Here is a 55,888-nt window from a genome sequence, read left to right as displayed (position 1 = left end):
GGAGTGGCCGGGCTCGAGACCATGCAGCGCGCCGAGCAGGATTGCACTGGGGATGAACAGCCATGCATGCGCGCTGCTCTGCTGGAGCAGCTGGGACAGATCGGTCATATGCTTCACTTCAAATAGGTACGAACGACGTCGATCAGGTCGGCGGCGCCCTGCGCTCTCTCGGGATCCTTTTCCCGGGCAGGGTCCACCACGTGATGGCGGATGTGATCTTCGAGCAGTTCCGCGGTGAGGCCATTGATGGCGCCGCGAACCGAGGCCACCAGCATCAACACGTCGGCACAGCCGAGCTCAGACTCCAGTGCCCGCTCGACGGCTTCCAGCTGACCCTTGATGCGGCGGACCCGGCCGACGAGCTTGGACTTGTGCTTGATCGTGTGCGACATTCTGATAATATAGGGGGGTACCCTATATCGGTCAACCCGTTTCGGGCCTCGGCTGGGGTGCGCGGGCGCGGGCGCGCTCACACTGGTGGCGATACTTGCGCTTTAAATTGCGGCGCGCACGGCATTGAATTCGGTCAATCCAGCAACAAGGCCAACGAGACAACTGGCAGGAGGCATCGCGTGAAAGTCCACATCCTGATGTTGACTCTCCCGATCCTGCTGTCGAGCGCGCTGCCGGCCGTGTCCAAGAGCAGCATCGGACACAATGACGGACCCTGGAATGCCGATCACATCGACGATCTGCCGTCCGAAGTCCGGCACTACATCGCAGGGATTTGCCGAGGACCCGCCACCGCCCAACACGACTTCGCGACCTATTCACACCGTGAAAAGCGCTGGCGGATCAACCTCGAATATCTCCGCTGCAACGGCATCGGCGCGTTCCGCCGCGGCAACCAGTGCCTGGACGTGGACTTCGTCGAGCAAGGCTCGCGATTCCACCTCGGCGAAAAACAATTCAGGGATTGCGGCTTCTAGATCGCAGCGATCCCGACAGTGAGTCTTGCACCAAGTCTTGCGCCGCGGTCGAGACATTGTTCCGAGCCGCGCGGGTGAACTGTTCGTGACAGTGACCTGGACGTTTCGCGCGTGACCACGGCGCACTCCGGTTGACATCGATCAGCACAAGGTCTTAATTCCAGCGCACGGGGATGTGCGATCTCCCCGCGAGGCGACATGCCCAAGAATCGCGTCCTGTTCACCAAGGACGCACCATGTCGTCATACACATCGATCTCATCCGAAAAACTGTCTCGTCTCGTCGGCACCGCCAAGGCGCCGACGCTCGTCGACGTCCGTATCGACGAGGATTTCGCCACCGATCCGCGCCTGATCCCGGGCGCCATCAGGCACTCCCATCTCGACGTCCAGGACTGGGCTTCCCGCTTAACGGGCCAGACCGTGGTCGTGGTCTGCCAGAAGGGACAGAAGCTCAGCGAAGGCACCGCCGCCTGGCTCCGATGCGGCAACATTGCTGCCGAAGTTCTCGAGGGCGGGCACCTCGCGTGGAAGGCCGCGGAGCTTCCGACCGTTCCTGTCGACAGGATTCCGAAACGCGACGGGCGCGGCCGCACCGTCTGGGTGACGCGCTCGCGGCCGAAGATCGATCGCATCGCCTGCCCGTGGCTGATCCGCCGCTTTGTCGATCCCGCGGCCGTATTCCTGTTCGTCGCATCAGCAGAAGTCGAGGCCGTCGCCGAACGCTTCGACGCCACGCCATTCGATATCGAGAATGTGTTCTGGAGCCATCGCGGCGAGCTCTGCACCTTCGACGTGATGGTCAAGGAGTTCGGCCTGTCGACGCCCGCACTGGAGCGGCTCGCGACAATGGTTCGGGCCGCGGATACCGCGCGGCTCGATCTCTCGCCGGAAGCTCCAGGGCTGCTCGCCGCCTCGCTCGGCCTGTCGCGCATGTTCGACGACGATCTCGAACAATTGAGCGCCGGCATGCTGCTCTACGACGCCTTCTATCGCTGGTGCCGCGACGCGACCCGGGAGACGCACAACTGGCCGACCAGCAAGGTGAAGCCGTGACATTGCGATCTTCGTCCTCGGGCGGACGGCGAGCGTGAACTGAGCTGACAGCAGCGCATCTGAAGAAACCTGGGGCAGCACAACACGGCCAGGAGAACCACCATGCAGAAGCGAAATCTCTCCCTGATTGTAGCACTCACGATCGCGGGCATCGCCGTGCCCGCGCGCGCCCTGACGCAGGACGAGCTTGTCGCGAAACTTCCAGCTGCCGGCTACGCGGATGCAGCTGCGGTCCAAACGCCGGCGGCGCAGACCCTGCGCGGTGTCGTCGATCGTGTCGATGAGCGCAACGACGCGCTGCTGATTCGCCTGTCGGCGGGCAGAACGAAGCCGTTCAGGGTGCAGGACGGCCTGATCTTCAATGCCGTCCGCTTCGGCGATCCCGTCGAAATCTCGGTGCAGACCATCTCGGGATTCCCGACCATCGTCGGGCTCACGAAGCAATAGCGCCGCGATCTGAAGCAAGAACCGTTCAACATTGGGAGAAGCCGATGACCATCAACACCGGACGCCGGGACTTTATCGCAGCGGCTGGCGTCGCTGCAGCATCCGCAACCGTGCTTGGCGTCAACCAGGCCGCAGCCGAAGCCAACCCGCAGACAGGAGCCAAAGCCATGTCCTATCAGGCAAAGCCGATGCCGTTCGATCCAAAATCGATCAGCGGCATCTCGGAGAAGATACTCGTCAGCCACTACGAGAACAATTACGTCGGCGCCGTGAAGCGGCTCAACGCCATCGGGACGCAGCTTGCCGAGCTCGACTTCGCCAAGGCGCCGAACTTTGTGATCAACGGCCTGAAGCGCGAGGAGCTGATCGCAGCGAACTCGATGATCCTGCATGAAGTCTATTTCGACGGGCTCGGCGGCGCGGGCAAGCCGAGCGGCGCGCTCGCCGGAGCGATCGCGCGCGACTTCGGCAGCATGGAGCGCTGGCGGACCGAATTCGCCGCCATGGGCAAGGCGGAAGGCGGCGGTTCGGGTTGGGTGATTCTCGCGTACTCGCCCCGCGACAAGCGGCTGGTCAACCAGTGGGCTGCCGACCATACGACGACGCTGGCCGGCGGCCGCCCGGTGCTGGTGCTCGATATGTACGAGCATGCCTATCACATGGACTTCGGAGCCGCGGCGGCCCGCTATGTCGACATCTACATGGAAGCCATCCGCTGGGACAACGCGGCAAGGTTGTATGAGCAATATTCGAAAGAAGCGTGAGGAGCGACGCGCGAAATTTCTTTCCAGGGAGATTTTTCAGGAATGACACCGACGCCCCCGCAGCGCGGCCGATTGGCAGAACTGGCGCGCTACTTCCTGCGCCTCGGCTTTCTCGGCTTCGGCGGCCCGGTCGCGCTCGTCGGGCAGATGGAGCGCGAACTGGTCGACGGCAAGAAATGGCTGACCAAGGCTGAGATGAAGGAATCGATTGCGATCTGCCAATCGCTTCCGGGACCGCTGGCGATCCAGGTCGGCATCTATGTGTCCTGGCTTCGCGGCGGCTTCTGGGGCGCCTGGGTCGGTGGATGGTGCTTCATCCTTCCCAACTTCGTCATCGTGGCTTCGCTTGGAGCGCTGTACGTCTACCTTGGCGATCTCCAACCGGTCACCGCGATCTTCTACGGCGTCAGTCCCGCCGTGATCGCGCTCATTCTTCACTCCTGTTACCGGCTGGCCAAGCTCGGCATGGAAGACTGGCTGCAATGGGCAATCGCGGCGGTTTGCCTCGCCGTCACGGTGATCCTCCAGACCGAGGTCGCCCTGCTGTTCATCGGCGCAGGCATCGTGGGCATTCTCTATTACGGCAATCTGTTCAAACGCTCGCCTGCGATCCTGCCGGGAATTGCCATCGTGCCGGCGGCCGCCGGTCCGTTGGCGCCGGTTGCAAGCGGGTCCACGCTCTCGAAACTGTTGCTGTTCTTCCTCAAGGCCGGCTCGCTGACATTCGGCAGCGGCCTCGTCATCGTGCCGTTCCTCGAGCAGGGGCTGGTGCAGCAATATGGCTGGCTCGACGAGCGACAATTCCTCATCGCGGTCGCGATCGGCATGATCAGTCCGGGACCGGTGGTGATCACCGCGACCTTCGTCGGCTACCTTGTGGCGGGATTCTGGGGCTCAGTCGTCTCCACCATCGGCATTTTCCTGCCGTCGTTCCTGCTGGTGCTGATCGTTGCGCCACTGTTGGCACGGCATCGCGGAAACCCCAACGTACAGGGCTTTGTGAAGGGCGCCTATGCGGCGGCGATCGGCACCATCCTCGGCGCCTGCATCCTGCTCGGCAAGATCGCCATCGGCGACTGGCTGACAGCAGTGATCAGTATGATCTCGCTGGCCATCCTGTTCCGCTGGAAGGTGAGCAATCCGCTGCTGATCGCGGCGACCGCGGTCGTCGGCCTGATCGCGTATCCGTGGCTGCAGCCGACCTGGGTGATGGTTCATTAGCCGCCGGCGGCATCCTGGCAGTGCTCTGGTTCAAGCGGCGCGGCCGATTTTGACGAGGCCGATAAGCGAAGTTGAAACACCGCAGCGTTATCGGCGTTGAGAACCTGCCCGCGGCTCGCTAGATCAGGAGCTGCCCAACCCGCCCCTGCGGCGCTGTCATACCCACCGAAGAGCTAAGCCAATGCGCCCCCACATCATCTGCCACATGGGCACGTCGATCGACGGCCGGCTCCATCCCAGCCGCTTCACCAAGCCCGCCGCCGGTATCCCGGCTGACGCGCTGCGCTCCCACTATGAGAGGATCCATGACGGCTTCAATGCCGATGGATGGATCATCGGCCGCGTCACCATGAACGAGATGGCCAAGGGGACGGAGCGGCAATTTGCCAATGCGCCGAAAGTGCCGCGCGAGCCGCATCTCGGCAACCGCGACGGCCGCAAGCTCGCTGTCGGCATCGATCCGTCGGGCCGCGTGCATTTCGGCAAGGATAACGTCGGCGGCGACCACGCCGTCGCGGTGCTCGGCGAACAGGTCTCCGACAGCCATCTTGCCGAGCTGCGCGAGGACGGCGCGTCCTACATCTTTGCAGGCCGTAAGGGCGACGATCTGGCGAGCGCGATGGCGCAGCTCGCATCACTGTTCGGCGCCAAAACGCTGCTGCTCGAAGGCGGCGGCGGGATCAATGGCGCGTTCCTCAAGCAGGGACTGATCGACGAGTTCAGCACGTTGATCCATCCGGCGGTCGACGGCGTCGCCGGATCGCAGAGCATCGTCGACTATCACGGCCCGGACGGCGACCGCCCCGGCGCCGGGCAGTCGCTCCGGCTTACGCATTGCGAGACGCTGGAAGGCGGCATGGTCTGGCTGCGCCACGCCGTCGAGCGCGCGCCGGGCTGAGAGAGGCCGCATAGGCGCCTCACCTCTCCCGCGTGCGGGAGAGGGAACGCAGCGTTTTGCTCAAGTCGGCGTCAGAACTTGTAGCTCAATGCGGCGCGGGCGACGCTGAACCTGTTCTCGCGGCTGGCATTGTAACGGATCTGGCTCTGCAGCGGATCCGTGCCTTGGAACGTTGCCGTCGTGCCGCTGCTACCGAGATCGACATAGAGATATTCGCCGCGCAGCGTCCAGTTATTGGTGAAGGCATATTCGAGGCCGCCGCCGGCGGTCCAGCCGACGCGGACTTCGGAGTTGTCGCCAAGCCAGAGCCGCGAAACGTCATTCGAAAAAACTTCCGAATTGGCGATATGGGTCTTCACCTCGCCGTAGGCCAGACCGCCTGTCCCGTAGATCAGCAGGCGCTCGGCCGGCACAAAACCGATGCGGCCCCGCACGGTGCCGAACCAATCGATCTTGCTGGTGGTTTGAAAATTGTAGTTTCCGGTCACGGTGGTAAATCGCCCGCCGCCCCCGCCTCGACCACCAAAACGACCGACATCGAAAGCGGCGGCGGTGCTTCCACCCCGGGAAGACTTCAGGTCGGCGGAGTTGAAATCAGCTTCCACCCCGAGGACGATCCTGTCCAACTGATAATTGTATCCGAGCAATCCACCAGCCGTGACGCCCGACTGGCTGCTGTCCGAAACGGGAGTACGGACGATGTTGTCGGGGGCGACAAGCGACGTGATGTTGCTGCTGGTCGTGATATTCCCACCATCATACCAGCCGCCGCCCACATTCACGCCGGCGTAGAATCCGGACCAGTTGAACGCTGGAGCTACCAATGGCGGAGCCTTGGTCCAGCTGCGCTCCGGTAGGTCAGCGGCTGACGCCGCGTTCGCAAATTCCGTAGTCAAAAGCAGGCAAGTCCCAACGATTGCAAAACGACGCACTTCCCATTCCCCTTGCACTGGCCGCAAGCCAGCGACGCACGTCTCTGCCATGGGAGGAAGGAATGCGACAGCATGTCTCATTCGAATTTTGTTCTTTTCCGCGATCTGTGGCCAAGTTGCAACGAACAGCGCTCACAACCTGTTGAGTGGACCGCCCGGAATCAGTCGGCGCCGAAGCGGTAACCGCTTCTGCACCCCGCGACGAAGAACGCGACGCCGCGCGCAACATGCTCATCGAGCTCGGGATCGAGCGCCTTCAGGTCGACTTCGTAGAGAGCCCGCAGCAGCATCGGTACCGCGATGATGTCGAGGAACAGGCGCGCGGTGGTAGGCAGGTGCTCCGGCGCGAAGGCGGGCAGCTTGCCGAGCTCGTCGGATTGCGTCAGCTCGCGCAGCAGGTGAACGCCGAGCTCGGTGGCGAGCGCGCGCGCCCTGCGGTTGACGGTGGCGGCGAGATCCGGGAAGCGATGCGCCTCCGCGATGGCAAGCCGCATCAGGCCGATGCGGTCGGCGTCGAGCCCCCAGTGCAGCAGGGTCGAGGCGACGCTGGTGAGACGCTCCTCCACCGTCGCGCCGAGCGGCGCGTCCGCCTTGAACTCCGCGATGCGTGACAGGATGTCCCGCGTCACTACTTCGGTGAACAGCGCCCGCTTGTCGCGGAAGCGCGCATAGATGGTGCGCTTGCCGGAGCGCGCGGCCTCGGCGATCTCGTCGATGCTGGCGCCTTCGAAGCCGCGCTCGAGGAACACCTTGCGCGCGGCATCGAGGATGCGGGCATCGACCTCGCCGGCCAACTCCTTCGGCGGCCGGCCGGCGCGCACCTCGGCCGGCCCGGTCGCCGTCCTGGTCTTGGGCGCCCGCGGCGTCTTCAGGGTGCTGGTGGTCATCAGTCTTCCCCGGGTTCCAGGGGGCCGGTCCGGCCGGCAATATCAACCAATATAGCCCTATCACATCTAGTTGTAAATAGAACGGTACAGTTCCGTTTCTATTGACGCTGCACTGCCGCGAGACTATTTGCCGCATAGAACGGAACGGTATCGTTTCCTTTTGCGAAGGCCTTGCAGACCTCGCCCGACAGCAGGAGCAGCCATCATGTTCGAAGACACTGTTTTGGAGCGCGACGAAGAAGGGCACGAGAGCATCGAGGGTTCACCCTCGGCGCCGGCTTCCCGCGAGCCCAACGTCACGTCCGAGCGGCCGGAGGTCATCGCGCGGGCTCCGGCGCAGGAGCGCCCCGCAAGCAAGCACCCCGCCCCGCCGGAAACAGTCCCGCCAGAAGTCGTCCCACAGCGGCGCGGCTTCCTGCGCCGCCGTCCGGTGGTCTCCGCGATCGGCGCCGTGCTGCTCGCCGCCGCGCTCGGCGGCGGCACCCTCTACATGGACTACAGCGAGCATTTCGAATCCACCGACGACGCCTTCATCGCGGCGCGGCAGTTCGCGCTGGCGCCAAAGGTCTCCGGCTACATCACCGCGGTTCCGGTCACCGACAACCAGCATATCGCCGCCGGCGACGTGATCGCGCGCATCGACGACCGTGACTATCGCGTCGCGCTGGCACAGGCCGAGGCGCAGGTCGCGGCCGCCCAGGCCAGCATCCAGAATGTCGATGCGCAGCTCGACGTGCAGCAGGCGCAGATCGCAGCCAACCAGGCCCAGGTCGACCAGGCGCAGGCGGCGCTGACCTTCGCCCAGCAGCAGGCGACGCGCTACCAGCATCTGGAGCAGACCGGGTACGGCACGGTGCAGAATTCCGAGCAGTACACCTCGCAACTGCATCAGCAGCAGGCGTCGCTTCTGAGCGCGCAGGCGACCCTCAATCTCGGGCAGCGCCAGGTGGAATCGCTGAAGGCGCAGCGCAAGAGCGCGGTCGCCAACCTCGCCCAGGCCGAGGCGCAGCGCGACCAGGCAGAGCTCAATCTCTCCTATACGACGGTCACTGCCGCGCAGCCCGGCCGCGTCGTCAACCTTTCGGCCGCCGTCGGCCAGTTCGCACAGGCCGGTACCAATCTGACGATGTTCGTGCCCGACCAGACCTGGGTCACCGCGAACTTCAAGGAGATCCAGCTCGACCAGATGCGTCCGGGCGAGAAGGTGACGCTGAAGATCGACGCCTATCCCGGCCGCACCATCAAGGGCCATGTCGAGAGCGTGCAGCCGGGATCGGGCACCGCGTTCTCGCTGCTACCGGCGCAGAACGCCACCGGCAATTATGTCAAGATCGTGCAGCGCGTGCCGGTCAAGATCGTGATGGACAACCCGCCGACCGACGTCGCGCTCGGCCCGGGCATGTCTGTCGTCCCCACGGTGCGGATCAATCCTGCGCCGTCACTGCTCGAGCGGCTTGGAAAGCTCTGATCCGGGGAGGCAGTCATGAGTGCAGCAGCAATTGATGCCAAAAGCCTCCCTGCTCCGAGCGTTGCCGTCAATCCCTGGCTGATCGCCATCGTGGTTGCGCTCGCCAGCTTTATGGAGGTGCTCGACACCACCATCGCCAACGTCGCGCTGCCCTACATCGCGGGCGGCATGGGCGTGAGCGAGGACGAAGCGTCCTGGGTGGTCACGACCTATCTGGTGTCCAACGCCATCATCCTGACCGTCTCGGGCTTTCTCGCGCGCATGCTCGGGCGCAAGACCTTCTTCCTGATCTGCCTCGGCATCTTCACGGTGAGTTCGGTGCTGTGCGGCTTCGCGCCCAATCTGAACGCGCTGCTGCTGTTCCGCATCCTGCAGGGACTCGGCGGCGGCGGCATGGTGCCGGTGGCGCAGTCGATCCTCGCCGACGCGTTCCCGCCGGCCAAGCGCGGCCAGGCGTTTGCGGTGTTCGGCATCGCCGTGGTGGTGGCGCCGGTGGTCGGGCCGACGCTCGGCGGCTGGCTGTCCGACAATCTGTCCTGGCACTGGTGCTTTCTGATCAACGCCCCGGTCGGCGTGTTCGCGATCGCGCTGATTGCAGCCGTGCTGCAGGAGCCAGCGAAGGCCAAAGGCGCGCAGAAGGCCGCGCAGCCGCAGGACAACACCTTCGACCTCATCGGCTTCGCGCTGGTTGCGACCTTCCTCGGCGCGCTCGAGGTGACGCTCGACCGCGGCCTCGAGGACGACTGGTTCGGTTCGCCCTTCATCATCACCTTTGCGGCGATCAGCGCCACGGCGTTCGTGCTGATGATCCCGTGGGAGATGACCCGCCGCAATCCGATGATCGACCTCAGAATGGTCGCGACCCGGCAGTTCGGCGCCTGCTTCCTGGTGATGCTGGCGACCGGCGCCATCCTGCTCGCGACCACCCAGTTCCTGCCGCAGCTGGTGCAGCAGGATTTCGGCTACACCGCGACCTGGGCCGGCCTCGTGCTCTCGCCCGGCGGCGTGGTCACCATGGTGATGATGTTCGCGGTCGGCCGGCTCGCCGCCAAAGTGCAGCCGAAATATTTGATCGTCGCCGGCGCGCTGGTGATCGCCGCCTCGATGTACAGCATGACCAACGTGTATGCCGATCTCGGCTTCTGGTTCATGGCGCGCTCGCGCATGCTGATCGGCGTCGGCCTGCCCTTGATCTTCGTGCCGATCATGGCGGCGTCCTATGACGGCATTCCGCCTGACAAGACCGACCAGGCCTCCGCGCTGATCAACGCGGCGCGCAACACCGGCGGCTCGATCGGCGTCTCGATCGTCTCCAACGTGCTGACGCATCGCCAGCAATTCCATCAGAGCCGGCTGGTCGAGCAGGTGACGCCGTCGAGCCCGCAATACCAGGACACGCTGCACCAGGTCACCGACTTCTTCGTGGCCCAAGGCAACTCGCTGGCGCAGGCGCACCAGCAGGCGATCCAGTGGATCGGGCAGCAGGTGCAGACCCAGGCCTCGTTCCTGTCCTACATGGACGCGTTCTGGGTCCTGATGCTGATCTCGCTGTCGGCGATCCCGCTGGCGCTGACGTTGCGCAAGGTCAAGCTCGGCGGCCCCGCCCCTGTCGGTCATTGACGAGGTGCGGAGGTCAACCGCAATACGCCCGTGCCGCAGATCGGCGCGGGCGTATTTATTCCGGATCGTCTCGATGCAAATCAGATCCCGCGCGTGGCGGCAATGATCGTGTCGCGCAGCCAGCGGTGCGCCGGCAGATCGTCGAAGCGGCGGTGCCAACTCATGACGCTCTGCAATTTCGATGCATCGAACGGCAGCTCCCGCATCTCGATCGGGTAGGCGCGGCGGAATTCGAGCGCGAGCTTGCGTCCAAGGATCGCCACCATGTTCGATTGCACCAGGACCGCGCCGGCGGACAGATACGGCACATCGGAAGCAATGGTGCGGCTCGCCTTGCGAGCCCGCAGCCAGGCATCGATGAAATCCAGATCTTCGCCGCTGGAGGTGATCGCAAGGTGCGGCAGCTCGACCAGCGTCTCGCCGGTCAGCTTCTTGCGCAACGCCGGGTGACCGGCCCGCAGCACCGCGACGAAGCGGTCCTCGATCAACCGGCAGGCGGCAAACCGCTCGCCCTCCAGCGCGCGGGCGGAGATCGCGAGGTCGAGCTCGGCGCGATCGAGCCGGTCGGCGAGATTGAGCGTCCCGCTCGGCACCAGCGTCAGCCGCAATTTCGGCGCCTGCGCGCGCACCGCTGCGATGATCGAGCCGGCCGCGACCACCGCAGCATAATTGTTGACGGCAATGGTGAAGCGCCGCTCCGCCTGCGCCGGATCGAAGCGATCCCCCTCGACCGCGAGTTGCAGCTCATTGAGCGCCTTGCGGACCGGCAGCGCCAACGCTTCCGCCCGCGGCGTCGGCAGCATGCCCGACGGCGTGCGGACGAACAGCTGGTCTTTCAGCGCATGACGCAGCCGGTTCAGCGCGTGGCTCACGGCGGGCTGGCTGATGGCAAGCGCGCCGGCCGCGCGCACCACGCTGCGCTCGCGCATGACGGCGTCGAACACCAGCAGGAGATTGAGGTCGAGATTGCGCATCCGCATGCCGTCATCATGCAGGATATGAATGGATGGATAAAGACAATTCATTTGAATAATATCGGGCCAGAGCCCAGCTTCCGGGCATGTCCGAAAGCCTGCACAGCACAATCGCAGCCCGGCCCCGTCGCGCCACCACGGGTGTGCTGGTCGGCGTCCTAGCCGCCCCCGATGCCGCGTCCATCGCCGTGCCGGAAACCTTCGCGCGCTGGCGCCGGCTCACGCCGCTGGCGACGTGGCTGCCGATCGAGCTTCGCGAAACCAGCTATGCCGGCATCCTGAGCGGCGTCGCTGCCGCGCTCGACCGCGTCGGCATGATCCCGCGGCAGCTGATCCTGCTCGGCGAAGGATCAGTCGCGCGGCGCATGCTCGAACTGGCGCTGCGGGGCGAGCTGCCCTGCGGCGGCATTGTCGCGATCGACATCGCCTCCGACGCACTGCCGTTTCACATCGCGCCGACGGTGACCGCGATCCGGCTCGTCGTTCATCGCAACAACGATGCGCCACAAGGCGATCTGATCGGCGCATTGCGCGCCGCCGATCTCGACGCACGCATCATCCACCTCGATTTGACCGCAGGCCGCAGTGCGGAAGCAGCCGCGGCGAGCGCAACTGAAACCTTTGTCCTGGAGCTAGTCGCAACGATCGGCCGCCGGACAACCGATGGAGCTGGTGACCGATGAGATCGAAGACCTTCAAGATCGCTTGCGCGGGCCTGGTGGCTGCCGCCGCAATCGGCGCCGGCGCTTACGTCGTGCATCGGCTGGACGGTACAACGGACCTTGCACCGGTCGCCCAGGCGAAGGCCACCACATCCGTCGTTCCGGTGACGGCGGCGAAGGTGCTTCAGCATGATGTGCCGATCGTGCTCGAAGGACTTGGCACAGTGACGCCGATCAACACCGCGACCATCCGCACCCAGGTGCAGGGCACGCTCGACAGCGTCGATTTCGTCGAGGGTAAGCAGGTGAAGCGCGGCGATGTGCTCGCCAGGATCGACCCGCGGGTCTACGAGGCCCAGGTCGACCAGGCCGAGGCCGCGCTGGCGCGCGACGAGGCCAGCCTGAAGAACGCCCGGACCAATTTGGCGCGAACCCAGCCGCTCGCCAATCGCGGCTTTGCGACCCAGCAACTGCTCGACACCCAGGATTCGCAGGTCACGCAGGGCGAAGGCACCGTCGCGCTCGACAAGGCAGCGCTGGAAGCCGCGCAGACCCAGCTGAGCTTCGCCACGATCACGGCGCCGTTCGACGGCGTCACCGGCATCCGTCGTATCGATCCCGGCAACATCGTGCATCCGACCGACACCAACGGGCTTGTGGTCCTCACCCAGTTGCAGCCGATCGCGGTGATCTTCACGCTGCCGTCCGGCGAGATCCCGGGCGTGCGGCAGGCGCTGGCGTCCGGAGACGCCTCGGTCGACGTCTATGATGCACAGAACAAGCGCAAACTCGACCACGGCAACCTAATGCTGATCAACAACCAGGTCGACAGCACGAGCGGCACGGTGCAGCTGAAGGCATCGTTTCCCAATGCCGGCAACACGCTGTGGCCCGGCACGTTCGTCAACGTCCATCTGACGATCGCGGTTCGTCACGACGCGCTCACGGTGCCGCTGACGGCGGTGCGCCAGGGACCGGACGGCGGCTTCGCCTATGTGGTCGGAGCGAACAACGTCGTCAGCGCCCGCAATGTCACGACAGGGCAATCGCGCGACGGGCAGGTCCTGATCGAGCAGGGCCTCGCCGCAAACGAGACCGTCGTCACCGCGGGTCAGTACCGGCTCAATCCGGGAACGACGGTCGAGATCGTGCCCGATGACAAGAAAGACCAGGTCCAGGACGCCACCACCGCAAGCGCAGGCATGCTGCCATGAACATCTCCGCAGGTTTTATCCGTAAGCCCGTCGCCACGGCCTTTCTGGCCATAGCCATCGTGCTGGTCGGCATGATCGCCTTCGTGCGGCTGCCGATCTCGGCGCTGCCGACGGTGGACACCCCAACCATCCAGGTCACCGCGCAATTGCCCGGCGCCGATCCGCAGACCATGGCTTCCTCGGTCGCAACACCGCTGGAGCGGCAATTCGGCCAGATCGCGGGCCTCACCGGCATGAGTTCGAGCAGCGGGCTCGGCAACACCCAGATCACGCTGCAGTTCGCACTGAACCGCAGCGTCGATGCCGCCGCGCAGGACGTGCAGACCGCGATCGATGCAGCATCGGGACAATTGCCCAAGACGATGCCGTCGCCGCCGACCTTCCACAAGGTCAATCCGGCCGACGTGCCGGTGCTGCTGATCGCGCTGATGTCGGACACCGAGCCGCTGACCAAGGTCGACGATTATGCCGACAGCATCCTGGCGCAGAAATTGTCGCAGGTGCCGGGCGTTTCGCTCGTCACCATCGGCGGCATGCAAAAGCCCTCGATCCGGGTGCAAGTCAATCCGGCCAAGCTCGCCGCCGCGGGGCTCGATCTCGAGCAATTGCGCACCACGCTCGGCAACATCACCGTGAACCAGCCCAAGGGCGTGCTTTACGGCAGCCAGCAGGCCTATACGCTCGCCACCAACGACCAGGTGCTGGTCGCGAGCAAGTATGACGATCTGATCATCGCTTATCGCAACGGCGCGCCGGTCCGCTTGCGTGATATCGGGCATGCCGTGGTGGCGGCCGAGGACATCACGCTGCATGGCTGGTACAACAACAAGCCCGCGATCATCCTCGCGATCCAGCGCCAGCCCGGCGCCAACGTGATCAGCACGGTCGACGGCATCAAGAAGCTGCTGCCGCAGCTGGTGGCGAGCCTGCCGTCCGACATCAAGGTCCAGATCGCCTCCGACCGCACCCAGACCATCCGCGCCAGCGTCGCCGACGTTCAGCTCACTCTGGTGCTGACCATTGCGCTGGTGGTCGGCGTGATCTTCCTGTTCCTGCGCAATCTGTGGGCAACCATCATCCCCGCGGTCTCGGTCCCGATCTCGCTGATCGGCACCTTCGGCGTGATGTATCTGCTCAACTACAGCCTCGACAATCTGTCGCTGATGGGCCTCTCGATCGCGGTCGGCTTCGTCGTCGACGATGCCATCGTGATGATCGAGAACATCTCGCGGCATATCGAGGAAGGTCTCTCCCCAATGCAGGCCGCCCTGAAGGGGGCCGGCGAGATCGGCTTCACCATCATCTCGATCTCGGTCTCGCTGATCGCGGTGTTCATTCCGCTGCTGCTGATGGGCGGGGTGATCGGCCGCATGTTCCAGGAATTCGCCGTCACGGTGTGCGTCGCTATCGTGGTGTCGGTGATCGTCTCTGTAACCCTGACGCCGATGATGTGTGCTTATCTGCTGTCGCCGCATCAAGGCGCCAATGCCGGAGTGGTGTCGCGCGCGCTGGAACACGGCTTTGTTGCGATCCAGGCCGCCTACGAGGCCGTGCTCGCCAAAGCACTGCACTTCAAGGCCACGACCATGTCGATCATGCTGGCAAGTGTCGTGGTGACCGGCCTGCTGTTCGTGGCCATCCCCAAGGGCTTCTTCCCGCAGCAGGACACCGGCATGATCACCGGCATCACCGAGGCCTCGGCGGACATCTCGCCGGCGCAGATGGCGACACTGCAACGCAGTGTCATCGATATCATCGCGAAGAATCCCTCGGTTGCCAATGCGACCGGCTATATCGGACCGGGCGGCCCGACCGTGACCGAGAACAACGGCCGCCTGTTCGTGCTGTTGAAGCCGCGCAACGAGCGCAATGCCTCCGCCGACCAGGTGATCCGGCAACTCGACAGCGAGTTGCAGAAGATCAAGGGGATGTCGGTGTTCATGCAGGCGACGCAGGACATCAATCTCGCCAGCCGCCTGTCCAAGACGCAGTACCAATTCACGCTCACCGACGTGAACCAGGACGAGCTCAATCTGTGGGCCGGCAAACTGTATCAGAAGCTGAAGACGTTGCCGGAACTGGCCGACGTCGCCACCGACCAGGCCAACGCCGCGCGTCAACTCAAGCTGCAGATCGACCGCGATGCGGCCTCCCGCCTCGGCATCGATCCGGCCGCAGTGGACAACACGCTCTATGATTCGTTCGGCCAGCGTCACGTCGCCCAGCTGTTCACGACGCTCAACACTTATTACGTGATCCTGGAGGTCGATCCGTCGTTCCAGCTCGGCCCCTACGCGCTCAACCGCATCTACGTCCGCTCGTCCGCGGGCACGATGGTGCCCCTGAGCCAGATCGCGAGCATCGATTACGGCACCGCGCCGCTCTCAGTGAACCACCAGAGCCAGTTTCCGTCGGTGACGCTGAGCTTCAACCTGGCGCCGGGCACAGCCGTGGGGACCGCGGTCGCAGCGGTTCAGAAGGCGACCACCGACCTGCACGTGCCGTCGACCGTGGTCACCAGCTTCCAGGGCAATGCGCAGGCGTTCCAGGCAGCGCTCGCGTCGACGCCGATCCTGATCCTCGCCGCGGTGGTCGCGGTCTATCTGATCCTCGGCATGCTCTATGAAAGCACGATCCATCCGATCACAATCCTCTCGACCCTGCCGTCCGCCGGTCTCGGTGCACTGCTTGCGCTGTGGGCGTTCGGCTTCGGGCTCGACGTGATCGGGCTGGTCGGCATCATCCTGCTGATCGGCATCGTGCAGAAGAACGGCATCATGCTGATCGATTTCGCGCTGGAGGCGGAACGACACCAGCATCTCCCTGCCGAGCAGTCGGTCTATATGGCCTGCAAGGCGCGCTTCCGCCCGATCCTGATGACGACGATGTGCGCGATGCTCGGCGGCGTTCCCTTGATGATCGGCACCGGCACCGGAGCGGAGCTGCGCCAGCCGCTCGGCTTTGCGATCGTCGGCGGGCTGATCGTCTCGCAGTTGATGACGCTGTTCACGACGCCGGTCGTGTACATCTATCTCGACGGCTTGACCCGCTGGTTCGCCAAGCTGCGCCCTAATGCGCGGAAGACCGCACGACACAAACCCGAGGTGGCGTTATGACCTGGCTCTGCTCCGTGAGCTCGCCTCAGCCTGCCCGGCGTCGCTGGCCGCGCCACCACAGGCCGAAGGCGATCGTGACCGCGGCGGCCAGCGAGAACCAGGTGATGGCGTACTGCATGTGGTCGTCCTTGAGCCGCACCTTGAGCGGTCCGGGCTTCGGCGTGCCGCTGTCGGGCACCGGCGCCTCGAGGTCGATGTAGAACGGCGCGACCTCGCCCCAGCCGAGCACCTGCGCCATCGCACGATGATCGCGCACGAACCACAGCCGCTTCGTCGGATCTTCCTTCGGCGTCAGCCGGCCCGGCGGCTCGGGAAAGCGGATGTAGCCGGTCAGCTCGACCGGCGCGCCGGTGAAGAGACGACCGGTAACGCGATCCTCGAAGGCGCGGTCCTGCATCGTGTTCTGCACGAAGCCGGTGTTGATCACGACGGTCTCGCCGCTGGCGAGCTTGGCCGGCAGGAACGCCCAGGTGCCGGGCCCTGCGACATCGTCGCGCACCGCGGAGCCGGAGCTGAAGACCATCGCATCCGGCTGTTTCGCGTAGGTCGCGGTCAGCATAACGCGGCGGAATTCATCTTTGGCCGAGGTCACCGTGGGCCACGCCGATGGCGGCGGCAGCGCTTCGGTCGGGGCGGCCAGCCGCTCGTCGAGTGCGGCGATCAGCGCATGCTTCTCGACCCTGCGCTGCAATTGCCAGACGCCGAGGGCGATGAACACCGCGATCAGGATCAGCGTGAAAATGCCGAAGCCGGCCGCGCTCGGCCGCTGAGAGCCTTTTGACGCGTTTCCGTCGCGCGAACCGGTGCCCACTTCGCTGGAAAACGCTTTGTTCGTCGTATCATTCATTGCGGGTCGCGCTCGATCAATTGGCCTTCGGCGGCCTTGTGGTGGAATTGCAGCGCGATCAGAAGCGCCTTCATCGAACGCAGCGGCAGGATCGTGGTCACCACGATCAACGGCAGCCACAACGCCGCGTGAAGCCAGAACGGCGGCTGGTACTTCACCTCGACGATCAGCGCCGCCGCGACCACGATGGCGCCGGCCAGCATGATGACGAAGATCGCCGGGCCGTCGCCGGCATCGATGAAGGCGAAGTCGAGGTCGCAGGCCCGGCAGCGCGGCGCCAATGTCAGGAAGCCGGAATAGAGCTTGCCCTTGCCGCAACGCGGGCAGCGGCAGGCGATGCCGCGCAGCGCGCTTTCGGTCACAGTGGGCGGAGTATCCGTCATCGGTTCTCTTCAAAAGCAAAGGGGGCGGCCATCAGGCCGCCCCCTCTTAGCACGTCAGCGAAGTTAGTGTGCGCCGTGCGCCATCGACTCGGCGCCGTGGCCCCAGACGTAGATGCAGATGAACAGGAACAACCAGACCACGTCGACGAAGTGCCAGTACCAGGCGGCGAACTCGAAGCCGAGGTGCTGCTTCGGCGTGAAGTGGCCGGCATAGGCGCGGATCAGGCAGACCAGCAGGAAGATGGTGCCGACCAGCACGTGGAAGCCATGGAACCCGGTCGCCATGAAGAAGGTCGAGCCGTAGACGTTGCCGCCGAACGAGAACGTCGCATGGGCGTACTCATAAGCCTGCACACAGGTGAAAAGGGCGCCGAGGATCACGGTGAGGATCAGGCCCTGCTTGAGGCCCTGGCGGTCGTTCTCCAGCAGCGCATGGTGCGCCCAGGTGACGGTCGTGCCCGAGGTCAGGAGCAGCAGCGTGTTGAGCAGCGGCAGATGCCAGGGATCGAAGGTCTCGATGCCATGCGGCGGCCAGGTGCCGGGGACCGAGCAGGCGCCCATCGCCGTGCCGGCGCCGCAGCCGAACACCGCATCGCGGGTGGCGTGCACCGCATCGGCCGGGAACAGCGCCGAATTGAAGAACGCCCAGAACCAGGCGACGAAGAACATCACTTCGGAGGCGATGAACAGGATCATGCCGTAGCGGTGGCTGATCTGCACCACGCGGGTGTGGTCGCCCTTGTACTGGGCTTCCTTGATCACGTCGCCCCACCAGCTCGCCATGGTGTAGAGCACGCCGATGGTGCCGACGCCGAACACGATCGGTGCGGCGGAGAACATGTGGTGCATCCAGCCGATCGCACCGAGCGCCATGATGAAGGCCGAGACCGAGCCGACCACCGGCCACGGGCTCGGGTCGACGAGATGATAGTCGTGATGCTTGACTTGCGCCTCAGCCATTGCCGTCTCTCCATTCGCGTGCCGCAAGGCACGTCTTAATCTTGAATTCCAGAACTAGCCGCCCTTGCGCTGCTCCGCCTCGCCCGCAGCCACGGGCTTCGGCGTGGCATCGCGCACGGGGAAGAAGGTGTAGGACAAAGTGATGGTCTTCAGCGTGTCGTTCTCGCTGTCCCTGGCCAGCGCCGGATCGACGTAGAACACCACGGCCATCTCGCGCTTCTCGCCCGGCGCCATGGTCTGCTCGGTGAAGCAGAAGCAGTTGATCTTCTGGAAATAGGCGCCGACCGTCAGCGGCGCGACGTTGTAGGCGGCTTGTCCCGTGGTGGTGCGCGCCGACTGGTTGGTCACCGTGTAATAGACCGTGACCACCTGGCCGATCTTGACGTCGATCGTGGTCTGCTCGGCCTCGAACTTCCAGGGCAGGCCCGGCGCGACATTGGAATCGAAGCTGACCGCGATGGTGCGCGCGAGCGGCGCATCCGAAGGCACCGAGGTCGCGACCTGGGTGGTGCCGTTGAAGCCGGTGGTGCGGCAGAACCAGTTGTAGAACGGCACGGCCGCGTAGGACGCGCCGACCATCAGCACCACGACGAAGCCGCAGATCGACGCGACCACGGCGTCGCGCGTCAGCACGCGGCGCGTGACTTTCGCGCCCTTGGCTTGCGGAGCCTGCGGTGCACCCTGGTTTGCCATCTCGCTCACAGCGGCCGCACCAGCACGGCCGGCCCCTTGACGAGAGTGACGGCGAAGAACAGCACGACCATGACGCCGAGCGCGAGCGCAATGGCGATCGAGCGCTGGCGGCGGCTCTTGAGCTGCGCCTCGGTGAGGACGATTCCTTCTGGTTCGCGTTTCTCGTCCATTGCTATCCCATGCGCCCCCATCTTGCCCCCCGGCGTCCCTACCCGATGAAGACAGGAAGGATCGCGCGGACGACGACCTCGGCGAGGAGGACGGCAAACAGCGCGAACAGATAGAGGATCGAGAAGGCGAACAGCCGGCGCGTGGCGCGGTTGGCGGCGGTGCCTTCACGGCGGCGATAGACCTCGATCGCGAGCCACAGCATGCCGGCGCCGAGAACCAGCGAAGTGACGCCGTAGATCGCGTCGAAATAGCCGAGCGGCCACGGCGCCAGCGCGATTGCGACCAGCAGGATGGTGTAGAGCAGGATCTGCAGCCGGGTCGCGTCGGGACCGGCGACCACCGGCAACATCGGAATGCCGGCGCGCGCGTAGTCGTCGCTGCGGAACAGCGCCAGCGCCCAGAAGTGCGGCGGGGTCCAGAAGAAGATGATCAGGAACAGCAGGATCGGCTCGACCGAGAGCGAGCCGGTCGCGGCCGCCCATGCCACCACCGGCGGCAGCGCGCCGGCGGCGCCGCCGATCACGATGTTCTGCGCGGTCCAGCGCTTCAGCAACATCGTGTAGATCACGGCATAGAAGAAGATGGTGAAGGCAAGCAGCCCGCCCGCCACCCAATTGACCAGGATGCCGAGCGTCATCACCGAGAAGAAGGCGAGCGTCAGACCGAAGGCGGCAGCCTCGGCCGGGGTGATCTTGCCGCGCGGGATCGGCCGGTTGGCGGTGCGCGACATCAGGGCGTCGACGTCGCTCTCATAGGCCATGTTGAGCGCGCCCGAGGCGCCGGCACCGACCGCGATGCAGAGGATCGAGGTGAACGCCAGCACCGGATGGACATGCACCGGCGCGATCATCAGCCCGACCAGCGCGGTGAAGATCACCAGCGACATCACGCGCGGCTTCAACAGCGCGATGTAGTCGCCCACTTCGGCCTCGGAAATCCGGGGCAGCTCGATGGCGTTGTGATCGACAACCGACAAGATCAGGTCTCACTTCTCTCAAAAGGCGCGGCGCACCCAGGGTGCGCCGCGTTGTCTTGGACTTACTGCACGCGGGGCAGCACTTCGAACTGGTGGAACGGCGGCGGCGAGGTGAGCGTCCACTCCAGCGTGGTCGCACCCGCACCCCACGGATTGTTCGCAGCCTGCTCCTTGCGGACGAAGGCATCGATCACGCCGTAGATGAAGATCAAGACGCCGACGCCGGAGATGTAGGAGCCCCACGAGGAGATCAAGTTCCAGCCGGCAAACGCATCCGGATAGTCGACGTAGCGGCGCGGCATGCCCGACAGGCCGAGGAAGTGCTGCGGGAAGAACACCAGATTGACGCCGATGAAGGTGAACCAGAAGTGCGCCTTGGCGATCCGCTCCGAGTACATGTAGCCGAACATCTTCGGGAACCAGTAGTACCAGCCGGCGAAGATGCCGAACACGGCGCCGAGCGACAGCACGTAGTGGAAGTGCGCCACCACGTAATAGGTGTCCTGCAGCACGCGATCGACGCCGGCATTGGCCAGCACCACGCCGGTGACGCCGCCGACGGTGAACAGGAAGATGAAGCCGATCGCCCAGATCATCGGCGCCTTGAACTCGATCGAGCCGCCCCACATCGTGGCGATCCAGGAAAAGATCTTCACGCCGGTCGGCACCGCGATCACCATCGTGGCGGCGACGAAATAGGCCTGCGTCGCCGACGACATGCCGACGGTGTACATGTGGTGCGCCCACACCACGAAGCCGATGCCGCCGATCGCGACCATGGCGTAGGCCATGCCGAGATAGCCGAACACGGGCTTGCGCGAGAAGGTGGAGACGATCTGGCTGACCATGCCGAAGGCCGGCAGGATCAGGATGTACACTTCGGGGTGGCCGAAGAACCAGAACAGATGCTGGAACAGCACGGGGTCACCGCCGCCGTCGGCCGCAAAGAAGGCGGTGCCGAAATTGCGGTCGGTCAGCAGCATGGTGATCGCACCGGCGAGCACCGGCAGCGACAACAGCAGCAGGAACACGGTCACCAGGATCGACCACACGAACAGCGGCATCTTGTGCAGGGTCATGCCCGGCGCGCGCATGTTGAAGATCGTGGTGATGAAGTTGATGGCGCCGAGGATCGACGACGCACCGGCGAGATGCAGCGACAGGATCGCGAAATCGACTGCCGGACCGGGATGGCCCGAGGTCGACAGCGGCGCGTACATGGTCCAGCCCGCGCCGACGCCGTTGGCGCCCGGCTCACCCTCGACGAAGGTGGAGAGCAGCAGCAGCGCGAACGAGGCCGGCAGCAGCCAGAACGAGATGTTGTTCATGCGCGGGAACGCCATGTCCGGCGCGCCGATCATCAGCGGCACCATCCAGTTGCCGAACCCGCCGATCATCGCCGGCATGACCATGAAGAAGATCATGATCAGACCGTGCGAGGTCACGAACACGTTATAAGTGTGGGTTTCGTGGAATATCTGGACGCCCGGGTACATCAACTCGGCACGGATCGCGATCGACATCGCAGCGCCGATGATGCCCGCGATCACCGCAAAGATAAGGTACATCGTACCGATATCCTTGTGGTTCGTGGAGTAGAGATAGCGCCGCCATCCGGTCGGATGGTGGGCGTGATCATCATGGGCGTGATCGTCGTGTGTCGCTGCGCCTGTCGCCATGTTCAAAATCCTGCCTTGCAGTCCCTCTCGGACCTTGCGGTCCCGTCGCCCTTATTCCGTCCGCGCCGTCAGCCGTCAGGCTTACTGCGCCGCCTGACCAGCCGAGGCGTAGGAATTCGCCGGGTTGGTCGCAAACTTCTTCCTGGCCCCTTCAACCCAGGTCGCGAACTCCTGGTCGCTGACGACCCGCACCGCGATCGGCATGAAGGCATGGTCCTTGCCGCACAGTTCCGAGCACTGGCCGTAGAACACGCCGGTCTTGGTGGCCTTGAACCAGCTCTCGTTGAGGCGGCCGGGGACCGAGTCGATCTTCACGCCGAAGGCCGGCACCGCGAAGGAGTGGATCACGTCAGCTCCGGTGGTCTGGATCCGCACCACCTTGTTGACCGGGACCACCATCTCGTTGTCGACACCGAGCAGCCGGGGCTGCTTGTCCTTGTCGAGCAGCGAGTCGAACTCGAACTTGCCGTTATCCGGGTAGGCGTAGGACCAATACCACTGCTTGCCGGTGACCTTCACGGTGAGGTCCGGCTTCGGCACGTCGAGCTCCAGGAACAGAAGACGGAACGACGGCACCGCGATGCCGACCAGGATCAGGACCGGGATCAGCGTCCAGGCCACTTCGATCAGGGTGTTGTGGGTGGTCTTGGAGGGGACCGGGTTGGCCTTGGCGTTGAACTTCACCACCACGATGACGAGCAGCGCCAGCACGAACAGGGTGATGACTGTGATCAGCACCAGCAGGAAATTATGAAACCAGATGATGTTTTCCATCACCGGGGTCGCAGCCTCCTGCAGCGTGTGTTCCCACGGCGCCGGCTGCCCCATTTCGGCGAAGGCCGTTCCCGCGGCGACTGACGCCACACCCGCCACCGCCAACCCCAGCAACTGCCTGCCCAACCGGCCAATCGACATCTTCATGCCGTTCGCGCTCCCTTGCATTATTCCCCAACGCACCCCCGGCACGTAGCCGGAGATACAGCACGATCCGCCCTGACAAATGGCCTTCCGGACATACCCGTCTCTGAGTCAAGGTGGGTACGGGAGCCAGATCGCTAGAACGCGTCGAAATCCAGCCTCTCAAACCATAATTCGCAGGCGCTCGCAATGCAGTAGTACGGCCGAAAGCCATGCGCGTGCGATGAAGCTGCCGCTTGCGATTTTTCCCGCAAAATCAAGCGAAAGTCGCCGAAACAACGCCGCGCACTGTTGACAGGGGGATTACCGGATGTAGGCACAGACAGGATGGTCCGCAGGAACCTGATTCGCTGCGGGCTGCCCCAATCCGGCGCGGGAATGGCTTCAAGATCGCCTTCAAGGCGCCCAATTGCGGTATCAGTCGACTGATGCGTGCTACCCGGCGGCCTCGACGGCCGGACCGACCGAACAATCAAAGGATCGACCCTGGATGGGCGCTTCGAAAATTCAGGCAGGACGAAAGGCCGGCTGGCTCGGCAGCCTGCTGATTCTGGCCTTTTCTCTCGGCTTGGCCCAGCCGGCGAGCGCGCAGGGCGCGGTGCGCTCGGTCCATGGCGACTGGCAGATCCGCTGCGACACCCCGCCCGGCGCCCAGGCCGAGCAATGCGCGCTGATCCAGAGCGTGGTAGCCGAAGACCGCTCCAATGCCGGCCTGACCGTGATCGTGCTGAAGACCGCCGACCAGAAGAGCCGCCTGATGCGCGTGGTCGCCCCGCTCGGCGTGCTACTGCCGTCCGGTCTCGGCCTCAAGCTCGACAACCAGGACGTCGGCCGCGCCGGTTTCGTCCGATGCCTGCCCAATGGCTGCGTCGCAGAGGTCGTGATGGACGACAAGCTGCTCGGCCAGCTCAAGAACGCCAAGACCGCGACGTTTATTATTTTCGAGACGCCGGAAGAGGGTATCGGCTTTCCACTCAGCCTGAATGGGCTGGCGGAAGGCTATGACAAATTGCCTTAGGCCGGCTGCAACGCGCCACTACTGCGTAGCACCACCCGCATAGTAATCGAACAACCTACTCGCCTCGGCGGACAGCCAGTCCGCCTCACCCGTCATGTAGCCCTCGACCTGTCCGGTGATGCCGATCAGGAACGAGATCGGCATGCCGTAGAGCGCGAATGGCGTGTCGACCTCGGCGGCGTCGATGCGCGAGACGAGACCGCCGGGATCGAAGCCGATCGCAAGACGGCGCAACTTGAACTGCTTGACGTAGGGCGCGACCTGCGCGCGGTTGCGATCGGTGCTGATTGCGACGACGACGAGATCGCTGCGGCCGCTGGCCGCGAGGCGATCCAGCATCGGCAGCTCGGTCCGGCACGCCGCGCACCAGGTGGCCCAGAAGTTCACCAGCACCAGTCTGCCCTTGAACACGGTGAGATCGAGCGTGCCGCCGGCAAGCGCCGGGATCGCCACCGGCGGCACCGGGCGGGCGCCTTGAACCAGCGTGAACTGATGCCGGATGGTGCCGAATGGCGGCGGTCCCGACGCTGCGCGCGCCCGTGCTGCCGGCATCGCGAGCGCGGCGCCGGCGCCGATCATGCCGGCGACGACGGCGCGGCGGGTGGGCGCGCGAACAGAAGCCATGTCGATTTCTCCGCTTGCGTTGATGGCCAGATCGCTCAGGACCGGATGTAGGACCAGCCGGCTTCCTGCAATTCGATGATGCGTCCGGGACCGTTCGGCACCAGATCGACATTGTCGAGCAGCACCAGCGGATGCCCCTCGGCGCGCTCCATGCCGAGCTTGGTGGCTTCGCAGACCACGAAGCGGATGTCCGGCGTGAGCCCCCGCACCACCCGCAACAGATCCTTCACCGGCGAGGTATCGGCGCGCAGCATGTGGACGCCGGCATTGTAAGCGACGACCTCGATCTCGAACGGCTCGTTGCGCTCCCGATAATATTTCGGGAGGTTGAGCGCGGTCGAGATCAGCGCCCGCATTGTGGTCGGATCGTCGCTGTTGATCGGCAGCACCACATGGTGCACGCGCGGCTCCGCCTTCTTCGCCTCCGGTTTGGAGACCGCCGCGACCGAACCGGTGAGCAGCAATGTCACGGCGAACGGCACCGCGAAGGCCAGCGCGAGCCCCGCGGCCAGCGTCAGGACGCGGCGAGAGACGCGCATCGCGGCCTGCTCACGGCAAGCTCGCGAGCAAGTCGAACTGGCTGCGCTTGGCGTAGGCGACGATCGCGCTCAACGTCAGCAGCACGAGGGCGGGCACCGGCGAGCCGCCGATCAGGAACAGATGCGTGATGGTGGCGCCGATCATGATGCAGCTCAGCAGCAGGCCGCCGAAGGCTGCGACCGGCGGCACCAGGATCAGGACCGCACCGAGCAGCTCCAGCGATCCGGTGAAATAGCGGAACCACTGGCCGAGCCCGATATGCTCGAATTCCGCGACCAGCATCGGCACGCCATAGAGCTTGGCGGCACCGGCGGCGGCAAAGGCCAGAGCGAGCAGTCCCCTGACGACCCAGAGGGTGACGGATTTCCAGCGCGACGGCGCGGCGGCAACGGCAACTGACATCGATGACTCCCCAATTGTCCAAATCGACCGGACCCGCGGCCACCCGCCCATCTGGGGGCCGGACCGCGGCTTTCGACACACTAAATTCGGGAGTAAGATGAAAAGAACAAGTAGGATGCTTTTTGTGAGGTAGTATGAAAAAACTGACTATTGAGCCCGCCGCGCCTCCGGCGGCGTCCGAGCCGTGCAACGGCGACCTGTCGGCGCAATTTCACCGGGCGCTGTCGGTGCTGGCCGGAAAATGGAAGGGCGACATCCTCTGGCAACTGGTCGAGCGCAAACGCCGGTTCGGCGAATTGCGGCAGGCCATCCCCGGCGTGACCCAGCACATGCTGACAACCCAGCTGCGCGATCTCGAGGCCAACGGCCTAGTCAAGCGCACGGTCTATCCCGAAGTGCCGCCGCGGGTTGAGTACGAGATGACGCCGTCGGCCAAGGCGCTCAAACCGGTGTTCGACGAGCTGTACCGGTGGGCGCAGGAGCATGGTTTTCCGACCTCGGCGCAGGGCGCCGCACAACCGAAGTCTGAGCCGTCGGGCGATGGCGGCGTGCCGGAAACCCCGCCGCGGAAGGCGGATCGGCGCGCGGGGTGATGACGACAAGGTGAGGATCCCGGGGGACGGCCGTGATCGGCCGCATGGCCGCAGGCACTCCCGGTTTGCCACCCCAAACACTATCTTGAGCAATCGCCGTCCAGGCCTGAACCGGGACCGGCACAGGTTTCCGGGTTGTAAGGTGAGTTTTCCGCTCGTCTCTGCTTCAATCGCCCGAAATTCCTGATGCGGGTTCCGCACTGGCAATCAGTTGCGCTTCAGGCAAGGATGCCAAGGAATCGTCAGGAATCGCATTGCGTCGGAGTGACCATGACCAATCCCGCCACCACCTCCCTGCTCGACCGCGCCAATCTCGACCGCGATGCCGTTCGCCGCGAGGTATCCCGCGGACTTGAAGGCGCCGACGACGGCGAGCTGTTCCTGGAGTTCGGGCAGACCGAGGCGCTGGTGTTCGACAATGGAAGGCTGAAACAGGCGACCTATGACACCTCGCAGGGCTTCGGCCTGCGTGCCGTCAAGGACGACGCCGTCGGCTATGCGCATTCCTCCGACGTCTCGATCCCGGCGCTGATCCGCGCGGCGGATGCGGTGGCGGCGGTGCGCGGCGGCTACGCCGGGACGTTCGCCGCGGCGCCGGCCCACACCAATGTCAGGCTCTATGGCGACGAGAACCCGCTGGACGGTCCGGCATTCGAGGCAAAAGTAAAACTGCTTGGCGAGATCGACGCCTATGTCCGGGACAAGGACCCGCGGGTGCGGCAGGTCTCGGCCAGCCTCACCGCGACCTGGCAGGTGGTGGAGATCCTGCGGCCCGATGGCGAGAGCTATCGCGACATCCGCCCGCTGGTGCGCGTCAATATCTCCGTGGTCGCCGGCCAGGGCGACCGGCAGGAGAGCGGCAGCAAGGGCTATGGCGGCCGCGAGGGCTATGCCCGCTTCATCGAGACCAAGGCCTGGCGCGATGCCGCCGACGGCGCGCTGCGCGAGGCGCTGGTGAATCTCGAATCGGTGCCGGCGCCCGCCGGTGAGATGGATGTCGTGCTCGGGGCCGGCTGGCCCGGCGTGATGCTGCATGAAGCCGTCGGCCACGGGCTCGAGGGCGATTTCAACCGCAAGCAGACCTCCGCCTTCGCCGGCCTGATGGGCCAGCAGGTCGCGGCCAAGGGCGTCACCGTGGTCGACGACGGCACCATGGCGTCGCGCCGCGGCTCGCTGTCGATCGACGACGAAGGCACCCCGACCAACCGCACCGTGCTGATCGAGGACGGCGTTTTGGTCGGCTACATGCAGGACCGCCAGAATGCCCGCCTGATGGGCATGAAGCCGACCGGCAACGGAAGGCGGCAGAGCTATGCCCATGTGCCGATGCCGCGCATGACCAACACCTACATGCTGTCGGGCGATCGTGACCCGGCGGAGATCCTCGCCTCGGTGAAGAACGGCATGTATGCCGCCAATTTCGGCGGCGGCCAGGTCGACATCACCTCGGGCAAATACGTGTTCCAGTGCACCGAGGCCTACAAGATCGAGAACGGCAAGCTCGGCGCGCCGCTGAAGGGCGCCATGCTGATCGGCAATGGGCCGACCGATCTCCACAGGATCACCATGATCGGCAACGATCTTGCGCTGGATACGGGAATCGGCACCTGCGGCAAGAACGGCCAGGGTGTGCCGGTCGGCGTCGGCCAGCCGACGCTCAGGATGGAACGGATTACGGTCGGAGGAACGGGCTAGTGAGCAGCGGAAACGAAGTCGTGGCGGCCAAGCCGACCAGCTGGCGCGGGCAGGCCGTGCAACTGGCGGCGATCGTGGCCGTCGTGTTCCTCGCCAAGGGCGCGATCGCCGAGCCGTTCTACGTGCCGTCGGGCTCGATGGAACCGACGCTGCTGATCGGCGACGCGCTGGTCGCCTCGAAATTCCCCTATGGCTACGGCGCGGCGTCGCTGCCGATCCAGATCACGCTGCCGGAGACCGGCCGGGTGTTCGGCGAGACGCCGAAGCGCGGCGACGTCGTCGTGTTCCGCTGGCCGGGCGACCGCTCGCAGGCCTGGGTCAAGCGCGTGGTCGGGCTGCCCGGCGATCGCATCCAGATGCGGCAGGGCCAGCTCTTCATCAACGATCATCCGGCGGCCTTGAAGCCCGACGGCACCGGCTTTGCCGAGGACGATCGCGGCGGCGGCGAGGATGCCTACCGTTATATCGAGACGCTGCCGAACGGCGTCAGCCACGCGATCTTCAAGATCCGCGACAATGGAAGACTCGACAACACGGCCGAGGTGACGGTGCCCGCAGGCAATCTGTTCGTGCTCGGCGATAACAGGGACAATTCGGCCGACAGCCGCGTGCCGGTGCGCGACGGCGGTGTCGGCCTGTTGCCGATCGACAATCTGATCGGCCGCGCCGACGCGGTGGTCGGCTCCTGGGACATGGGCATCCGCAGCCAACCGGTCTGGACGTGGCTCTCCGGCTTCCGCCTCGCGCGCTTCTTCACCTCGGTGCAGTGAGTTCGCCAACGTGACCTTCGACGACGTCAGGATCCTGGTGATGGCGTGGCCGGAGGTCGAGGACGGCTCTTCCTACGGCACACCGGCGCTGAAGGTGCGCAAGAAGATGCTGGTGCGGCTCAAGGAAGACGGCGACAGCCTGGTGATGCCGGGCGTGCCGTCGGATGAGCGCGACATACTGGTCGAGAGCCAGCCGAAGGTGTTCTACTTCACCGATCACTACCGCGATTATCCGACCGTGCTGATCCGCCTGTCGAAGGCCAGGCGCGCAACCGTCGAGCCGCTGCTGCGCCGGCACTGGCGCACGCTGGCGTCGAAGAAGGCGGTGAGGGATTACGACGGGACGATGGGATAATTCTCATCCGTCATTGCGAGCGCAGCGAAGCAATCCATGTCACGGCATAACGGATCGATGGATTGCTTCGTCGCGGAGCCTGTCATCGGGCGCGCGTTCGCGCGACCCGTTGGCTCCTCGCAATGACGGAGAAAAGCATGACCCGGGACCAATTCCTCACAGCCGCGCTGCGTAACCCGGCCAATCAAGCGATCACGGACGAGCTGCATCGCCTTGCCCTGCCCGATGCGTGGCTGGTGTCCGGCTGCCTGGTGCAGACCGTGTGGAATGTGCTGACTGGCCGGCCGATCGATCACGGCATCAGCGACTACGACGTCTTCTATTTCGATCCGGATACATCGTGGGCGGCGGAAGACGCTGTGATCCGCGACCTCAAGGCGCGGCTCGGTCATCTCGGGGTTGCGGTCGAGGTGCGTAACCAGGCCCGCGTCCATCTCTGGTACCCCGGCAAGCACGGCCTGCCCTACCCCGCGCTGTCGCGCTCGAGCGACGGCATCGATCGCTTCCTCACCGCGACCACGCAGATCGGCATCCGCCGCAGTGCGAATGGTTACGACGTCTATGCCCCGAACGGCTTCGACGATGTCGACGGCATGATCGTGCGGCCGAACCGGACCGCGAATTTTTCCGTCGTGAACTATGCGAGGAAGGCTGAGCGGTGGAAGGCGCTGTGGCCCGAGATTACGGTACTGGCGGCGGAGTAACCCGTTGTCCCTGCACCACGCCTGACGTGAACCCGGCCTTGCGATGCTGCGTGCCTGATCTAGGGGCCGATGATCAAGCTCAGGCTCGCCAGGAATATCACGACAACGCCAAGCAAGACGGCCAGCAGGAACCAGTACCGGTCAAACATCGACGTCTCCAAAGCAGTTCTCCCAGTTTGTTGATTGGTCAGCGGACAGCCGCGAGATGCATGTCGCCCAACGTCGTCGGCAGGCTGCGCGTAATCAGGTCGACGATCGCCCGGTGCAGGCCCTCATCATTGCCGTCGCCCGAGCTGATCGGAAAATTCCCGTCGACCGGTCGACTCGGACCGGCGAGCGAGACATTCCCCGCATTGCCCAGCGGCTGGGCCGCTTTCTTGTCGATGACGTCAAACGTCTTGCCGTCGATCATCCTGATTTCGTAGAGCGCATAGATCTGGCTGTAGGACTCCGTCACCGTCTGGTATGTGATGAAGCCGACGCCTTCGACCTTTCGATGGCCGCCACCATAGGCCGCCTGCGCCTTGGTGATGACGATATACGCATCGAGCCCTTGCGGAGACACCTCGGTCCGGACCAGCTGCTTGAACGGATCGCCGCGAACAAGGTTGGCGGGCGTGAACACGGAATCCTTGATCGTGGCAAAGGCGGAACGGCTGTAGGTGACCGGCTGCACCTGAAAGCGGCCGCCCAGCGCCGCCGTCGCCTGCTGGACGATCAGATCATCAAGCCCCCACGGCTCGATAGGGAAGCTTCTGCTGCCATTGTCCAGACCCGTGAGCCCTCCCTTGGCAACGGTCACTCGATCGCCGACCGCCGAAATGATGCCGACGGTCTTGACCGCCTGCAGCTTGCTTTCGCTGGTCGCAAACGTTGCGCACCCGGCCACATTTGCAGCGACAAGAACGACCGCCACGAAGCTCGCACATCGACCGCTGCGGCGCATGGGCTCTCATTGAACCTTGACGTCGAATGAATAGGAGGCGCCGACGCCGAACGTGGTCTGATTTGTCGAGCCGCGGACCGTCACGATCGGGCTCTTCGCGGCGTCGCCGAGCAGTCGATCATATTCGACATAGGAATGAACTTCCCACTTCGGATTGATCCGATACGACAGCTGCGCGCCGACACCGACCGAATGCGCCCCGCCTTTGGCGTCAAACACCGGCAGCCCGGTCGCCATCGCATGCACGGTATCGATGCTGAAATAGGGTGAGACCGCCTTGGCCGTCTCCAAGGTGAAGCGCGGTCCGGCGGAAACGGTGAGGCCGCCAAACACCGGCACGATGAAGTCCGCCGAGAAGTCGGAAACGATGCCGTGGTGGCCGCCAAGGCCCTGGCGCGTCTCGTTGCGCACACGAAACCAGTCGACCGGAAAGTATTCGACGAATCCGCCGAGCTCGAAGGCCGCGTTGACGTCAGCAAGACCGCTGAGCTCGGGGTACCTGCTCGCTTTTCGCGACGTCACGAACTTGCCGACGGGGCCGGCCCGAAAATCACCGAAGTCGACGATCGCGATGCTCGCGTTGTCGCGCGGGCTGCGAAACTGGTCGACGGTGCCGGGGCGACGGATCGCAAAAATCGGGACCGGGGTGAACTTGGTGTGGTTTGTACCCTCGAAATCCGGTCTGGACGCCCCGCTCACGCCAATCATCACAATCCAGTTGCCCGAGACCGAGGGCAGGAAAGGGACCGAAAAAGGCGGAGCCGGCAACGTGAACGCGGTTTGCGCGGCAGCCTGACCGGGAAAGGCCGCGACAACGCCGAATGCGGCAGGAACAACAGCAACGATTGCACGACGCGCGGTCTTCGCCGCGCAAGAACGGAAGAACTCTCGCATGGCGGAATGTTCAAAACCTCTGACCTGGGCCTTGTGGGAAGCGTTGTCGTATGGTCGCGGGTAGGTGGCCTGTGAACATTGCCCGAAGATTGCCGCGCTGCGCGCGCCCACGAAGCGCGAAAAGATTCGTGGCTTGCCTTGTCAAAGCCGCCTGCCGATAAGTGCTGCGAGCGCTGAACCATCGCTGGCGCGATGCCGACACAATCGCCTGCAAGATCATCGACCGAACATGCGAGGCAAGGTCCGTGCGCTTTCTCGTGATCGAAGACGAACCGCAAATCGCCGCCTATCTCGACCGGCTGCTCGGGCAGCTCGGCGGCGTTATCGACATCGTCGAGTCCGTTACGGATGCGAGGCATGCGCTCAGCAGTTTCAATTACGATCTGGCGATCGTCGACCGAATGCTGCCCGATGGCGATGCGCTCAGTATCGTCATGACGCTGAGCCGACTGCCGGAGAGGCCGGCCATCATCATGCTGACCGCCAAGGACGCCAAGGAAGACGTGATCGACGGGCTGAACGGCGGCGCCGACGACTATCTGGGCAAGCCCTTCGAGCCGCAGGAGTTCGTCGCGAGAGCGCGAGCCGTGCTGCGGCGGCCCCGCGTCTTCGTGCTGTCAATGCTTTCGTTCGGCAATGTCGAACTGAAGATCGGCACCAACGAGGCGACCGTCGCCGGCCACACGGTCCTGCTCCGGCGCCGCGAGGCCTTGATCCTCGAGGCGCTCTTGATGCGACGCGACCGCGTCATCGCCCGCGAGGCACTGATCGAGGCCATCTACGGATTCGACGACGAGATCGAATCCAACACCCTCGAGTCGCAAGTGTCTCGGCTTCGCAAGAGGCTGTCCGAACTTGGCAGCAATGTCGAGATCCGCAGCATGCGGGGCATCGGCTACATTCTGAGGATGGCAAATATCCGATGACGTCGATCGCACGGACATTGACGCTCTCGCTCGGGATGGCCGCCGCCGTGATCTTCGTCGCCGCGCTCGGCCTCGTCTTCTGGCTGTTCATCGCGCAGGAGCCCGAACGCAGCGCTTGCTTTGCGGCCGCCTACGTTCTTGGACGCGCCACCGACATCAACCCCGGCGACAGGCTCACAGTCCGCCCCACCGCCCGATTGGAAGAGCTGAAATCCCAAAGCCCGTACCTGTGGTACGTCGTGGCTTACGGCGATGTGACAAGCGAATTCGGGCGCGAACGCAGGCCGCCGCTGCCGGTTTCACTGCCCTTTGTCGGACCGAGCGGTCTTTCCATGCTCAAGTCGCTCGACCAGAAGAGCTCGTTCTGCATGGTCGTCATGCACAGCGGCCGCGTCCCCGAACTCGTGATGATGATCGGAAACGCCCACGTCCGTCTTGACCAGATCGCGATGTGGTTCATCTTGAAAAATCTGTTCGAGATTTCCCTCTACGCGGCGGGGTACGTATTGATCGTGGCGATCGGCGTGTTCCTCGCCGTGCGCTTCGTTGCGCGCAGCATCGAACGGGTGACGAAGCTTGCCCTCGCGATCGATCCGGCCGCGCCGCAGGGATCGATTTCGCTCGATCGGGTCCCCGCAGAACTGAAGCCGCTGGCTACGGCGCTGAACCGCGCGTTCGATGAAATCCACGCCTACATCCGGACACAGCGCCGGTTCCTGGGCAATGCCGCCCATCAGCTCCGCACCCCCCTGACGTTGCTGCGCGCCAGGGTCGAGGACGTGGCCGATCCCGCCTTGCGTGTGGAGCTGATTCACGATGTCCGCCGGCTGACATCGCTCGTTTCGGCCATGCTGGACCTAGCGCGGCTGCAAAACGGGACGCTCGAAAAGCGGCCGATCGACCTTGCGACCGTGACGCGCGACGTGCTGGCAGATTTCAGCCCGTCGGCTTTGGACGCCGGGATCGAACTCTCGCTGGAGCACAGCGACGAACCGGCCACCATGGTGCAGGGCGTCGAAGCTGCCATCAGGAGCGCGCTGGCCAACCTGGTCGGCAACGCGCTGATTCACGCCCGGGGCGCCCGATGCATCAGGGCCAGCCTAGGCCGCGGCCGCGTATCGATCAGCGACGACGGCGCCGGGCTCTCACCGGGCTCGAAGTGCAAACTGATCGAGCCATTCCAGACCGGCGGCACGGCCAGGAACAGCGCCGGCCTCGGCCTGTCGATCGTGCAGGAGATCATGGCCTCGCATGGCGGTGAGCTTGTCATTGCGTCGAACCGTGGACAGGGAACGACCGCTTGCCTTCGCTTTCCGGAGGCCGCGTCGGCTAAGCCAATTCAGCGCGCGGCCGGGGTAAGCTGAGGGCGGCCGGTCGATGAGGATCGGATGGGCGATCATCAGGCCGGTCAACCGCCCTTGCCGCTAGCGCACCACGCCCGAGGTGAACCCCGCCTTGCGGCGCGGCGGCTTGATCTCTTTCTTCAGGAAGCAGTGCGCGTCGCGGCCGGCATAGCCGGGCCGGGCGTAGGTCCAGGCGCGGCACTTGTTGTCGGCGGTGCAGGCGGCTTGGCAGGCCTCGTCGCCGTCGCTGCTCTTCAGCTCGAAGTTCTTGTAGTCACCGCCGAGGCGATCGATCGAGGTTTCGATGGCGCCGTTGCGCGGTTCGACCACGCCCGCGCCACGCACCCCGGAGACGCAGCAGACGTCTTGCACCCGCGCCGGCACGCTGTTCTTGAGCCAGCACACCGCGCCGTTATTGGCATCAGTCGGATAGTTGAAGCTCCAGGCGCGGCAGCGGCGGTCGCGCTCGCATGTGAGCGCGCAATCGGCGGGATCGCCTGACGAGACCGGCGCGTTCAGGTAGTCGCCGCCGGGACGGTCGAAATTGGTCTGCGCCAAAACCGGGCGTGCGACGAAAGCGGCCGCCAAAACCGCGAACATCACCATCCACGCCCTAAAGAGGCGACCTATCCCCATGACATTGCTTTCAAATTCGCACAGCCCCGCGCACTCCGCGGAGCGTCATTTGAACGCCATGAACCTGTACGGCTGATGAACGGCGGGTGCGACACCACCGCCGTCCGCGCGCGTTCCGGGCCCGAATTCAGGCCGAGTGGGGATTAGAAGGCATACTCCTGATAGGCCGGTTCCACCGAGCCCTTCCACGGGCCGTTGAACTTCTCCAGCATCTCCTCCGCCGGCGAGCGGCCGGCCTCGATGATGCGCTCGAGCGGTTCGAGGAAGCGGCTCTCGTCGCGTCCGAGATGATCGATCCGGCCACGCCGCCGCAATCCGGCGTGCGACAGGATCAGACACTCCTTGGCGATCTCGAACAGATAGCGGTCCTTGATCCGCGACTTGAAGCCGAAACGCGGCACGTCATCGCGCAGCGCCTGCCGCTCCGGTGCGGTCCAGTGCCTGACGATGTCCCAGGCGGCATCGAGGCTGTCATTGTCATAGAGCAGCCCGACCCAGAATGCCGGCAGTGCCGGCAGCCGGCCCCACGGCACACCATCGGCGCCGCGCATTTCGAGGTAACGCTTCAGCCGCACCTCGGGGAAGATCGTCGACAGATGATTGGCCCAGTCCGACAAGGTCGGGCGTTCGCCGGGGAGGATCTTGTTCTTGCCGGCGAAGAAATCGCGGAAGGACGAGCCGGAGACGTCGATATATTCCTCGCCGCGCTTGACGAAATACATCGGCACGTCGAGCGCGTAGTCGACATAGCGCTCGAAGCCCATGCCGTCCTCGAACGCGAACGGGATCATGCCGCTTCGCGCATTGTCGGTGTCCCGCCAGATCTCGGAGCGGAACGACAGGAAGCCGTTGGGCTTGCCTTCGGTGAATGGCGAGTTGGCGAACAAGGCGGTCGCGATCGGCTGCAATGCCAGCGACACCCGCAGCTTCTTCACCATGTCGGCTTCGGAGGAGAAGTCGAGATTGGTCTGGACCGTACAGGTCCGGAACATCATGTCGAGGCCGTATTTGCCGACCTTCGGCATGTAGTTTCTCATGATCTTGTAGCGCCCCTTGGGCATCACGGGGATTTGCTCGCGCGACCAGGACGGCGTCATGCCGAGGCCGAGGAAGCCGATGCCGAGTGGGGTTGCGATCTCCCGCACCTGCGCCAGATGCGCCATCAGCTCCGACTGGGTCTGATGCACGGTCTCGACCGGCGCGCCCGACAATTCGAACTGGCCGCCCGGCTCGAGCGAAATCGCGCCGCCGCCGGTGACGTCGTAGAGCCCGATGATGTTGCCGCGCTCCATGATCGGCTCCCAGCCGAGCAGGAGCTTCATGCCCTCGAGCAGCGCACCGATGCCCTTCGCGCCTTCATAAGGCACGGGCTGACGACCCTCGAGCGTGAACGGGGTCTTCTCGTGCTCGGTGCCGATCCGGAACTCGGACTCGGGCTTCACGCCGGCTTCAATCCACGCCACGAGTTCGTCGCGCGATTGCAGCGGCGTCATGTCGATCTGGTCACGCGCCATAGAAAATCCAACTCAAGGGCGCTTCGATCGAAGGCGCGCGGTGGCAGGGACATCCGCGGGCCACAACGGCCGCGGATGATGGGATCAGGACTATCATCGGGCTGGCACGCCGTCTCGCGGCGGCGCGGCCTTGGTATCGCTCTTCGCATCGACCTTGGCGTCGCTCTTGGCGTCGCCGCAGGAGCAGCCGAGACGGTCGAGCAGACCACACAGCCTGGCCGCGTCGGCATCGGACAATTTCGAGCCGACATGCTTGTCGATCGCCGAGGAATAGGCGCTCCACATCTTCTTCTGGAGCTCGCGACCGGCTTCGGTGATCTCGACGAACTGGCCGCGCTTGTCGATCTTGCATTCGCGGCGGGCGGCAAGCCCCTCGTCGACCAGCTTGTCGATCAGCCGCGACGTCGAATATTGCGGGATCAGCATCTGCCGCTCGAGCTCGACCGGGCGCAGCTCGCCCGATGGCGCGCGCGACAGCTCGAGCAAGGCGTCATACCAGGCGAGCGGCGGGAAGCCGGCCTTCTTCAAATCCTGCTCGACGCAGTCCAGCACCCGGCTCGGCACCCGCATCAGGCGGATCCAGGCGGCCGTCGCCTCGCTCGATAGCTTGCGTTTCATCGTCTAGCCCATAAGGTCCCGGAACCCACTGTACCGCACTGAATGCATCTGCATCAATCTTGACTATTTCATGCAGGTGCATGTAGGCAATCCCTCTCCGGACGCCAAGAACAAGGGAAGGAATACCCCCATGAAGCTTTATTACTCCCCCGGTGCCTGCTCCCTCTCCCCCCACATCGCTCTGCTCGAGGCTGGCCTGCCCTACGACCTGGTCAAGGTCGATCTGCGCGCCAAGAAGCTCGAAAACGGCGACGATTTCTTCGCTGTGAACCCGAAGGGCCAGGTCCCCGCGCTGGCGCTGGATACCGGCGAAATGGTCACCGAAGGGCCGATCATCATACAGATGATCGCCGACAGGGTCGCCGACCGGAAGCTGGCACCGGCGCGGGACTCCAATGAGCGCTACAAGCTGCTCGAATGGCTGAACTACATCACGACCGAGCTGCACAAGAATCTCGGCCCGATGTTCTCGCCGGTGCTCGCCGACGACGCCAAGGCGTTCTTCAAGGATCGCGCCATGGGCAAGTTCAAATATGTCGAGAGCCAGCTCGCCGGGCGCGACTATCTGATGGGCAACCAGTTCACGGTCGCCGACGGCTACCTGTTCACCATGATGATGTGGGCGCAAGACCGCCTTGGCTTCGACTTCTCCGGCCTGCCGAATGTGACGGCCTACAAGGCCCGCGTCGCGTCGCGCCCGAAGGTGCAGGAAGCGCTGAAGAAGGAAGGCCTGCTGAAGGCAGCCTGAGCTTTCGAGCCAGCTTATGAGATGTGGAAGGGCCGGATCAAGATCCGGCCCTTTTTTCTGCGCGCGATCGACGAGGTCACGGCATCGCCGTGCGGCAAGTCGATCTCCGGCCGGTCCCTGACCTACAATTTTCAGCAGTTTGTCGTCTTCCGCGTAGCGGCGCCTTCGCCATGTCGCGAACGCGACGGCCGGGGTGCCGCAACTTCCCTCGAAGGACAATCTGATCGTGGAGACTCATATTGCGCCGCAAGATATCGATCAGGTCAGACCGAGTTCCTCGGCGGTCTTGCGCTGGCCGACCAGGTGCATCGCGCCTCCAGGGAGAAATGAGCGGCACAAACTTTCGGCACGCGCTGGAACAAATCAATTTAATCCGCATTCTACAGGTTAAGATTAAGTCGGTGTACTTCTGACTGAGGGCGTTGCTGTCCTTGTTCGAGCGATCCAACTGACCGACTATGACCTGCGGCGCGCCCTCCGCTCCAACTGGTCTAAAAATGTGACGGTCGCCTTTACGCTTTTGTTGACCAGCACGTTCGTCGGGCTGGCAATCAGTTTGTATTTTCGGGTTTGGACCTTGATGCTGGTGTCGCCGCTGATCGCGGTGCCGGCGGCAATCGTGCTCCAGTCCGACGGCTATGCATTTGCCACCGGCGCCCCGATCGTCGTCGCCTGCCTCGCGTTCAACCAGATCGCCTATCTCGCCGGCGCCGTGCTCTCGCCGGATAATCACGCCTCAATGGCGGAAGAGATCGACGGCATTCCACGCGGCCGCCGCGAGCACAAGGTCCACGGCCAGAACGAGTAGCAGCAGGCCGGCCCAGGAAGGGCCCTTGCCCCGCAAGCGCAGCGGATTCCCTCGTCGCAGCGGTGAGAGCGAGAAGGACTGCTTGCCCGTGACCTCGGCGGCACCTTCCTTGAGCACAGAACGCATTGCAGGACACCCCAACCCTGATCGTCGTCTTCGATCATCCTGGCGATCGACGAGCAAGGGTGATGCCAGCAGCGTGGTGTCAGTGGGGAGCAAGCGTGGCGGGACTTTGACCGCCGTGACCGTCACGCAACAGGATCAAGTCGGATCGATGACCGGCTTGATCCTGCGCGATTTGGCTCAGAACGTAACGGCGCTTACGCCGCCTGCTTCTTCGGCGGGAAGCGGCCGTAGAAGGTCTCGCCCTTGGCAGCCATCTCCTCGAGCAGCTTCGGCGGCGTGAAGCGCGAGCCGTACTTCTTCTCGAAGGCGTGGCAGAGCGCGACGAACTTCTTGGTGCCCATGAAGTCAATGTAGGACAGCGCACCGCCGGTGAACGGCGCGAAGCCGAAGCCGAGGATCGAGCCGACATCCGCCTCGCGCACCTCGGTGATGACGTGATCCTCGACGGTACGCGCGGCTTCCACCGCCTGCACCACCAGGAAGCGCTGCTTCAATTCCTCGACGCTAAGCGTATCGGGATCGAGCTGCTTGGGCTGCAGATTGGCCAGTCCCGGCCACAGGCTCTTCTGACCCTTGCCCTTCTCGGGATAATCGTAGAAGCCCTTGCCGTTCTTGCGGCCGAAGCGGCCTTGCTTCTCGACCATCTCGACCATCAGCTTCTTCTGCGCCTGGTCGATCGCGTTGGGGCCGAGATCGGCCTCGGTCGCCTTGGTGATCTTCAGGCCGAGATCGAGCGCGACCTCGTCCTGCAGCGACAGCGGCCCGACCGGCATGCCGGCCATCTTGGCGGTGTTCTCGATCATCGCCGGCGGCACGCCTTCGAGCAGCATCTCGTTGCCCTCGGAGATGTAGCGCATCACGCAGCGGTTGGCGAAGAAACCCCTCGAGTCGTTCACAACGATGGGCGTCTTGCCGATCGCGCGCACATAGTCGAGCGCGGTCGCCAGCGCGACGTCGCCGGTGTTCTTGCCCAGGATGATTTCGACCAGCATCATCTTCTCGACCGGCGAGAAGAAGTGGATGCCGATGAACTTGCCCTGATCCTTGAATTCCTCGGCCAGCGAGTTGATCGGCAGGGTCGAGGTGTTGGAGGCGAAGATCGCGCCCGACTTCAGCAGCGGCTGCGCCTTGGCATAGGTGTCGGCCTTGACCTTGCGGTCCTCGAACACCGCCTCGATGACGAGGTCGCAATCCGAGATCACATTGTAATCCGCCGTGGCCGAGATACGTGCCAGGATGGCGTCGCCCGCCTCCTGCTTCATCCGGCCCTTCGCGACCAGGCCGTCGACCACAGTCTTGGCGTGGCCCTTGCCCTTGTCGGCGCTGTCCTGATCGCGATCGACCAGCACGACGTCGATGCCGGCCTGCGCCGAGACATAGCCGACGCTGGCGCCCATGAAGCCGGCGCCGATCACGGCGAGCTTCTTGACCTTGGTCGGCGGCACGCCTGCCGGGCGGCGCGCGCCCTTGTTCAGCTCCTGCATCGACAGGAACAGCGAGCGGATCATCGCCGCCGCTTCTTTCGAGCGCAGGATCTGCGTGAAGTAGCGCGACTCGACCCGCAGCGCGGCGTCGATCGGCAACTGCAGCCCCTCATAGACGCAGCTCATGATGGCGCGCGCGGCCGGGTAGTTGTCGTAGGTCTCGCGGCGATAGATCGCGTTGCCGGCCGGGAACATCTGCATGCCCATCTTGGAGAAGACGGGGCCGCCGGGCAGCTTGAAGCCCTTCTCGTCCCACGGCGCGACGGCCTTGCCGCCGCCCTTGATCCAGTCCTTCGCGGCCTTGATCAGGTCAGCCGCGGGCACCACGGCGTGAATCAGATTGAGCGCCTTGGCGCGGGTCAGATTGACCGCCTCGCCCTTGAGCAGCAATTGCATCGCGTCCTGCGGCGACACCAGGCGCGGCACGCGCTGGGTGCCGCCGGCGCCGGGGAACAGGCCGACCTTGATCTCGGGCAGGCCGAGCCGGGTCTTGGGGTTCTCAGCCGCGACGCGGTAGTGGCAGGCCAGCGTGATCTCGAAGCCGCCGCCGAGCGCGAGGCCGTTGATCGCGGCGACCCACGGTTTGCCCGAGGTTTCGATCGCGCGGAACGACTGCGACATCTGGCGGCTCTGCTCGAACAGCATCTGGTTCGCGGCTTCCTCGCCCTTCTCCTTGAAGAGCTGCGCGTAGCTGCGGTTCATGCCCTCGAGCATCGAGAGGTCGGCGCCGGCGCAGAACGCCTCCTTGGCCGAGGTGATCACGACGCCCTTGATCGCGGCATCGCTGGTCGTCTGCTTGATGATCTCGCCGATCTCCTGCGTCGAGACCTCGTCGAACACGTTCATCGAACGATCGGGGATATCCCAGGTGACCAGCGCAATGCCGTCGGCGTCAACGTCGAACTTGAAATTCTTGTAAGCCATGTTGCGGTTCCCATCTCTCCGTCATCCTGAGGTGGCCTCGCTCTTGCGAGGCCCTCGAAGGATGACCCGGTGAATTTATCCATCCTTCGAGGCTCGGGCTTCGCCCTCGCACCTCAGGATGACGCTGTCTGCTCGGTTACACGCGCTCGATGATGGTGGCGGTGCCCATGCCGCCGCCGATGCACAGCGTCACCAGTGCCGTTTGCTTGTTGGTGCGCTCGAGCTCGTCGAGCACGGTGCCGAGGATCATCGCGCCTGTCGCCCCGAGCGGATGACCGAGCGCGATAGCGCCGCCATTGACGTTGATCTTGGCGTTGTCGATGTCGAACGCCTGGATGTAGCGTAGCACCACCGAGGCGAAGGCCTCGTTGAGCTCGAACAGGTCGATGTCCGACTTGTTCATGCCGGAGCGCTCGAACAGCTTCTCGGTGACGTCGACCGGGCCGGTCAGCATCATCGCGGGCTCCGAGCCGATATTGGCGAACGCGCGGATTTTTGCCCGCGGCTTCAGGCCGTGTTTCGCCCCCGCCTCCTTGCTGCCGAGCAGCACCGCGCCGGCGCCGTCGACGATACCGGAGGAATTGCCGGCATGATGCACGTAGTTGACCTTCTCGACCTCGGGGTGCGACTGGATCGCCACCGCGTCGAAGCCGGCCATCGCCGCCATCGCCGCGAAGGACGGCTGCAGCTGCGCCAGCGACTGCATCGTCGTGGTCGGGCGCATGTGCTCGTCCTTGGCGAGGATGGTCAGGCCGTTGATGTCCTTGACCGGCACCACCGACTTGTTGAAGCGGCCCTCATCCCACGACTTGGCCGCGCGCTGCTGGCTCTGCACGGCGTAGGCATCGACGTCATCGCGCGAAAAACCGTATTTGGTCGCGATCAGGTCGGCCGAGATGCCCTGCGGCATGAAATAGGCCGGCACCGCCATCGAGGGATCCATCGGCCAGGCGCCGCCGGAGGCGCCGATGCCGACGCGGCTCATCGATTCCGCGCCGCCGCCGATCACGAGCTCATGCTGGCCGCTCATGATCTGGGCCGCGGCGAAGTTCACGGCATCGAGGCCGGAGGCGCAGAAGCGGCTGATCTGCACGCCCGGCACCTTCTCGCCGAGACCGGCCTTGAGCGCGGCAAAGCGGGCGATGTCGCTTCCGGCCTCGCCGACCGGATCGACCACACCGAGCACGACGTCGTCGACGGAGTTTTCGGGCAGATTGTTGCGCTCCTTGAGCGACTTCAGCGGCACCGTGGCGAGCGCCAGCGCGGTGACCTCGTGGAGTGCGCCATCGGCCTTGCCGCGGCCGCGCGGGGTACGAACGTGATCGTAGATGTATGCCTCAGGCATGACGCCCTCCTTGATATGAGGATCATAATATATACGGAAGGATGAGCCGCCGCACGGGTGCGGCGGCAATTTTCAAGGCTTTCTTGTTTGCGTTTTCTTCACGCGAACCGGTATCCACTTCGCTGGAAAACGCTTCAGAACGCTTCCGCGGCCAATTCCATCGTGGTGGCGCTGCCGCTCTGGATCCGGGCCAGATGCACGGCGGTCTCCGGCAGCAGCCTTTCCATGAAGAAGCGGCCGGTCACGAGCTTGGTGTTGAGATAGGGCGTCGCGCCGGCCGCGGCCTTGTCCTGCGCCACCTTGGCCATCTTCGCCCACATGTAGCCGAGCGCGACGAGGCCGAACAATTTCATGAAGTCGGTCGCGGCGGCGCCGGCATTGTCGGGCTTGGTCAGCGCGTTCTGCATCAGCCAGCCGGTGGCCTGCTGCAGATGGCCGAGCGCGGTGGAGAGCGGGGTGATGAACGGCTTCATCGCCTCATCGCTGCCATGCTCCTTGGCGAAGGCCGCGACCTCGCCGAAGAATGCCATCGCGGCACGGCCGCCGTCGCGCGGCAGCTTGCGGCCGACCAGGTCGAGCGCCTGGATGCCGTTGGCGCCCTCATAGATCATCGCGATACGGGCATCGCGCACGAACTGCTCCATGCCGTGCTCGGCGATATAGCCGTGGCCGCCGAACATCTGCTGCGCGGAGACCGTGTTGGCAAATCCCGTGTCGGTCAGAACGCCCTTCAGCACCGGCGTCATCAGCCCCATGTGATCGTCGGCGGCCTGACGATCCTTCGGGTCCTGGGAGCGGTGCGCGACGTCGCTCTTCAGCGCGGTCCACACCACCATGGCGCGTGCCGCCTCGTTGAAGGCGCGGATGGTGAGCAGCGTGCGACGGACGTCGGGATGCACGATGATCGGATCGGCCGGCTTGTCAGCCGCCTTGACGCCGGTCAGCGAACGGCCCTGCAGGCGCTCGCGCGCATAGGCGACCGCGTTCTGATAGGCGACCTCGGACTGCGCGAGGCCCTGCACCGCGACGCCGAGGCGGGCTTCGTTCATCATCACGAACATGCCCTGCATGCCCTTGTTCTCTTCGCCGATCAGCCAGCCGGTGGCGTTATCGTAGTTCATCACACAGGTGGAATTGCCGTGGATGCCCATCTTGTGCTCGATCGAGCCGCAGGTGACGCCGTTGCGCTGGCCGAGCGAGCCGTCGGCATTGACCAGCACCTTGGGCACAACAAAGAGCGAAACGCCCTTGATGCCGGCCGGCGCGCCTTCGATGCGCGCCAGCACCAGATGGATGATGTTCTCAGTGAGGTCATGCTCGCCGGCGGAGATGAAGATCTTGGTGCCCGTGATCTTGAAGCTGCCGTCGGCTTGGCGCACCGCCTTGGTGCGCAGCAGGCCGAGATCGGTGCCGCACTGCGGCTCGGTCAGGTTCATGGTGCCGGTCCACTCGCCGGCGATCATCTTCGGCACATAGGTCTTTTTCTGCTCGGGGGTGCCGTGCACCAGCAGTGCCGCGGTCGCGCCCATGGTCAGCCCGCCATACATCGAGAACGCCATGTTGGCGGAGATCTGGAATTCGTTGACCGCCTGCGAGAGCGTCACCGGCAGGCCCTGGCCGCCGAATTCGGTCGGCGCCGACAGGCCGAGCCAGCCGCCTTCGGCGACCTGCTTGAAGGCGTCCTTGAAGCCCTTCGGGGTGGTGACGCTGCCGTCGTCATTGCGCTTGCAGCCTTCGAGATCGCCTGTGCGATTGAGCGGCTGCAACACTTCCTCGCTGAGCTTGGCGGCTTCGCCGAGGATCGCCTCGCGTACATCGGCCGACGCATCGGTGAAGCCGGGAAGATTGCCATAACGATCGATCTGGAAAACGTCGTTCAACAGGAAGCTGACGTCTTCGACGGGGGCTTTGTAGGTCGGCATGCTGATCTCCCGGCTGGCTCGCGGTCGCACGCGCGACCGATGCTGCGCAGTTCGTCCTTGGGTTTGTTGGAGCGGACCTTATCCGGTTCCGGAGGTCCGCGGCAGGTCCTAGCGAGACTGTGATTGCGACGTTGCGCCGCTCTGCTTCATCAACTCCTCGCCCATCATCTGATGCAGCAGGTTGATCGCCTTGAGCGGGCGCACCATCACCTTGAAATGCGTGATCCGGCCGTCACCGTCGAACGTGATGATGTCGACGCCGTTCAGCTTGATGCCGTCGATCTCGTTCTCGAACTCGAGCACCGCGCCGGTGTCGTTGCGCCACTCGCCGAGATATTTGAAGGTCGGGCCGCCGAGCACCTTGGCGGCGCTGGTCAGATATTTGAAGGTGATGTCGCGGCCGCGCTGCGGCGTGTGCACGGCCGGGCTTTCGAACACCGCGTCGGGATGCAGCAGATCCCACAGCGCGGCGGTGTCGTGGGACTTCATGTAGGCGTACCACTTGTCGAGGCCCGGCTTGCTCATTCGGACGTCTCCTGCGGCAGGGGTTGAGAGGCCTGAACATCGGCCGCGCGCGACAAGGCGGCACGCCGATCACCATATGCATATTGACGCATATGCACAGTAACGCATAAAGTCAAGCGAACTTCAGAATGGCCTTCCTGGGAACTGAGATGGAGGTGGGCGTTGGCACTCGGTGACGCAATCCTCGCATGCCTCACGGAACGTCCGATGACGGGCTATGAGCTCGCCAAGACGTTCGACGCCTCGATCGGCTTCTTCTGGAAGGCCGACCATCAGCAGATCTACCGCGAGCTCTCCCGGCTGCGCGACAAGGGCCATGTCCAGGGCCGCGAGGTGGTGCAGTCCGGCAAGCCCAACAAGCTGGTCTACACCCTGACGGCCGAGGGCCGCGCGGCGCTGAAACACTGGGCGGCGCGGCCGAGCGTTCCGCCCTCCATCAAGGACGACCTGCTGGTCCGGCTCTACGCGCTCGACTGCGTCGACATCGAGCCGCTGCGCACCGACCTGATGGCGCGGCTGGAGCATCACCGCGACCGCTATGAGCGTTACGAGCGCCTGCTCAACAAGCGATTTCCCGACGGCGCCGCGCCGCCCGCCGATGTCGGCAAGATGCTCAGCCTGCGCCTCGGCATGCGCCATGAGCGCATGGTGGTGGAGTGGTGCGAGGAAGCGCTCGACGCGCTGTCGGCGATGTCCGGCCGCAGGAATGTGCTGCCGCTCGACGACGGCAAGCGCGAAGGCAACGGCTAGAAACAAATCTCAGGTCATGCTGTGCGCGTACCGACATGTGACGCGGAATCCGCTCTGCCGGAATGCGATAGGCGTGTCCTGATCCGGCGCAACAGGTTCCCGGAATCCCTAACTTTAAGGCCCGCCGGCCGCATTCCTTAACCCGTTATTTACCGTGACGGGAAAAAGTCAGCAGCTGAAGCAGACGACCAGCGCAGAATTCGATTGTCTCTTAACGGGAATGCGCGGGGAGGCTGCGGGCGCAGGGTGTAGCGCCGGAGTCGGGACCGGACGGAATCATGAATTCGCGCGTATCGTGGAGTGTTGACGGCATCGATCCCTCCGTCCGCGACAGGGCCGAGGCGGCTGCGCGCCGCGCCGGCATGTCGCTGAACGACTGGCTGAATTCCACCGTCGGCGAGCCGAGCCCGCCGGATTGGCGCACGGCGCCCGAGCAACGGCAGCCGATGCCGAGCCGGGAAAGCCGCGAGGTCGCCGACATCCATCAGCGGCTCGACGCGATCACCCGCCAGATCGAACAGATCGCAAAGCCAATGACACGCGCCGAAGCCGTGCGCGCCGAAGTACCGCGCGGCCAGCCCGCCGTCGCACGGCAGCTGAACGACGCGATTTCGCGCCTCGATGCGCGGCTGTCGCAGATTTCGCGACCGCAGCCGGCGCGCGAGCCGCAGCCCCAGCCGATGCGTGAAGCGCAGATGCAGCGGGAGCCGCAGATGCAGGACCGGCAACTGGAAGAGAGGCTTCGCCAGGCGGAAGCGGTCGAGCGCGCCGCAGCCCAGGTCTATCGCCCCTCGCCGCCGCTCAGCCCGGCGTCGTTCGATTCCGCGATCGCGGAGATCGCCGCGCGCCAGAACGAGCTCGACGCATCAGCAGCACGGCAGATGCCGCCGCGCAGTGCGCCCCCGATGCAGCAATCGGCGCCGCCGATGGCCGCCTATGCGCCGCCGCCGCCGGCTGCGCCGGCCGGGCCCGATTTCTCCTCGCTCGAGCGGCATTTGCTCAAGATCACGAGCCAGATCGAGGCGCTGCAGCGGCCCGACCATATAGAGCAATCGATCGCGGCCTTCCGCGGCGAGCTTGCCGAAATCCGCCAGGCGATCACCGAGGCGATGCCACGCCGCGCGATCGAATCGATCGAGAACGAGATCCGCTCGCTGCATCACCGGATCGACGAGATCCGCCAGGACAGCAGCAACGGTCAAGGCCAGGTGATCACCGGCATCGAGCGCGCGCTGTCGGAAATCCGCGAGGCGCTGCGCACGCTGACGCCCGCCGAGCAGCTCACCGGCTATGACGAAGCGATCCGCAATCTCGGCGGCAAGCTCGACATGATCCTGCGCGCCAACGACGATCCGTCGACGGTGCATCAGCTCGAGAGCGCGATCGCCGCGCTGCGCGCCATCGTCTCCAATGTCGCCTCCAACGACGCGCTATTGCAGCTCTCCGGTGACGTGCATGCGCTCGCCGCGAAGGTCGACCAGCTGTCGCAGATGTCGCGCGCCGAGTCCCACGTCGATGCCTTCGCCGGAATCGAGCAGCGCATCGCCGCATTGGCCTCGACGCTGGAGACCCGCGAGCGGCCGGTCGCCGGCTACGACAATACCGACGCTATCGAAGGCGCGCTGCGCTCGCTGTCGGAGCGGATCGACCGCATGCAGGTCGGCAACGACAGCTCGTCGGCGTTCACCCATCTCGAGCAGCGCGTCTCGTATCTGCTCGAGCGCCTGGAGTCCGCCGACCAGCGCTCCGGCAATCTCGGCCGGGTCGAGGAAGGGCTGCATGACATCATGCGGCACCTCGAGGCGCAGCACGCCCATCTCGCCTCGCTCGCCGACGCCACCCGCAACACCGCCGCGCCGCAGCCGATGATGGACAGCGGCATCGTCGACCTGGTGAAGCGCGAGCTGTCCGACATCCGCTTCAGCCAGTCGGAGACCGATCGCCGCACCCAGGACTCGCTCGAGACCGTTCACAACACGCTCGGCCATGTCGTCGATCGGTTGGCGATGATCGAGAACGATCTGCGCACGGTCCGCACCGCGCCGCCGGCTCCGCCCGCCCCTGCTTATGCCGAACCGCGGATGGAAGCGCCGCGGATGGAGATGCCGCAGCCGACCGCGCAGCCTGAATCATACAAGTCTGAAGCATACAGGCCTGATTCGTACCGGCCCGAATTGCCCAATCCTGCGCTCGCGCAGGAGCACTTCATGTCGGCGCCGCGCGAATTCCATGCCGCGCAGCCGGTCGAGACCGCACCGCCGCCGCTGCCGCCGCGCGCGATCAGCGAGATCCTGGAGCCGCATGCCGCCTCCGCGCGCGCTGCGATCGCACCGGAACTGCCGCCGGATCATCCGCTCGAGCCGGGTACCCGCCCGTCGGGCCGCGCGTCGTCGCCGTCGGAGCGGATCGCCGATTCCGAGCGTGCGATCTCTGATCTTCCCGCCGGCAAGAAGGAGCCGGTCTCGACCTCGAGCTTCATCGCCGCCGCGCGCCGTGCCGCGCAGGCCGCCGCCGCGCAACCCGTCAACGACAAGGCCGCGCGGGCAGCGAGCAAGGCTGCCGCCAAGGCCAAGGAGAAGGCCGACAAGGCCGCGAAGGCCGCCGCCGGCAAGGCCGGCGCGCCCGCGACTGGTGCGGCGGCGACTGGCGCTGCCGAAGCCCAGCCTTCGACCATCACCTCCAAGATCCGCTCGCTGCTGGTCGGCGCGAGCGTGGTCGTAATCCTGCTCTCGACTGCCAAGATGGCGATGAACCTGCTCGATACCAGCTCCGCGCCGCAGGCGCCGGCGATCGAGCACAGCCAACCGGCAGCGCCGCCCGTGCAGCCGCCCGCCGAGAATTCCGTTGCCCCTGCGCCGTCCAGTGCACCCGGGCCGTCAGTGCCCGGACCGTCGATGACCTCGCCGACACCGCTCGGCCGCCAGTCCAACAACACGGCGGCGCCGAACACGCTCGACAGCGCGCAGGTAACGATCCCGCAGGCTCCCGCGCCCGCCGCGGCGCCTGAGCCGGCTGCGGCACCGGTCGCCGCCGCCAGCGATATCACCGGCACGATTCCGACCGCGCCGCCGCTCGGCGGCAAGCTTGCCATGGTCCAAATTCCGGCGGGCGAGAAGCTGCCCGACGCGATCGGCGGTCCCGCGCTGCGCACGGCTGCGATCAAGGGCGATGCGGCCGCGGCCTATGAGGTCGGCGTCCGCTTTGCCGAAGGCAAGGGCGTGCCCGCCAATGTCGACGAAGCCGCCAAATGGTATGGCCGCGCGGCGCAGGCCGGCGTGGTGCCCGCGATGTTCCGGCTCGGCACCTTCTACGAGAAGGGCCTCAGCGTGAAGCGCGACTTCGATGTCGCACGGCGCTATTACGTGCAGGCTGCGGAGCGTGGCAACGCCAAGGCGATGCATAACCTCGCCGTGCTCGACGCCGATGGCGGCGGCAAGGGCGCCGATTACAAGAGCGCCGCGCAGTGGTTCCGCAAGGCCGGCGATCGCGGCGTCGCCGACAGCCAGGTCAACCTCGGCATCCTCTATGCCCGCGGCATCGGGGTCGAACAGAACCTCGCCGAGTCGTTCAAGTGGTTCAGCCTCGCGGCCGCGCAGGGCGACGCCGACGCCGGCCACAAGCGCGACGATATCGCCAAGCGGCTCGATCCGCAGTCGCTGGCCGCAGCGAAGCTTGCGATCCAGACCTTTACCCCCGAGCCGCAGCCGAGCGATGCGGTCAACGTGCCGGCCCCGGCTGGCGGCTGGGACGGAGCGCCCGTGCAGCCCGCGGCGGCGAAGTCCGTCAAGCCACCGTCGAAGCGGACCGCGGCGCTGGCCGCACACTGATCTCACCTATTTGAAAGTAGCTGCGGCGCCTTGACGGCGCCGCTGTCCTAGCCCTCCGCCCTTCCGCCGTGTAGACAGGCGCATATCCCAGCGCCAATGGCGCACGCGTTCCGGAGGGCAGGCTTGTCTGTCGACGATCGTCAGGATGATGGAACGGGCCATCGTTCGTCGCCGACCGGACCCCGCGTCGCGCCGCCGCGCGAGAGGCCGTCGCCGTTTGCCGCGCCTCCCAAGCCTCCGTCTTCTCCTCCGCCGTCTGCTCCGCCTCCGCAAGGGAACGCGGCATCGCCGCCCCGCACCTTCCGGTTCTCGCTCTGGTCGGTCATCATCTTCGTGCTGCTGCTGTCGAGCGTCGCCATTCAGGCCTATCGCGACCTGTCGAAGCCGGGCGCCTGGGACTTCTGGCGCGAGACCTATATCGCGGCGAGCATGAATTCGGCTGTGATTCCTGATGTCGACATCGACGGTTCGGGCCACGGCCGGCGTGCGCTTGCGATCAGCGGCAAGATCGGCTCGGCCAGCGCGAGCTGGTTCCGCGACCGGCTGAGCGAGGCGCGTCTCGCACCTGGTGATGCCGTGCTGCTGTCGTCGCAGGGCGGTGCGCTGAACCAGGCGGCGATCATGGGCGAGGTCATCCGCTCACATGGGCTCGTCACCGCGGTCGCCACGTCAGACGCATCGGGCAAGCTCCGCCCTTCTGCCTGCGCGAGCGCCTGCGTCCTGGTCTATGCCGGCGGCCAGACCCGCTATGGCATCGCGGGCTCGCGGCTCGGCGTGCATCGCTTCACGACCAGCGCACCGGTCAGCGATCCCCTCGCGGAGGCACAACGCATCCAGGGTATGGTGCTGGGCTACATGACCAAGATGGGCGTCGCCTCCGGGATCGTGGAAGCGATGTCGCAGACCTCGGATATCCGCTGGTTGAGCCCGAAGGAAGCGCTTGCGCTGAACCTGATCACCAAGCCGGTCGAGCGGCCCTGAGCCAGCACGGGCGTCATTAATCTGAATTATCAACCACGTCCGAAGCCGAGCGGCCACGTGCGGCGAAAAATGCCACCCGAGGCGGAATCTTTAGTCCCTCCCCTCGCCGATTTCGGTTATGCAAGAACGCGGCAATCGACCCGCGTTCGCCTGCTTCTTGCGCGCCGACCGGATTCGTTCAGCCGGAGAATGCCCGACCAGAACGACATCACGCCGTGATGCGGCCTTGCGCCCCAGCATGTGGCGAACCGACAAGAAGCGACGCGCGTGCAGCTCTACCTCCCGATCGCCGACATTCCGGTCAATGTCTTCCTCATCCTGGCGATGGGCGCGGCGGTTGGCTTCGTCTCCGGCATGTTCGGGATCGGCGGCGGCTTCCTGATGACGCCGCTCTTGATCTTCGTCGGCATCGCGCCCGCGGTCGCGGTGGCCTCGGTGGCGAGCCACATCGCGGCCTCCTCGTTCTCCGGCGCGATCTCCTATTGGCGCCGGCGCGCGATCGACCCGCTGCTGGCGGCGGTGCTGCTGGTCGGCGGCACGATCGGCACTGCGCTCGGCGTGTGGACCTTCACCTTCCTGCGCTCGCTCGGCCAGCTCGACCTGATGATCGCGCTGTCCTACGTCATCCTGCTGACCACGGTCGGCGGGCTGATGTTCTGGGAAGGCCTGCGCGCGATGCTCCGTTCCCGGCGCGGCGGCCCGGTCACGCTGCGCAAGCCCGGCAGCCATGGCTGGATCCACGGCCTGCCGCTGAAGCTGCGCTTCAAGCGCTCCAAGATCTACCTCTCGGTCATCCCGGTCGTCGTGGTCGGGCTCGTGATCGGCTTCATCGGCGCGGTGATGGGAATCGGCGGCGGCTTCATCCTGGTGCCGCTGATGATCTATGTGCTGCGGGTGCCGACCTCGACCGTGATCGGCACCTCGATGGTGCTCACCCTCGTCACCATGGTATTCGCGACCATGCTGCACGCCGTGACGAACCATCTGGTCGACGCCGTGCTGGCGCTGATCCTGATGATCGGCGGCGTCACCGGCGCGCAGTTCGGCGCCCGCGCCGGCCAGAAGATCCGCGGCGAGCATCTGCGCCTGCTGCTCGGCCTCCTCGTGCTCGCGGTCGGCATCCGCTTTGCGGTCGAGCTGGTGATCCGGCCGCAGGACCTGTTCAGCATCCGCGAAACCGGCGGGGCCCCGCCATGAGGCTGCGCGCGTCGCTTGCGATCATGGGCCTCGTCGTCGCCAGCCTGGCGGCGGTACCGGCGCGTGCCGAGCGGCTGATCGTGTCGGTCTCCAACCACCGCGTCACGGTGACGCCGAACTATTCCGGCGGCGAGCTCGTGCTGTTCGGCTCGGTCGAGAAGGACGACAAGACGCCATCCAGTCGCGGCAATTACGACCTCGTCGTCACGGTGTCGGGCCCGCGTGCCGACATGGTGACGCGGCGCAAGGAACGCAAATTCGGGATCTGGATCAACACCGACTCGCGGCAGTTCCTGCAGGTGCCGGGCTATCTCGCACTGTTCTCCAATCGCCCGTTCGAGCAGATTGCCTCGCCGGAGGTACAGCGGCGGCAGCAGCTCGGGCTCAACAACGTGCTGCTGATGCAGCGGGTCGGGCCCGACTTTGCCGACGTGGTGCCGAACGATCCGTTCCGCAGCGCCTTCGTCCGGCTGCGCTCCGAACACGGGCTGTACCGCGAGGCGACGTCGGCGGTGACGTTCCTGACCCCGACCTTGTTCCGCACCGGCATTCCGCTGCCGGCGGAGGTGCCGATCGGGACCTACAATGTCGAGATCAAGCTGTTTTCCGACGGCGCGCTGGTGACCAAGACCGAGACCGCCTTCGAGATCGTCAAGGTGGGCTTCGAGCAGTTCGTCGCCACCACCGCGCGGCAGAACGGCCTCGTCTACGGCCTCGTCACCGCGTTCATGGCGCTGATGACCGGCTGGATGGCCTCGATCGTGTTCCGCAAGGATTGATCTAGCCCGCCGCGCTCGCGAATGCATCGTTCAGGATCGAGAGACCAAGATCGATCTCGTCATCGCTGATCGTCAGTGGCGGCGCAATGCGGAACACGCTGCCCATGCCGGGCAATTGCACGATGTTGGTGCTCAGTCCAAACTCCAGGCAGCGCTGCGACACACGCGTACCAAGCGCTTCGTCAGGTTCCTTGCTGAAGCGGTCGCGCACGATCTCGATGCCCTGCATCAGCCCCCGTCCGCGCACGTCACCGATGCATTCGAACCGGTTCTGCAGGGCGAGGAGCCCATCCCTCAGCCGTGCGCCGGCGATCCCGGCGCGCTCGACCAGCCGATCGCGGAGGATGATCTCGATGACCTTCAGGCCGACCGCGGCCGGCATCGGGTCCGACACATGCGTCGTGTAGAACAGGAAACCGCGTTCGTGACAGCGCTCCTCGATTTCGGCTGATGTGATGACCGCAGCCAATGGCAGCCCCGCGCCGAGCGTCTTCGACAGGGTCAGGATGTCAGGCGCGACTTGATCGCGCTCGAAGGCGAACATGGCGCCGGTTCGCCCGAGGCCGGTCTGCGCCTCATCGACGATCAGCAGCATGCCGCGCGCGCGGCACAATTCCTTCAGCGCGGCGAGGTAGCCTTCCGGCAGATCGATCAGCCCGCCGGAGCTCAGGATCGGCTCGGCGATCATGCAGGCGAGCGCGCCGGTCGATTGGCGATCGACGAGATCGAAGGCGTAGGCCAGTTCCGCCCGCCAATCGGCCGCATTGCCGAAGCGGGGCCGATAGGGGTTCGGCGTCGGGATCGCGAGCGAGCCGACCGGCGCCGGACCATAGCCCTTGCGGCCGGCCGAATAGGTCGCCCCGGCGGCACCCGATGTCATGCCGTGCCAGGACTGCGCGAACGCAACGGTCTCGAAGCCGCCGGTGGCGAGCTTGGCCATCTTGATGGCGGCCTCGTTCGACTCAGCCCCCGTGCTCAGCAGCATGACGCGATCGAGCCCCGGCGGCAAAAGCTCCGCGAGCTGTTCGGCGAGCGCGACGACCGGGCGCGTCAGCATGCCGCTGAACAGATGGTCGAGCCGTTCGGCGTGCTCGCCGATGGTCTTGACGATCTCCGGGTGGCCGTGGCCAAGCACCGCGCTCATCTGCCCGGACGTGAAATCCAGGATGGCGCGGCCGTCGGCGTCGTAGACGAAGGATCCGGAAGCGCGCTCGATGATCACAGGCGCGAACGTCCCGCCATAGCGGATGAGGTGACGCCGCGCGCGATCCCAGAAGGATTTGTCGTCATTTCCGGCCATGCCCGTTCCCTTGCTGCTGTGTCGCCGCGATGAAAGGCCCTCACAGGGCATCTTATGCGCGAGACACCGCAAATACATTGCGATTTGAGATGCATTTCGCCCCTTACTCTGCAATCAATTGCGCAAATGGCAGAAGATGCGAAAGAAATGGGAACCACGATCGTGATCGACGAGATGGACCGCAAAATCCTCGATGTGCTGCAAGCCGAGGGGCGCATCACCAATCTCGAGCTGGCCGAACGGATCGGCCTCTCGTCTGCCCCCTGCATGCGACGCGTCCGGACCCTGGAAGAGACCGGCGTCATCAATTCGTATGTGGCGCTGGTGGACGCTGCGCGAGTTGGACTCGGGTTCGACGTGATCGTCGAAGTCCGCCTCAAGCAGCAGAACAGGGAATCCTTCGCGCGTTTCGAGAAGAAGGTCATCAACCTTCCGGAGGTCGTCGAATGCTGCATGATCGCCGGCGATTGGGACTACGCGCTGCGGGTCGTGTCCTCAGATCTCGCGAGCTATCAATCGTTCATCCTCGACCGCCTGATGCATCCGGACACCGATATCGCGAGCTACCGCACGACCATCATCCTGCGAAAGGTCAAGTCGACGACGAAGATCGACAGCTCGCTGTTCTGACCGCAATGATCAAACAAGCACCCCGACCCCCATCGCGATCACGCTGAGCGCCATCGCCGCGGTCGAGAGCCAGCCGAGCCAGTAGAGCCACCCGCCGATCACGAAGCGTCCCATCACCTCCTTGTGGCGGGCCATGACCATCAGCAGCACCATCACGGGCACGGCAAGCACGCCGTTGACGACCGCGCTCCAGTACAGCGCCGAGATCGGATCGATCGGGGTGAAGTTGAGCGCGATGCCGATGCCGCCCGACAGCGCCAGCACCGAATAGAACGCCATCGCCTCCTTCGGCTTGCGTGCCAGTCCGACCGGCCATCGCCGGCCCTCGCCGACGGCATACGCCGTCGCGCCTGCGAGCACCGGGATCGCCAGCAGGCCCGTGCCGACGATGCCGAGTGCGAAGATCACCTCGGCAAACGGCCCGGCGATCGGGCGCAACGCTTCGGCGGCCTGCGCCGAGGTCTGGATATCGGTCTTGCCGGCGGCGTGCAGCGATGCGGCGGCGGTGACGATGATCGACAGCGCGATCAGGTTGGAGAACGCCATGCCGGTGATGGTGTCGGCACGAATGCGGGAAAATTCCTTCCGTACGCCGTAAGCTTTCTCGATCAACGGATGCTTGGTGACGTCGACCCGCTGCTCCTCCGCCTCCTGCGAGGCCTGCCAGAAGAACAGATAGGGCGAGATGGTTGTGCCGAAGATCGCCACGATGGTGGTGAAATAATCGGAGCTCCAGGTCAGGCGCGGAACGAGCACGCCGGCCAGCGCCTGCATCCATGACACCTTGGCAAAGGCGAGCGCCGCGACATAGGCGAACAGGCTAAGCGTCAGCCATTTCAGGACGGCGACGTAGCGCCGATAGTTCATGAAGATCTGGGCGGCGACCGAGGTCACGCCGAACAGCACGACATAGAGGATGGCCGGACCGCCGATCAGGAGCTTGGTCGCGTCCGCCATGGCTGACAGGTCGGCGGCGATGTTGACGGTGTTGGCGATGAACAGCAGCGTCACCACGATGATCAGCAGCCAGCCGGGATAATGCTTGCAGACGTTGCCCGCGATGCCGTGCCCGGTGACACGGCCGACCCGCGCGGAGATCTCCTGGATCGCGGTCATCAGCGGGAAGGTCAGCAGCATGGTCCAGCCGATGCCGTAGCCGAGTTGTGCGCCGGCCTGGCTGTAGGTGCCGATGCCAGACGGATCATCGTCGGAGGCGCCGGTGATCAGGCCGGGGCCGAGCGACTTCACGACGCGGTTGAAGCTGAACGGCTCACGCCGCGGCTTCCCCGCCGACCCATCTCCGTCTTTGTCGTGTCGCGAGATCGTCTCTTGCGGCGTCATGTCCGGTTCCAGCCGCCTGACAACGGGCCGGATACCGCCAAGGTTCCTGGGATGAAACCTAACCCTCGATGACCGTGGCGATGCCGGGTTCGAGGATGCGCAGACGGCGGCCGAAACCGAGCGTATCGAAACTCGCACGCAGGTCAGCCGCGTTCTGCCGGAAATGCGCCCAGCCGTCGGTATGAACGGGGACGATGACCGCGTCCGCAAAGGCGCGCGCGGTCTCGATCGTGTCGTTGGTGTCCATGGTGAGATGGAACGGCCCGCGGGTTTGCGCCGCGCCCGCGAACGGCAGCACCACGCCGCAGGCAAAGCGCCGCGCGACCTCGGCGACGCCGTCGAACCAGGTGGTGTCGCCGCTGACATAGACCGGACGGCCGGGCTTCGCCGGTTCCAGGACGAAGCCGATGACGTCGCCGGACAACGGCTCGATGCCCGCGGGCCCGTGCCGCGCCGGCGTCGCGGTGACGGTGAGCGTCCGGCCGCCCTTCGTCAGTGTGGTCGTGGCCCACGGCGCAAAACTCTCGGCATTGCCGCCGAGCCGTTTGGCGCCGGCCTCCGTCGTCAGCACGCGCTTCGAACTTTTAAGGAAATCCCGGCCGGAATGGTCGAGATTGTCGGAATGCTGGTCATGGCTCAGCAGCACCGCATCGATCTCGCCGACGTCACCCGCGCTGAGCGCGGGTCCCGTCAGCTTCTCCAGTTTCACGTGCGGCAATTGATAGTCGCCGGGTGCATCGAAGGTCGGATCGGTGAGCAGGCGGAACCCGTCGATCTCGATCAGGGCGGTCGGGCCCCCGATCAGGGTG

The 55,888-nt window shown here is 65.0% G+C and carries 56 protein-coding genes (2 of these 56 cut by a window edge); 28 read left to right on the top strand and 28 right to left on the bottom strand.

Going from position 1 to position 55,888, the window contains the following annotated elements:
• Positions 1-108: the 5' end (the start) of a nickel/cobalt efflux transporter gene (locus BraRD5C2_RS00820; RefSeq protein ID WP_223966161.1), read on the bottom strand. 984 nt of this gene lie to the left of the window's left edge; only the first 108 of its 1,092 coding nucleotides appear in the window; it begins with the start codon at positions 106-108; the stop codon falls past the left edge of the window.
• 5 nt (positions 109-113) lie between these two features.
• Entirely contained in the window at positions 114-392 is a 279-nt protein-coding gene (locus BraRD5C2_RS00815) for a metal/formaldehyde-sensitive transcriptional repressor (protein WP_050406339.1), read from the bottom strand.
• Between the two features lie 57 nt (positions 393-449).
• Here BraRD5C2_RS00815 and BraRD5C2_RS00810 point away from each other — a divergent pair, with 57 nt between their 5' ends.
• The 6 genes from BraRD5C2_RS00810 (at position 450) to BraRD5C2_RS00785 (ending at position 5,314) form a co-directional block, all read left to right on the top strand.
• A complete protein-coding gene (locus BraRD5C2_RS00810; protein WP_223966160.1) occupies positions 450-929 on the top strand; it encodes a hypothetical protein in 480 nt (159 codons plus the stop codon).
• Positions 930-1,165: 236 nt separating this feature from the next.
• Positions 1,166-1,984 carry a chromate resistance protein ChrB domain-containing protein gene (locus tag BraRD5C2_RS00805; protein WP_223966159.1) on the top strand — a complete coding sequence of 273 codons (819 nt, stop codon included), beginning with the start codon at positions 1,166-1,168 and terminating at the stop codon, positions 1,982-1,984.
• Positions 1,985-2,086: 102 nt separating this feature from the next.
• Entirely contained in the window at positions 2,087-2,431 is a 345-nt protein-coding gene (locus BraRD5C2_RS00800; RefSeq protein WP_223966158.1) for a hypothetical protein, read from the top strand.
• 167 nt (positions 2,432-2,598) lie between these two features.
• Positions 2,599-3,195 carry a superoxide dismutase gene (locus tag BraRD5C2_RS00795; protein ID WP_223966179.1) on the top strand — a complete coding sequence of 199 codons (597 nt, stop codon included), beginning with the start codon at positions 2,599-2,601 and terminating at the stop codon, positions 3,193-3,195.
• A gap of 42 nt (positions 3,196-3,237) precedes the next feature.
• Positions 3,238-4,416, top strand: a complete 1,179-nt coding sequence (gene chrA / locus BraRD5C2_RS00790) for a chromate efflux transporter (RefSeq protein WP_223966157.1) — start codon at positions 3,238-3,240, stop codon at positions 4,414-4,416.
• Positions 4,417-4,597: 181 nt separating this feature from the next.
• Positions 4,598-5,314 (top strand): dihydrofolate reductase family protein, encoded by a 717-nt coding sequence (locus BraRD5C2_RS00785; RefSeq protein WP_223966155.1) that lies wholly within the window; start codon positions 4,598-4,600, stop codon positions 5,312-5,314.
• A 71-nt stretch (positions 5,315-5,385) separates the two neighbouring features.
• On the opposite strand, the gene BraRD5C2_RS00780 is transcribed toward BraRD5C2_RS00785, so the two are convergent.
• Together BraRD5C2_RS00780 and BraRD5C2_RS00775 are read right to left on the bottom strand one after the other, a co-directional pair.
• Entirely contained in the window at positions 5,386-6,246 is an 861-nt protein-coding gene (locus BraRD5C2_RS00780) for an outer membrane protein (RefSeq protein ID WP_223966153.1), read from the bottom strand.
• 161 nt (positions 6,247-6,407) lie between these two features.
• The gene (locus tag BraRD5C2_RS00775) at positions 6,408-7,133 is read right to left on the bottom strand and encodes a TetR/AcrR family transcriptional regulator (RefSeq protein ID WP_223966151.1); all 726 of its coding nucleotides are present in this window, start codon (positions 7,131-7,133) and stop codon (positions 6,408-6,410) included.
• Positions 7,134-7,338: 205 nt separating this feature from the next.
• Here BraRD5C2_RS00775 and BraRD5C2_RS00770 point away from each other — a divergent pair, with 205 nt between their 5' ends.
• A complete protein-coding gene (locus BraRD5C2_RS00770; RefSeq protein ID WP_374707939.1) occupies positions 7,339-8,601 on the top strand; it encodes an HlyD family secretion protein in 1,263 nt (420 codons plus the stop codon).
• Positions 8,602-8,616: 15 nt separating this feature from the next.
• Positions 8,617-10,221 (top strand): DHA2 family efflux MFS transporter permease subunit, encoded by a 1,605-nt coding sequence (locus BraRD5C2_RS00765; RefSeq protein WP_223966150.1) that lies wholly within the window; start codon positions 8,617-8,619, stop codon positions 10,219-10,221.
• An 80-nt stretch (positions 10,222-10,301) separates the two neighbouring features.
• Here the strand turns inward: BraRD5C2_RS00765 and BraRD5C2_RS00760 are convergent, their stop codons facing one another.
• Complete coding sequence (locus BraRD5C2_RS00760) at positions 10,302-11,201, bottom strand: LysR family transcriptional regulator (protein WP_223966148.1); 900 nt, start codon at positions 11,199-11,201, stop codon at positions 10,302-10,304.
• An 80-nt stretch (positions 11,202-11,281) separates the two neighbouring features.
• Here BraRD5C2_RS00760 and BraRD5C2_RS00755 point away from each other — a divergent pair, with 80 nt between their 5' ends.
• From BraRD5C2_RS00755 to BraRD5C2_RS00745, 3 genes are read left to right on the top strand one after another with little or no spacing between them, the layout of a single operon-like run.
• Complete coding sequence (locus BraRD5C2_RS00755; protein ID WP_223966145.1) at positions 11,282-11,878, top strand: hypothetical protein; 597 nt, start codon at positions 11,282-11,284, stop codon at positions 11,876-11,878.
• Entirely contained in the window at positions 11,875-13,071 is a 1,197-nt protein-coding gene (locus BraRD5C2_RS00750) for an efflux RND transporter periplasmic adaptor subunit (protein ID WP_223966142.1), read from the top strand. The genes BraRD5C2_RS00755 and BraRD5C2_RS00750 overlap by 4 nt, the downstream gene beginning before the upstream one ends.
• On the top strand, positions 13,068-16,187 hold the full coding sequence (locus BraRD5C2_RS00745) for an efflux RND transporter permease subunit (protein ID WP_223966140.1): 3,120 nt from the start codon (positions 13,068-13,070) through the stop codon (positions 16,185-16,187). Before BraRD5C2_RS00750 ends, BraRD5C2_RS00745 begins: the two co-directional genes overlap by 4 nt.
• 25 nt (positions 16,188-16,212) lie before the next feature.
• Here BraRD5C2_RS00745 and BraRD5C2_RS00740 read toward each other — a convergent pair whose 3' ends face one another.
• From BraRD5C2_RS00740 to coxB, 8 genes are all read right to left on the bottom strand, one after another.
• Positions 16,213-17,034, bottom strand: coding sequence for an SURF1 family protein (locus BraRD5C2_RS00740; protein ID WP_223966138.1), 822 nt, complete (start codon positions 17,032-17,034; stop codon positions 16,213-16,215).
• Positions 17,031-17,417 carry a DUF983 domain-containing protein gene (locus BraRD5C2_RS00735; RefSeq protein ID WP_223966136.1) on the bottom strand — a complete coding sequence of 129 codons (387 nt, stop codon included), beginning with the start codon at positions 17,415-17,417 and terminating at the stop codon, positions 17,031-17,033. Before BraRD5C2_RS00735 ends, BraRD5C2_RS00740 begins: the two co-directional genes overlap by 4 nt.
• A gap of 63 nt (positions 17,418-17,480) precedes the next feature.
• Positions 17,481-18,377 (bottom strand): cytochrome c oxidase subunit 3, encoded by an 897-nt coding sequence (locus BraRD5C2_RS00730; RefSeq protein WP_212319921.1) that lies wholly within the window; start codon positions 18,375-18,377, stop codon positions 17,481-17,483.
• Positions 18,378-18,431: 54 nt separating this feature from the next.
• Positions 18,432-19,070: a cytochrome c oxidase assembly protein gene (locus tag BraRD5C2_RS00725; RefSeq protein WP_223966176.1), complete on the bottom strand. Its 639-nt coding sequence runs from the start codon at positions 19,068-19,070 to the stop codon at positions 18,432-18,434.
• A 5-nt stretch (positions 19,071-19,075) separates the two neighbouring features.
• The gene (locus BraRD5C2_RS00720) at positions 19,076-19,240 is read right to left on the bottom strand and encodes a CoxF protein (RefSeq protein WP_176528844.1); all 165 of its coding nucleotides are present in this window, start codon (positions 19,238-19,240) and stop codon (positions 19,076-19,078) included.
• Between the two features lie 38 nt (positions 19,241-19,278).
• Positions 19,279-20,217, bottom strand: coding sequence for a heme o synthase (locus BraRD5C2_RS00715; RefSeq protein WP_223966134.1), 939 nt, complete (start codon positions 20,215-20,217; stop codon positions 19,279-19,281).
• Positions 20,218-20,279: 62 nt separating this feature from the next.
• The gene (ctaD, locus tag BraRD5C2_RS00710; protein WP_223966133.1) at positions 20,280-21,896 is read right to left on the bottom strand and encodes a cytochrome c oxidase subunit I; all 1,617 of its coding nucleotides are present in this window, start codon (positions 21,894-21,896) and stop codon (positions 20,280-20,282) included.
• Between the two features lie 81 nt (positions 21,897-21,977).
• On the bottom strand, positions 21,978-22,817 hold the full coding sequence (gene coxB, locus BraRD5C2_RS00705) for a cytochrome c oxidase subunit II (protein WP_223966131.1): 840 nt from the start codon (positions 22,815-22,817) through the stop codon (positions 21,978-21,980).
• A 487-nt stretch (positions 22,818-23,304) separates the two neighbouring features.
• On the opposite strand from coxB, the gene BraRD5C2_RS00700 reads away from it, so the two are divergent.
• Positions 23,305-23,832, top strand: a complete 528-nt coding sequence (locus BraRD5C2_RS00700) for an invasion associated locus B family protein (protein ID WP_223966129.1) — start codon at positions 23,305-23,307, stop codon at positions 23,830-23,832.
• 18 nt (positions 23,833-23,850) lie between these two features.
• On the opposite strand, the gene BraRD5C2_RS00695 is transcribed toward BraRD5C2_RS00700, so the two are convergent.
• From BraRD5C2_RS00695 to BraRD5C2_RS00685, 3 genes are read right to left on the bottom strand one after another with little or no spacing between them, the layout of a single operon-like run.
• The gene (locus BraRD5C2_RS00695) at positions 23,851-24,456 is read right to left on the bottom strand and encodes a TlpA family protein disulfide reductase (protein ID WP_223966127.1); all 606 of its coding nucleotides are present in this window, start codon (positions 24,454-24,456) and stop codon (positions 23,851-23,853) included.
• Between the two features lie 35 nt (positions 24,457-24,491).
• A complete protein-coding gene (locus BraRD5C2_RS00690; RefSeq protein ID WP_223966125.1) occupies positions 24,492-24,995 on the bottom strand; it encodes a DsrE family protein in 504 nt (167 codons plus the stop codon).
• 10 nt (positions 24,996-25,005) lie between these two features.
• The gene (locus BraRD5C2_RS00685) at positions 25,006-25,398 is read right to left on the bottom strand and encodes a DoxX family protein (protein ID WP_223966123.1); all 393 of its coding nucleotides are present in this window, start codon (positions 25,396-25,398) and stop codon (positions 25,006-25,008) included.
• Between the two features lie 134 nt (positions 25,399-25,532).
• Between BraRD5C2_RS00685 and BraRD5C2_RS00680 the strand changes: the two genes are divergently transcribed.
• The 5 genes from BraRD5C2_RS00680 to BraRD5C2_RS00660 all read left to right on the top strand — a co-directional run bounded on the left by BraRD5C2_RS00680 (position 25,533) and on the right by BraRD5C2_RS00660 (position 29,515).
• Entirely contained in the window at positions 25,533-25,991 is a 459-nt protein-coding gene (locus BraRD5C2_RS00680) for a winged helix-turn-helix transcriptional regulator (protein WP_223966121.1), read from the top strand.
• A gap of 270 nt (positions 25,992-26,261) precedes the next feature.
• Positions 26,262-27,686 carry a metalloprotease TldD gene (tldD, locus tag BraRD5C2_RS00675; protein ID WP_223966120.1) on the top strand — a complete coding sequence of 475 codons (1,425 nt, stop codon included), beginning with the start codon at positions 26,262-26,264 and terminating at the stop codon, positions 27,684-27,686.
• A complete protein-coding gene (gene lepB / locus BraRD5C2_RS00670; protein WP_092119164.1) occupies positions 27,686-28,456 on the top strand; it encodes a signal peptidase I in 771 nt (256 codons plus the stop codon). The genes tldD and lepB overlap by 1 nt, the downstream gene beginning before the upstream one ends.
• A 10-nt stretch (positions 28,457-28,466) precedes the next feature.
• Positions 28,467-28,811: an MmcQ/YjbR family DNA-binding protein gene (locus BraRD5C2_RS00665; RefSeq protein WP_223966119.1), complete on the top strand. Its 345-nt coding sequence runs from the start codon at positions 28,467-28,469 to the stop codon at positions 28,809-28,811.
• Between the two features lie 137 nt (positions 28,812-28,948).
• Positions 28,949-29,515 carry a nucleotidyltransferase family protein gene (locus BraRD5C2_RS00660; RefSeq protein WP_223966118.1) on the top strand — a complete coding sequence of 189 codons (567 nt, stop codon included), beginning with the start codon at positions 28,949-28,951 and terminating at the stop codon, positions 29,513-29,515.
• A 187-nt stretch (positions 29,516-29,702) separates the two neighbouring features.
• Here the strand turns inward: BraRD5C2_RS00660 and BraRD5C2_RS00655 are convergent, their stop codons facing one another.
• On the bottom strand, positions 29,703-30,431 hold the full coding sequence (locus BraRD5C2_RS00655) for a hypothetical protein (protein WP_223966117.1): 729 nt from the start codon (positions 30,429-30,431) through the stop codon (positions 29,703-29,705).
• Between the two features lie 36 nt (positions 30,432-30,467).
• The gene (locus BraRD5C2_RS00650) at positions 30,468-31,466 is read right to left on the bottom strand and encodes a MipA/OmpV family protein (protein WP_223966116.1); all 999 of its coding nucleotides are present in this window, start codon (positions 31,464-31,466) and stop codon (positions 30,468-30,470) included.
• 134 nt (positions 31,467-31,600) lie between these two features.
• On the opposite strand from BraRD5C2_RS00650, the gene BraRD5C2_RS00645 reads away from it, so the two are divergent.
• Positions 31,601-32,281, top strand: coding sequence for a response regulator transcription factor (locus BraRD5C2_RS00645; RefSeq protein WP_223966115.1), 681 nt, complete (start codon positions 31,601-31,603; stop codon positions 32,279-32,281).
• On the top strand, positions 32,278-33,645 hold the full coding sequence (locus BraRD5C2_RS00640; RefSeq protein ID WP_223966114.1) for a sensor histidine kinase: 1,368 nt from the start codon (positions 32,278-32,280) through the stop codon (positions 33,643-33,645). Before BraRD5C2_RS00645 ends, BraRD5C2_RS00640 begins: the two co-directional genes overlap by 4 nt.
• Before the next feature lie 60 nt (positions 33,646-33,705).
• Here BraRD5C2_RS00640 and BraRD5C2_RS00635 read toward each other — a convergent pair whose 3' ends face one another.
• The 3 genes from BraRD5C2_RS00635 to BraRD5C2_RS00625 form a co-directional block, all read right to left on the bottom strand.
• Complete coding sequence (locus BraRD5C2_RS00635) at positions 33,706-34,260, bottom strand: PAN domain-containing protein (RefSeq protein ID WP_374707938.1); 555 nt, start codon at positions 34,258-34,260, stop codon at positions 33,706-33,708.
• A 143-nt stretch (positions 34,261-34,403) separates the two neighbouring features.
• Positions 34,404-35,774: a glutamate--cysteine ligase gene (locus BraRD5C2_RS00630; protein ID WP_223966112.1), complete on the bottom strand. Its 1,371-nt coding sequence runs from the start codon at positions 35,772-35,774 to the stop codon at positions 34,404-34,406.
• Between the two features lie 93 nt (positions 35,775-35,867).
• On the bottom strand, positions 35,868-36,392 hold the full coding sequence (locus BraRD5C2_RS00625) for a MarR family winged helix-turn-helix transcriptional regulator (protein ID WP_223966111.1): 525 nt from the start codon (positions 36,390-36,392) through the stop codon (positions 35,868-35,870).
• Between the two features lie 130 nt (positions 36,393-36,522).
• On the opposite strand from BraRD5C2_RS00625, the gene gstA reads away from it, so the two are divergent.
• From gstA to BraRD5C2_RS00610, 3 genes are all read left to right on the top strand, one after another.
• Positions 36,523-37,140, top strand: a complete 618-nt coding sequence (gene gstA, locus BraRD5C2_RS00620) for a glutathione transferase GstA (protein WP_223966110.1) — start codon at positions 36,523-36,525, stop codon at positions 37,138-37,140.
• Between the two features lie 21 nt (positions 37,141-37,161).
• On the top strand, positions 37,162-37,470 hold the full coding sequence (locus BraRD5C2_RS00615) for a hypothetical protein (protein ID WP_223966109.1): 309 nt from the start codon (positions 37,162-37,164) through the stop codon (positions 37,468-37,470).
• Between the two features lie 226 nt (positions 37,471-37,696).
• Positions 37,697-37,948 (top strand): hypothetical protein, encoded by a 252-nt coding sequence (locus tag BraRD5C2_RS00610; RefSeq protein ID WP_223966108.1) that lies wholly within the window; start codon positions 37,697-37,699, stop codon positions 37,946-37,948.
• A 320-nt stretch (positions 37,949-38,268) separates the two neighbouring features.
• Here the strand turns inward: BraRD5C2_RS00610 and BraRD5C2_RS00605 are convergent, their stop codons facing one another.
• The 4 genes from BraRD5C2_RS00605 to BraRD5C2_RS00590 form a co-directional block, all read right to left on the bottom strand.
• Positions 38,269-40,482 carry a 3-hydroxyacyl-CoA dehydrogenase NAD-binding domain-containing protein gene (locus BraRD5C2_RS00605; protein WP_223966107.1) on the bottom strand — a complete coding sequence of 738 codons (2,214 nt, stop codon included), beginning with the start codon at positions 40,480-40,482 and terminating at the stop codon, positions 38,269-38,271.
• Positions 40,483-40,618: 136 nt separating this feature from the next.
• Positions 40,619-41,827 carry an acetyl-CoA C-acetyltransferase gene (locus BraRD5C2_RS00600; protein ID WP_223966105.1) on the bottom strand — a complete coding sequence of 403 codons (1,209 nt, stop codon included), beginning with the start codon at positions 41,825-41,827 and terminating at the stop codon, positions 40,619-40,621.
• Between the two features lie 134 nt (positions 41,828-41,961).
• A complete protein-coding gene (locus tag BraRD5C2_RS00595; RefSeq protein ID WP_223966103.1) occupies positions 41,962-43,749 on the bottom strand; it encodes an acyl-CoA dehydrogenase C-terminal domain-containing protein in 1,788 nt (595 codons plus the stop codon).
• A gap of 108 nt (positions 43,750-43,857) precedes the next feature.
• Positions 43,858-44,274: a nuclear transport factor 2 family protein gene (locus BraRD5C2_RS00590; protein ID WP_223966101.1), complete on the bottom strand. Its 417-nt coding sequence runs from the start codon at positions 44,272-44,274 to the stop codon at positions 43,858-43,860.
• Positions 44,275-44,436: 162 nt separating this feature from the next.
• On the opposite strand from BraRD5C2_RS00590, the gene BraRD5C2_RS00585 reads away from it, so the two are divergent.
• From BraRD5C2_RS00585 to BraRD5C2_RS00565, 5 genes are all read left to right on the top strand, one after another.
• The gene (locus BraRD5C2_RS00585) at positions 44,437-45,024 is read left to right on the top strand and encodes a PadR family transcriptional regulator (RefSeq protein WP_223966099.1); all 588 of its coding nucleotides are present in this window, start codon (positions 44,437-44,439) and stop codon (positions 45,022-45,024) included.
• Between the two features lie 278 nt (positions 45,025-45,302).
• Positions 45,303-48,851: a tetratricopeptide repeat protein gene (locus BraRD5C2_RS00580; protein ID WP_223966097.1), complete on the top strand. Its 3,549-nt coding sequence runs from the start codon at positions 45,303-45,305 to the stop codon at positions 48,849-48,851.
• Between the two features lie 123 nt (positions 48,852-48,974).
• Positions 48,975-49,832 (top strand): COG3904 family protein, encoded by an 858-nt coding sequence (locus tag BraRD5C2_RS00575; protein WP_223966096.1) that lies wholly within the window; start codon positions 48,975-48,977, stop codon positions 49,830-49,832.
• 267 nt (positions 49,833-50,099) lie between these two features.
• Complete coding sequence (locus BraRD5C2_RS00570; protein ID WP_176528822.1) at positions 50,100-51,029, top strand: sulfite exporter TauE/SafE family protein; 930 nt, start codon at positions 50,100-50,102, stop codon at positions 51,027-51,029.
• On the top strand, positions 51,026-51,808 hold the full coding sequence (locus BraRD5C2_RS00565) for a TIGR02186 family protein (RefSeq protein WP_223966095.1): 783 nt from the start codon (positions 51,026-51,028) through the stop codon (positions 51,806-51,808). Before BraRD5C2_RS00570 ends, BraRD5C2_RS00565 begins: the two co-directional genes overlap by 4 nt.
• A 1-nt stretch (position 51,809) precedes the next feature.
• Here the strand turns inward: BraRD5C2_RS00565 and BraRD5C2_RS00560 are convergent, their stop codons facing one another.
• A complete protein-coding gene (locus BraRD5C2_RS00560; RefSeq protein ID WP_223966094.1) occupies positions 51,810-53,108 on the bottom strand; it encodes an aspartate aminotransferase family protein in 1,299 nt (432 codons plus the stop codon).
• A 147-nt stretch (positions 53,109-53,255) separates the two neighbouring features.
• On the opposite strand from BraRD5C2_RS00560, the gene BraRD5C2_RS00555 reads away from it, so the two are divergent.
• Entirely contained in the window at positions 53,256-53,738 is a 483-nt protein-coding gene (locus tag BraRD5C2_RS00555; protein ID WP_223966093.1) for an Lrp/AsnC family transcriptional regulator, read from the top strand.
• Positions 53,739-53,747: 9 nt separating this feature from the next.
• Here the strand turns inward: BraRD5C2_RS00555 and BraRD5C2_RS00550 are convergent, their stop codons facing one another.
• Positions 53,748-55,079, bottom strand: a complete 1,332-nt coding sequence (locus BraRD5C2_RS00550; protein ID WP_223966092.1) for an NRAMP family divalent metal transporter — start codon at positions 55,077-55,079, stop codon at positions 53,748-53,750.
• Between the two features lie 58 nt (positions 55,080-55,137).
• On the bottom strand, positions 55,138-55,888 hold the 3' portion of the coding sequence (locus BraRD5C2_RS00545) for an MBL fold metallo-hydrolase (RefSeq protein ID WP_223966091.1). The gene runs 14 nt beyond the window's last position; the window shows 751 of its 765 coding nt (coding positions 15-765); the start codon falls outside the window, past its right edge; the stop codon is at positions 55,138-55,140.

The organism is Bradyrhizobium sp. RD5-C2, from assembly GCF_019972155.1.
Taxonomy (GTDB): Bacteria; Pseudomonadota; Alphaproteobacteria; order Rhizobiales; family Xanthobacteraceae; genus Bradyrhizobium.
The sequence above is the reverse complement of the archived record's forward strand: the minus strand, read 5'-3'. Positions and strand labels throughout refer to the sequence as shown.

Bases quoted from the DNA above. Each gene is read 5' to 3' on its own strand.
- BraRD5C2_RS00815 (WP_050406339.1), bottom strand. From the start codon at position 392: ATGTCGCACACGATCAAGCACAAGTCCAAGCTCGTCGGCCGGGTCCGC.
- BraRD5C2_RS00805 (WP_223966159.1), top strand. From the start codon at position 1,166: ATGTCGTCATACACATCGATCTCATCCGAAAAACTGTCTCGTCTCGTC.
- BraRD5C2_RS00800 (WP_223966158.1), top strand. From the start codon at position 2,087: ATGCAGAAGCGAAATCTCTCCCTGATTGTAGCACTCACGATCGCGGGC.
- BraRD5C2_RS00795 (WP_223966179.1), top strand. From the start codon at position 2,599: ATGTCCTATCAGGCAAAGCCGATGCCGTTCGATCCAAAATCGATCAGC.
- chrA (WP_223966157.1), top strand. From the start codon at position 3,238: ATGACACCGACGCCCCCGCAGCGCGGCCGATTGGCAGAACTGGCGCGC.
- BraRD5C2_RS00785 (WP_223966155.1), top strand. From the start codon at position 4,598: ATGCGCCCCCACATCATCTGCCACATGGGCACGTCGATCGACGGCCGG.
- BraRD5C2_RS00775 (WP_223966151.1), bottom strand. From the start codon at position 7,133: ATGACCACCAGCACCCTGAAGACGCCGCGGGCGCCCAAGACCAGGACG.
- BraRD5C2_RS00770 (WP_374707939.1), top strand. From the start codon at position 7,339: ATGTTCGAAGACACTGTTTTGGAGCGCGACGAAGAAGGGCACGAGAGC.
- BraRD5C2_RS00765 (WP_223966150.1), top strand. From the start codon at position 8,617: ATGAGTGCAGCAGCAATTGATGCCAAAAGCCTCCCTGCTCCGAGCGTT.
- BraRD5C2_RS00760 (WP_223966148.1), bottom strand. From the start codon at position 11,201: ATGCGGATGCGCAATCTCGACCTCAATCTCCTGCTGGTGTTCGACGCC.
- BraRD5C2_RS00755 (WP_223966145.1), top strand. From the start codon at position 11,282: ATGTCCGAAAGCCTGCACAGCACAATCGCAGCCCGGCCCCGTCGCGCC.
- BraRD5C2_RS00750 (WP_223966142.1), top strand. From the start codon at position 11,875: ATGAGATCGAAGACCTTCAAGATCGCTTGCGCGGGCCTGGTGGCTGCC.
- BraRD5C2_RS00745 (WP_223966140.1), top strand. From the start codon at position 13,068: ATGAACATCTCCGCAGGTTTTATCCGTAAGCCCGTCGCCACGGCCTTT.
- BraRD5C2_RS00740 (WP_223966138.1), bottom strand. From the start codon at position 17,034: ATGAATGATACGACGAACAAAGCGTTTTCCAGCGAAGTGGGCACCGGT.
- BraRD5C2_RS00735 (WP_223966136.1), bottom strand. From the start codon at position 17,417: ATGACGGATACTCCGCCCACTGTGACCGAAAGCGCGCTGCGCGGCATC.
- BraRD5C2_RS00730 (WP_212319921.1), bottom strand. From the start codon at position 18,377: ATGGCTGAGGCGCAAGTCAAGCATCACGACTATCATCTCGTCGACCCG.
- BraRD5C2_RS00725 (WP_223966176.1), bottom strand. From the start codon at position 19,070: ATGGCAAACCAGGGTGCACCGCAGGCTCCGCAAGCCAAGGGCGCGAAA.
- BraRD5C2_RS00720 (WP_176528844.1), bottom strand. From the start codon at position 19,240: ATGGACGAGAAACGCGAACCAGAAGGAATCGTCCTCACCGAGGCGCAG.
- ctaD (WP_223966133.1), bottom strand. From the start codon at position 21,896: ATGGCGACAGGCGCAGCGACACACGACGATCACGCCCATGATGATCAC.
- coxB (WP_223966131.1), bottom strand. From the start codon at position 22,817: ATGAAGATGTCGATTGGCCGGTTGGGCAGGCAGTTGCTGGGGTTGGCG.
- BraRD5C2_RS00700 (WP_223966129.1), top strand. From the start codon at position 23,305: ATGGGCGCTTCGAAAATTCAGGCAGGACGAAAGGCCGGCTGGCTCGGC.
- BraRD5C2_RS00695 (WP_223966127.1), bottom strand. From the start codon at position 24,456: ATGGCTTCTGTTCGCGCGCCCACCCGCCGCGCCGTCGTCGCCGGCATG.
- BraRD5C2_RS00690 (WP_223966125.1), bottom strand. From the start codon at position 24,995: ATGCGCGTCTCTCGCCGCGTCCTGACGCTGGCCGCGGGGCTCGCGCTG.
- BraRD5C2_RS00685 (WP_223966123.1), bottom strand. From the start codon at position 25,398: ATGTCAGTTGCCGTTGCCGCCGCGCCGTCGCGCTGGAAATCCGTCACC.
- BraRD5C2_RS00680 (WP_223966121.1), top strand. From the start codon at position 25,533: ATGAAAAAACTGACTATTGAGCCCGCCGCGCCTCCGGCGGCGTCCGAG.
- tldD (WP_223966120.1), top strand. From the start codon at position 26,262: ATGACCAATCCCGCCACCACCTCCCTGCTCGACCGCGCCAATCTCGAC.
- BraRD5C2_RS00660 (WP_223966118.1), top strand. From the start codon at position 28,949: ATGACCCGGGACCAATTCCTCACAGCCGCGCTGCGTAACCCGGCCAAT.
- BraRD5C2_RS00640 (WP_223966114.1), top strand. From the start codon at position 32,278: ATGACGTCGATCGCACGGACATTGACGCTCTCGCTCGGGATGGCCGCC.
- BraRD5C2_RS00635 (WP_374707938.1), bottom strand. From the start codon at position 34,260: ATGGGGATAGGTCGCCTCTTTAGGGCGTGGATGGTGATGTTCGCGGTT.
- BraRD5C2_RS00630 (WP_223966112.1), bottom strand. From the start codon at position 35,774: ATGGCGCGTGACCAGATCGACATGACGCCGCTGCAATCGCGCGACGAA.
- BraRD5C2_RS00625 (WP_223966111.1), bottom strand. From the start codon at position 36,392: ATGAAACGCAAGCTATCGAGCGAGGCGACGGCCGCCTGGATCCGCCTG.
- gstA (WP_223966110.1), top strand. From the start codon at position 36,523: ATGAAGCTTTATTACTCCCCCGGTGCCTGCTCCCTCTCCCCCCACATC.
- BraRD5C2_RS00615 (WP_223966109.1), top strand. From the start codon at position 37,162: ATGTGGAAGGGCCGGATCAAGATCCGGCCCTTTTTTCTGCGCGCGATC.
- BraRD5C2_RS00605 (WP_223966107.1), bottom strand. From the start codon at position 40,482: ATGGCTTACAAGAATTTCAAGTTCGACGTTGACGCCGACGGCATTGCG.
- BraRD5C2_RS00600 (WP_223966105.1), bottom strand. From the start codon at position 41,827: ATGCCTGAGGCATACATCTACGATCACGTTCGTACCCCGCGCGGCCGC.
- BraRD5C2_RS00595 (WP_223966103.1), bottom strand. From the start codon at position 43,749: ATGCCGACCTACAAAGCCCCCGTCGAAGACGTCAGCTTCCTGTTGAAC.
- BraRD5C2_RS00590 (WP_223966101.1), bottom strand. From the start codon at position 44,274: ATGAGCAAGCCGGGCCTCGACAAGTGGTACGCCTACATGAAGTCCCAC.
- BraRD5C2_RS00580 (WP_223966097.1), top strand. From the start codon at position 45,303: ATGAATTCGCGCGTATCGTGGAGTGTTGACGGCATCGATCCCTCCGTC.
- BraRD5C2_RS00565 (WP_223966095.1), top strand. From the start codon at position 51,026: ATGAGGCTGCGCGCGTCGCTTGCGATCATGGGCCTCGTCGTCGCCAGC.
- BraRD5C2_RS00560 (WP_223966094.1), bottom strand. From the start codon at position 53,108: ATGGCCGGAAATGACGACAAATCCTTCTGGGATCGCGCGCGGCGTCAC.
- BraRD5C2_RS00555 (WP_223966093.1), top strand. From the start codon at position 53,256: ATGGGAACCACGATCGTGATCGACGAGATGGACCGCAAAATCCTCGAT.
- BraRD5C2_RS00550 (WP_223966092.1), bottom strand. From the start codon at position 55,079: ATGACGCCGCAAGAGACGATCTCGCGACACGACAAAGACGGAGATGGG.